Source organism: Gordonia hirsuta DSM 44140 = NBRC 16056 (assembly GCF_000333015.1).
GTDB classification, from domain to species: Bacteria; Actinomycetota; Actinomycetes; order Mycobacteriales; family Mycobacteriaceae; genus Gordonia; species Gordonia hirsuta.
Window position 1 is genome coordinate 1 of the sequence record NZ_BANT01000012.1, and the last position, 56,929, is coordinate 56,929.

Annotated in this window: 53 protein-coding genes (1 of these 53 cut by a window edge); 28 read left to right on the forward strand and 25 right to left on the reverse strand. The window is 68.8% G+C overall.

From position 1 onward, the window contains the following. The first annotated feature begins 116 nt into the window (after nt 1-116). The 6 genes from alr to tsaD all read left to right on the forward strand — a co-directional run bounded on the left by alr (nt 117) and on the right by tsaD (nt 5,040). Nucleotides 117-1,259 (forward strand): alanine racemase, encoded by a 1,143-nt coding sequence (gene alr / locus GOHSU_RS03950; RefSeq protein ID WP_005937150.1) that lies wholly within the window; start codon nt 117-119, stop codon nt 1,257-1,259. A 101-nt stretch (nt 1,260-1,360) separates the two neighbouring features. Further along, nucleotides 1,361-2,413: an alpha/beta fold hydrolase gene (locus tag GOHSU_RS03955; protein ID WP_005937153.1), complete on the forward strand. Its 1,053-nt coding sequence runs from the start codon at nt 1,361-1,363 to the stop codon at nt 2,411-2,413. After that, nucleotides 2,401-2,862, forward strand: a complete 462-nt coding sequence (gene tsaE / locus GOHSU_RS03960) for a tRNA (adenosine(37)-N6)-threonylcarbamoyltransferase complex ATPase subunit type 1 TsaE (protein WP_024332771.1) — start codon at nt 2,401-2,403, stop codon at nt 2,860-2,862. The genes GOHSU_RS03955 and tsaE overlap by 13 nt, the downstream gene beginning before the upstream one ends. Then, nucleotides 2,855-3,529 carry a tRNA (adenosine(37)-N6)-threonylcarbamoyltransferase complex dimerization subunit type 1 TsaB gene (gene tsaB, locus GOHSU_RS03965; RefSeq protein WP_005937159.1) on the forward strand — a complete coding sequence of 225 codons (675 nt, stop codon included), beginning with the start codon at nt 2,855-2,857 and terminating at the stop codon, nt 3,527-3,529. Before tsaE ends, tsaB begins: the two co-directional genes overlap by 8 nt. After that, a complete protein-coding gene (rimI, locus tag GOHSU_RS03970; RefSeq protein ID WP_005937162.1) occupies nt 3,530-4,015 on the forward strand; it encodes a ribosomal protein S18-alanine N-acetyltransferase in 486 nt (161 codons plus the stop codon). It begins immediately after the preceding gene. Next, the gene (tsaD, locus tag GOHSU_RS03975) at nt 4,012-5,040 is read left to right on the forward strand and encodes a tRNA (adenosine(37)-N6)-threonylcarbamoyltransferase complex transferase subunit TsaD (protein ID WP_005937165.1); all 1,029 of its coding nucleotides are present in this window, start codon (nt 4,012-4,014) and stop codon (nt 5,038-5,040) included. Before rimI ends, tsaD begins: the two co-directional genes overlap by 4 nt. On the opposite strand, the gene GOHSU_RS16210 is transcribed toward tsaD, so the two are convergent. Continuing rightward, complete coding sequence (locus GOHSU_RS16210; protein ID WP_005937168.1) at nt 5,027-6,217, reverse strand: alpha/beta hydrolase-fold protein; 1,191 nt, start codon at nt 6,215-6,217, stop codon at nt 5,027-5,029. The two genes, tsaD and GOHSU_RS16210, sit on opposite strands and share 14 nt — an antisense overlap. Before the next feature lie 159 nt (nt 6,218-6,376). On the opposite strand from GOHSU_RS16210, the gene groES reads away from it, so the two are divergent. Beyond that, nucleotides 6,377-6,676, forward strand: coding sequence for a co-chaperone GroES (gene groES / locus GOHSU_RS03985; protein ID WP_005937170.1), 300 nt, complete (start codon nt 6,377-6,379; stop codon nt 6,674-6,676). Here the strand turns inward: groES and GOHSU_RS03990 are convergent. Further along, nucleotides 6,631-6,951, reverse strand: a complete 321-nt coding sequence (locus GOHSU_RS03990; RefSeq protein ID WP_081597718.1) for a WhiB family transcriptional regulator — start codon at nt 6,949-6,951, stop codon at nt 6,631-6,633. The two genes, groES and GOHSU_RS03990, sit on opposite strands and share 46 nt — an antisense overlap. 346 nt (nt 6,952-7,297) lie before the next feature. On the opposite strand from GOHSU_RS03990, the gene GOHSU_RS03995 reads away from it, so the two are divergent. Genes GOHSU_RS03995 through GOHSU_RS04005 form a run of 3 tightly spaced genes read left to right on the forward strand, consistent with a single transcriptional unit; the run spans nt 7,298 to nt 9,633 of the window. Beyond that, the gene (locus GOHSU_RS03995; RefSeq protein ID WP_005937174.1) at nt 7,298-8,074 is read left to right on the forward strand and encodes a hypothetical protein; all 777 of its coding nucleotides are present in this window, start codon (nt 7,298-7,300) and stop codon (nt 8,072-8,074) included. A 51-nt stretch (nt 8,075-8,125) separates the two neighbouring features. Further along, nucleotides 8,126-8,698 carry a sigma-70 family RNA polymerase sigma factor gene (locus GOHSU_RS04000; protein ID WP_024332773.1) on the forward strand — a complete coding sequence of 191 codons (573 nt, stop codon included), beginning with the start codon at nt 8,126-8,128 and terminating at the stop codon, nt 8,696-8,698. 35 nt (nt 8,699-8,733) lie between these two features. Continuing rightward, on the forward strand, nt 8,734-9,633 hold the full coding sequence (locus GOHSU_RS04005) for an anti-sigma-D factor RsdA (protein WP_155820923.1): 900 nt from the start codon (nt 8,734-8,736) through the stop codon (nt 9,631-9,633). Nucleotides 9,634-9,692: 59 nt separating this feature from the next. On the opposite strand, the gene GOHSU_RS04010 is transcribed toward GOHSU_RS04005, so the two are convergent. Continuing rightward, nucleotides 9,693-10,058, reverse strand: coding sequence for a DUF5319 domain-containing protein (locus tag GOHSU_RS04010; protein ID WP_155820937.1), 366 nt, complete (start codon nt 10,056-10,058; stop codon nt 9,693-9,695). A 98-nt stretch (nt 10,059-10,156) separates the two neighbouring features. On the opposite strand from GOHSU_RS04010, the gene guaB reads away from it, so the two are divergent. The 6 genes from guaB to GOHSU_RS04040 all read left to right on the forward strand — a co-directional run bounded on the left by guaB (nt 10,157) and on the right by GOHSU_RS04040 (nt 17,898). Beyond that, the gene (guaB, locus tag GOHSU_RS04015; RefSeq protein WP_005937184.1) at nt 10,157-11,668 is read left to right on the forward strand and encodes an IMP dehydrogenase; all 1,512 of its coding nucleotides are present in this window, start codon (nt 10,157-10,159) and stop codon (nt 11,666-11,668) included. A gap of 15 nt (nt 11,669-11,683) precedes the next feature. Next, nucleotides 11,684-12,850 carry a GuaB3 family IMP dehydrogenase-related protein gene (locus GOHSU_RS04020; RefSeq protein WP_005937188.1) on the forward strand — a complete coding sequence of 389 codons (1,167 nt, stop codon included), beginning with the start codon at nt 11,684-11,686 and terminating at the stop codon, nt 12,848-12,850. Between the two features lie 34 nt (nt 12,851-12,884). Continuing rightward, a complete protein-coding gene (locus GOHSU_RS04025) occupies nt 12,885-13,379 on the forward strand; it encodes a DUF1622 domain-containing protein (protein WP_005937191.1) in 495 nt (164 codons plus the stop codon). A 49-nt stretch (nt 13,380-13,428) separates the two neighbouring features. Next, nucleotides 13,429-15,189, forward strand: a complete 1,761-nt coding sequence (locus tag GOHSU_RS04030; protein ID WP_005937195.1) for a GMC family oxidoreductase — start codon at nt 13,429-13,431, stop codon at nt 15,187-15,189. 104 nt (nt 15,190-15,293) lie between these two features. Further along, nucleotides 15,294-16,646, forward strand: coding sequence for an anaerobic C4-dicarboxylate transporter family protein (locus GOHSU_RS04035; protein ID WP_005937198.1), 1,353 nt, complete (start codon nt 15,294-15,296; stop codon nt 16,644-16,646). Between the two features lie 40 nt (nt 16,647-16,686). Continuing rightward, nucleotides 16,687-17,898 (forward strand): amidohydrolase, encoded by a 1,212-nt coding sequence (locus GOHSU_RS04040; RefSeq protein ID WP_005937201.1) that lies wholly within the window; start codon nt 16,687-16,689, stop codon nt 17,896-17,898. A gap of 35 nt (nt 17,899-17,933) precedes the next feature. Here the strand turns inward: GOHSU_RS04040 and GOHSU_RS04045 are convergent, their stop codons facing one another. The 8 genes from GOHSU_RS04045 to GOHSU_RS04080 are packed head-to-tail and all read right to left on the reverse strand — an operon-like array spanning nt 17,934 to nt 24,670. Then, nucleotides 17,934-19,442: an MFS transporter gene (locus GOHSU_RS04045; protein WP_005937203.1), complete on the reverse strand. Its 1,509-nt coding sequence runs from the start codon at nt 19,440-19,442 to the stop codon at nt 17,934-17,936. 8 nt (nt 19,443-19,450) lie between these two features. After that, nucleotides 19,451-20,050 carry a serine O-acetyltransferase EpsC gene (epsC, locus tag GOHSU_RS04050; protein ID WP_005937206.1) on the reverse strand — a complete coding sequence of 200 codons (600 nt, stop codon included), beginning with the start codon at nt 20,048-20,050 and terminating at the stop codon, nt 19,451-19,453. After that, entirely contained in the window at nt 20,051-20,989 is a 939-nt protein-coding gene (gene cysK / locus GOHSU_RS04055) for a cysteine synthase A (protein ID WP_005937209.1), read from the reverse strand. It abuts the gene before it with no gap. A gap of 46 nt (nt 20,990-21,035) precedes the next feature. Further along, nucleotides 21,036-21,638 (reverse strand): energy-coupling factor transporter transmembrane component T family protein, encoded by a 603-nt coding sequence (locus GOHSU_RS04060; protein ID WP_005937212.1) that lies wholly within the window; start codon nt 21,636-21,638, stop codon nt 21,036-21,038. A 10-nt stretch (nt 21,639-21,648) separates the two neighbouring features. Continuing rightward, nucleotides 21,649-22,335 (reverse strand): energy-coupling factor ABC transporter ATP-binding protein, encoded by a 687-nt coding sequence (locus tag GOHSU_RS04065; RefSeq protein ID WP_005937214.1) that lies wholly within the window; start codon nt 22,333-22,335, stop codon nt 21,649-21,651. After that, on the reverse strand, nt 22,332-22,919 hold the full coding sequence (locus GOHSU_RS04070) for a biotin transporter BioY (protein ID WP_005937217.1): 588 nt from the start codon (nt 22,917-22,919) through the stop codon (nt 22,332-22,334). Before GOHSU_RS04070 ends, GOHSU_RS04065 begins: the two co-directional genes overlap by 4 nt. 35 nt (nt 22,920-22,954) lie before the next feature. Further along, nucleotides 22,955-23,629: a hypothetical protein gene (locus GOHSU_RS04075; protein WP_005937220.1), complete on the reverse strand. Its 675-nt coding sequence runs from the start codon at nt 23,627-23,629 to the stop codon at nt 22,955-22,957. Between the two features lie 54 nt (nt 23,630-23,683). Continuing rightward, a complete protein-coding gene (locus GOHSU_RS04080) occupies nt 23,684-24,670 on the reverse strand; it encodes a diaminopimelate dehydrogenase (RefSeq protein WP_005937224.1) in 987 nt (328 codons plus the stop codon). A gap of 163 nt (nt 24,671-24,833) precedes the next feature. Here GOHSU_RS04080 and GOHSU_RS04085 point away from each other — a divergent pair, with 163 nt between their 5' ends. Next, nucleotides 24,834-25,478, forward strand: coding sequence for an NAD(P)-dependent oxidoreductase (locus GOHSU_RS04085; RefSeq protein WP_005937227.1), 645 nt, complete (start codon nt 24,834-24,836; stop codon nt 25,476-25,478). Between the two features lie 6 nt (nt 25,479-25,484). On the opposite strand, the gene GOHSU_RS04090 is transcribed toward GOHSU_RS04085, so the two are convergent. Further along, nucleotides 25,485-25,919 carry an OsmC family protein gene (locus tag GOHSU_RS04090; RefSeq protein WP_005937230.1) on the reverse strand — a complete coding sequence of 145 codons (435 nt, stop codon included), beginning with the start codon at nt 25,917-25,919 and terminating at the stop codon, nt 25,485-25,487. 68 nt (nt 25,920-25,987) lie between these two features. Here GOHSU_RS04090 and GOHSU_RS04095 point away from each other — a divergent pair, with 68 nt between their 5' ends. Further along, complete coding sequence (locus tag GOHSU_RS04095; protein WP_155820925.1) at nt 25,988-26,698, forward strand: transglutaminase-like domain-containing protein; 711 nt, start codon at nt 25,988-25,990, stop codon at nt 26,696-26,698. A 191-nt stretch (nt 26,699-26,889) separates the two neighbouring features. On the opposite strand, the gene GOHSU_RS04100 is transcribed toward GOHSU_RS04095, so the two are convergent. The 7 genes from GOHSU_RS04100 to GOHSU_RS04130 all read right to left on the reverse strand — a co-directional run bounded on the left by GOHSU_RS04100 (nt 26,890) and on the right by GOHSU_RS04130 (nt 36,965). Further along, nucleotides 26,890-27,708, reverse strand: coding sequence for a mycofactocin-coupled SDR family oxidoreductase (locus GOHSU_RS04100; protein WP_005937235.1), 819 nt, complete (start codon nt 27,706-27,708; stop codon nt 26,890-26,892). A 51-nt stretch (nt 27,709-27,759) separates the two neighbouring features. After that, complete coding sequence (locus tag GOHSU_RS04105) at nt 27,760-28,347, reverse strand: hypothetical protein (RefSeq protein WP_155820927.1); 588 nt, start codon at nt 28,345-28,347, stop codon at nt 27,760-27,762. A gap of 237 nt (nt 28,348-28,584) precedes the next feature. After that, nucleotides 28,585-30,180, reverse strand: coding sequence for a DUF222 domain-containing protein (locus GOHSU_RS04110; protein ID WP_005937241.1), 1,596 nt, complete (start codon nt 30,178-30,180; stop codon nt 28,585-28,587). Between the two features lie 147 nt (nt 30,181-30,327). Further along, complete coding sequence (locus GOHSU_RS04115) at nt 30,328-31,506, reverse strand: Wadjet anti-phage system protein JetD domain-containing protein (RefSeq protein ID WP_005937245.1); 1,179 nt, start codon at nt 31,504-31,506, stop codon at nt 30,328-30,330. Beyond that, the gene (locus tag GOHSU_RS04120) at nt 31,493-34,780 is read right to left on the reverse strand and encodes an ATP-binding protein (RefSeq protein WP_005937248.1); all 3,288 of its coding nucleotides are present in this window, start codon (nt 34,778-34,780) and stop codon (nt 31,493-31,495) included. Before GOHSU_RS04120 ends, GOHSU_RS04115 begins: the two co-directional genes overlap by 14 nt. After that, nucleotides 34,777-35,466 (reverse strand): DUF4194 domain-containing protein, encoded by a 690-nt coding sequence (locus GOHSU_RS04125; protein WP_005937251.1) that lies wholly within the window; start codon nt 35,464-35,466, stop codon nt 34,777-34,779. The genes GOHSU_RS04120 and GOHSU_RS04125 overlap by 4 nt, the downstream gene beginning before the upstream one ends. After that, complete coding sequence (locus GOHSU_RS04130) at nt 35,463-36,965, reverse strand: DUF3375 domain-containing protein (RefSeq protein WP_005937255.1); 1,503 nt, start codon at nt 36,963-36,965, stop codon at nt 35,463-35,465. Before GOHSU_RS04130 ends, GOHSU_RS04125 begins: the two co-directional genes overlap by 4 nt. A gap of 185 nt (nt 36,966-37,150) precedes the next feature. Between GOHSU_RS04130 and GOHSU_RS04135 the strand changes: the two genes are divergently transcribed. Genes GOHSU_RS04135 through GOHSU_RS04145 form a run of 3 tightly spaced genes read left to right on the forward strand, consistent with a single transcriptional unit; the run spans nt 37,151 to nt 40,153 of the window. Beyond that, the gene (locus GOHSU_RS04135; protein ID WP_155820929.1) at nt 37,151-38,134 is read left to right on the forward strand and encodes a serine hydrolase; all 984 of its coding nucleotides are present in this window, start codon (nt 37,151-37,153) and stop codon (nt 38,132-38,134) included. 45 nt (nt 38,135-38,179) lie between these two features. Beyond that, on the forward strand, nt 38,180-39,766 hold the full coding sequence (guaA, locus tag GOHSU_RS04140; protein WP_005937261.1) for a glutamine-hydrolyzing GMP synthase: 1,587 nt from the start codon (nt 38,180-38,182) through the stop codon (nt 39,764-39,766). Between the two features lie 39 nt (nt 39,767-39,805). Further along, complete coding sequence (locus tag GOHSU_RS04145) at nt 39,806-40,153, forward strand: hypothetical protein (protein WP_005937264.1); 348 nt, start codon at nt 39,806-39,808, stop codon at nt 40,151-40,153. Between the two features lie 40 nt (nt 40,154-40,193). Here GOHSU_RS04145 and GOHSU_RS04150 read toward each other — a convergent pair whose 3' ends face one another. Genes GOHSU_RS04150 through GOHSU_RS04160 form a run of 3 tightly spaced genes read right to left on the reverse strand, consistent with a single transcriptional unit; the run spans nt 40,194 to nt 42,460 of the window. Next, the gene (locus GOHSU_RS04150; RefSeq protein ID WP_005937272.1) at nt 40,194-40,943 is read right to left on the reverse strand and encodes an SDR family oxidoreductase; all 750 of its coding nucleotides are present in this window, start codon (nt 40,941-40,943) and stop codon (nt 40,194-40,196) included. 39 nt (nt 40,944-40,982) lie between these two features. Continuing rightward, the gene (locus GOHSU_RS04155) at nt 40,983-41,171 is read right to left on the reverse strand and encodes a hypothetical protein (RefSeq protein WP_005937274.1); all 189 of its coding nucleotides are present in this window, start codon (nt 41,169-41,171) and stop codon (nt 40,983-40,985) included. Beyond that, nucleotides 41,171-42,460 carry a PspC domain-containing protein gene (locus GOHSU_RS04160; protein WP_005937276.1) on the reverse strand — a complete coding sequence of 430 codons (1,290 nt, stop codon included), beginning with the start codon at nt 42,458-42,460 and terminating at the stop codon, nt 41,171-41,173. The genes GOHSU_RS04155 and GOHSU_RS04160 overlap by 1 nt, the downstream gene beginning before the upstream one ends. 117 nt (nt 42,461-42,577) lie before the next feature. Between GOHSU_RS04160 and GOHSU_RS04165 the strand changes: the two genes are divergently transcribed. Both GOHSU_RS04165 and GOHSU_RS04170 read left to right on the forward strand, forming a co-directional pair. Further along, nucleotides 42,578-43,849 carry an ATP-binding protein gene (locus GOHSU_RS04165; RefSeq protein ID WP_005937279.1) on the forward strand — a complete coding sequence of 424 codons (1,272 nt, stop codon included), beginning with the start codon at nt 42,578-42,580 and terminating at the stop codon, nt 43,847-43,849. Continuing rightward, entirely contained in the window at nt 43,846-44,502 is a 657-nt protein-coding gene (locus tag GOHSU_RS04170; RefSeq protein WP_005937282.1) for a LuxR C-terminal-related transcriptional regulator, read from the forward strand. Before GOHSU_RS04165 ends, GOHSU_RS04170 begins: the two co-directional genes overlap by 4 nt. Before the next feature lie 27 nt (nt 44,503-44,529). On the opposite strand, the gene GOHSU_RS17060 is transcribed toward GOHSU_RS04170, so the two are convergent. Continuing rightward, a complete protein-coding gene (locus tag GOHSU_RS17060; RefSeq protein ID WP_005937285.1) occupies nt 44,530-45,222 on the reverse strand; it encodes a hypothetical protein in 693 nt (230 codons plus the stop codon). 78 nt (nt 45,223-45,300) lie between these two features. Between GOHSU_RS17060 and GOHSU_RS04180 the strand changes: the two genes are divergently transcribed. The 4 genes from GOHSU_RS04180 to GOHSU_RS04195 all read left to right on the forward strand — a co-directional run bounded on the left by GOHSU_RS04180 (nt 45,301) and on the right by GOHSU_RS04195 (nt 51,182). Next, on the forward strand, nt 45,301-47,625 hold the full coding sequence (locus tag GOHSU_RS04180) for a protein kinase domain-containing protein (protein WP_005937288.1): 2,325 nt from the start codon (nt 45,301-45,303) through the stop codon (nt 47,623-47,625). Between the two features lie 144 nt (nt 47,626-47,769). Further along, nucleotides 47,770-48,498, forward strand: a complete 729-nt coding sequence (gene imuA' / locus GOHSU_RS04185) for a DnaE2-dependent mutagenesis accessory factor ImuA' (protein ID WP_005937291.1) — start codon at nt 47,770-47,772, stop codon at nt 48,496-48,498. Then, nucleotides 48,495-50,138 (forward strand): DNA polymerase Y family protein, encoded by a 1,644-nt coding sequence (locus GOHSU_RS04190; RefSeq protein ID WP_005937294.1) that lies wholly within the window; start codon nt 48,495-48,497, stop codon nt 50,136-50,138. The genes imuA' and GOHSU_RS04190 overlap by 4 nt, the downstream gene beginning before the upstream one ends. Nucleotides 50,139-50,207: 69 nt before the next feature. Next, a complete protein-coding gene (locus tag GOHSU_RS04195; RefSeq protein ID WP_005937298.1) occupies nt 50,208-51,182 on the forward strand; it encodes an NAD(P)H-dependent flavin oxidoreductase in 975 nt (324 codons plus the stop codon). On the opposite strand, the gene GOHSU_RS04200 is transcribed toward GOHSU_RS04195, so the two are convergent. Continuing rightward, nucleotides 51,179-52,321, reverse strand: a complete 1,143-nt coding sequence (locus GOHSU_RS04200; protein ID WP_005937304.1) for an alanine racemase — start codon at nt 52,319-52,321, stop codon at nt 51,179-51,181. The two genes, GOHSU_RS04195 and GOHSU_RS04200, sit on opposite strands and share 4 nt — an antisense overlap. Then, nucleotides 52,318-54,246, reverse strand: a complete 1,929-nt coding sequence (locus GOHSU_RS04205; protein ID WP_005937306.1) for an SDR family oxidoreductase — start codon at nt 54,244-54,246, stop codon at nt 52,318-52,320. Before GOHSU_RS04205 ends, GOHSU_RS04200 begins: the two co-directional genes overlap by 4 nt. A gap of 89 nt (nt 54,247-54,335) precedes the next feature. Here GOHSU_RS04205 and GOHSU_RS04210 point away from each other — a divergent pair, with 89 nt between their 5' ends. Then, on the forward strand, nt 54,336-56,929 hold the 5' portion of the coding sequence (locus tag GOHSU_RS04210; RefSeq protein ID WP_024332780.1) for an error-prone DNA polymerase. Its footprint extends 652 nt past the window's final position; only the first 2,594 of its 3,246 coding nucleotides appear in the window; the start codon lies at nt 54,336-54,338; its stop codon lies off the right edge, out of view.

The following is a 56,929-nucleotide window of genomic DNA, read 5'->3' on the forward strand; positions in this document are numbered from 1 at the left end:
GCCGTGGCCGCCGCACTGGCCGCGCACCGCGGCTCGCCCGCCGGGGCACCGATCGGTGCCTCCGATCTGCTGGCCGCCGTCCCGGACGCGGTACGAAGGCTGCGACAATGGACACGATGACCGACACCGCGGCGCTGACCGCCACCATCGATCTGTCGGCGATCGCCCACAACGTTCGGGTGGTCGCCGAGCACGCCGGTGCCCCGGTGCTGGCCGTAGTCAAAGCCGACGGCTACGGACACGGTGCGGCCCCGGTGGGACGCGCGGCGCTGGCTGCCGGTGCAGCAGAACTGGGCGTGGCCCATCTCACCGAAGCCTTGGCGCTGCGGTCTGCCGGAATCGACGCGCACATCACCTCCTGGCTGCACACCCCGGCCACCGATTTCGCCGCCGGGGTGGCCGCCGGCATCGATCTGGCCGTCTCGTCCCCGGAGCAACTGGCCGCGGTGGCACAGGCCGCCGGCGAACTGGGCCGCACCGCCGTCGTCACCGTCAAGGTCGATACCGGGATGGGCCGTAGCGGGGTGGCCGCCGACCGGTGGGAACAGACCGCGGATCTGCTGGCCCGGCTGCGGGCCGACGACGCGGTGCGGGTGCGAGCGGTGATGACGCACCTGCCGTTCGGCGACGAACCGGACCATCCGATCAACTCGGCGCAGGCCGCGGCGCTGGACGAGGCCGCCGCCGACCTGCGCCGCCGCGGAGCCGCCCCGGAGGTGATGCACCTGTCGAACTCGCCGGCCAGCCTCACCCGCCCCGATCTGTCGCGGGATCTGGTGCGTCCGGGTCTGGCGCTCTACGGCGGTGATCCGATTCCCGGCCGGGACTTCGGACTGGTCCCGGCGATGACGCTGACCGCACAGGTGGCCTTGATCAAGCGCATCGCGGCCGGTCAGGGAGTCTCGTACGGCCACATGTGGGTCGCGCCGCACGATACGACCGTCGCGGTGCTCCCGGCCGGCTACGCCGACGGTATTCCGCGGCTGCTGTCCGGCCGGTTCGAGGTGACCATCAACGGGCGCCGATTCCCCGGCGTCGGCCGCATCTGCATGGATCAGCTGGTCGTCGACCTGGGTCGCGACGGCGGGGGTGTCGCCGAGGGCGATCTGGCGGTGCTGCTGGGTCCCGAGCCCGATCAGAACCGTGCGGTCGACTGGGCGCAGACCATCGGCACCATCGACTACGAGATCATCACCGGGATCGGCGGACGCACCGAGCGCCGCTACCTCGGTGCACCGGACTCGGGAGGAGCGCAGTGACCGAATCGAACCCGGCCGGTGGACCGAATCCCACCAGCGGACCGGGCCGGAACAAGAAGCCGGGCTGGTCGTCGGGACTCAAGGGCGTCGGCTCGCTGGGGGTGAGCGTCGGCGGTAACGTCGCCCGCCGGCGCAGCCGCAAACGCAGCGGCGCGGCCGTCGATCCGTACGCCGACGTCGACTTCAAGAGCATCTACAACGACGAGTCGTCCACGGTCATCGCCGACGACGGGGTGGCCCTGGCGGTGCGGACGGTCATCACCGGTGACGGCGCCGCGGTCGCTCCCGAACTGACCGTCGTCTTTGTCCACGGCTTCACCCTGCGAATGGCCTCCTGGCACTTCCAGCGCTATGCGCTGGCGCAGCGCTGGGCCGATCGGCGCATCCGGATGGTCTTCTACGATCAGCGCGGACACGGCCGCAGTGACCCCGCGCCCAAACAGTCCGCGAGCATCCCGCAGCTCGGGGACGATCTGGCCGCGGTGATCCGCGCCGTGGCGCCCACCGGCCCGGTGGTGCTGGCGGGACACTCCATGGGCGGAATGACGATCATGGCGCTGGCCCGATCGCATCCCGGGCTGTTCAGCCACACCGGCCGCATCACCGGGGTGGCGCTGGTGTCGACTTCGGCACGCGGTATCACCGAAGCCGGTCTGGGGGAGGGGCTGAACAATCCGGTGGTCGACGCCCTGAGGGTCTCGGTCCGGCTCTGGCCGCGACTGGTTCAGGCCGGCCGGGGCATCACCCGCCAAGCAGTCGAACCGGTCCTGGTGGCCGCCAGCTTCGGCCCCGACTTCTACAGTCCGGCCGCCGGGCATGCCGTCGAATCGATGATCCAGAACACCTCCATCGCCACGATGGTGAACTTCCTGGCCGCACTGGAGAGCCACGACGAGTCCACCGCGATGCCGGTGCTGGCCAAGGTGCCCTCGGTGGTGCTGTGCGGCGAGCTGGACCGGCTCACCCCGTTGCCGAACTCGGTGCGGATGTACTCCGAACTGGGCGAGGACTCCCGGCTGCTGATCGGCGAGGGCTGCGGACACATGCTGCAGATGGAGCAGCCCGACCTGGTCACCGAGGCCATCGACACGCTGGTGCAGCGCTCCCGGCACGCCCGCAACCGGCCCAAGATGCGCTGGACATGGGCCAAGTGAGGGCCGGTGTGCCGGGCACTCGCGAGCTGCCCGAGCTGGCCGACACCGAAGCCTTCGGCGCGCAGCTGGCCGCTGTGCTGTCCGCCGGCGATCTGGTGATCCTGGACGGGCCCCTCGGAGCGGGCAAGACCGCCCTGACCCGTGGGATCGCCGCCGGATTGGGCGTGAAGGGCCGCGTGTCGTCGCCGACCTTCATCATCGCCCGTGAGCACCGGCCGGGCCGCGACGACGGCATCGGCCTGATCCACGTCGACGCCTACCGGGTGGACGGTCTGGACGATCTGGATGCGCTCGACCTGGACACGGATCTGGCCGACAGTGTGGTGGTGGTCGAGTGGGGCGAGGGTGTGGCCGAACGGCTGGTCGAGGAATACCTGCTGGTGCGGCTGCGGCGCGCGGACGACTCCGAGGTGCGGCAGGCGAGCTGGGAGTGGATACGGAATGAGTGAGCCCGACAGCATGGACACACCGGCACCGGCCGGCCCGGTGCTGGCATTGGACACCGCCACCTCCGCGGTCGTGGTCGGCATCGTCGACGACGGTGTCACCCTGGCAGAGCGCGTCGTCCACGATCACCGGCGGCATGCCGAGGTCCTCACCAGCCTGATGCAGCAGGTCCTGGCCGAGGCGGGAGTGACCGGCGGCGAGTTGAGCGCCGTGGTGGTCGGCACCGGCCCGGGCCCGTTCACGGGACTGCGGGTGGGTATGGCCACGGCGGCCGCCTACGCCGACGCGCTGGGGCTGGGCGCCTACGGGGTGTGCTCGCTGGATGCGATCGCCGCGGCGGTCGACGAATCCGGAGAAGTCCTGGTGGTCACCGATGCGCGTCGCCGTGAGGTCTACTGGGCGCGCTACCGTGACGGCCGGCGACTGGCCGGGCCGCAGGTGAGCGCACCCGATGCGGTGGTGATCGGCGAGGCGGTCGTGGTGGCCGGAACCCCCGAATTCACCGACCGCTACGATCTGGCAGTCTCCGCGGTCACCGTGCCCACGGCCGCCTCGCTGACGGCGGTGGCCGACCTCGGTGCGCAGCCGGGTCCGCTGACGCCGCTGTATCTGCGGCGCCCAGATGCGGTGCTGCTGAAGGATCAGCGGCGCAAGTCGCTGCTGCCGTAGATGATCGTCGACGCTCTGCTGCCCGGCGACCTGCCGCGTTGCGCCGAACTGGAGGCGCAGCTGTTCGCCGGGGACTCCCCGTGGCCGCTGGCCGGTTTCGTCAGCGAACTGGCGGCCGAGCACAACCACTATTTCGCATTGCGGACCGCGCCCGGGCAGCCGATCGACGGATACGCCGGAATCGCGGTGCTGGGTCCGGCCGGGGCGCCCGAATGCGAGGTGCACACGATCGCGGTGGCACCGGAGTACCGCGGCCGCGGCGGGGGTCGCGCGCTGCTGGCGGCCCTGCTGGAAGTTGCCGACGCGGTGGCGGCGCCGGTATTCCTGGAGGTGCGCACCGACAACACCGTCGCCATCGCGCTGTATCAGAGTGCGGGCTTCTCGGTGGCCGGGCTGCGCCCCAACTACTATCGGCCGTCCGGTGCCGACGCGTACACCATGGTGCGTGCGGCGCAGCCGACATCGAGACAGGAGGACCGGCCGTGATCGTGATGGGCATCGAGAGCTCGTGCGACGAGACCGGAGTGGGCATCGTCGCCTGGGACGGCGAGCGGGCGATCCTGCTGGCCGACGAGGTGGCCTCCAGTCAGGACGAGCAGGCCCGATATGGCGGCGTGGTCCCCGAAGTGGCCTCGCGCGCGCATCTGGAGGCGATCGTCCCGACGATGACCCGGGCCCGTGAGGCCGCCGGTATCGACCGCCCCGACGCGATCGCCGTGACGATCGGTCCCGGTCTGGCCGGAGCGCTGCTGGTGGGCGTCGCCGCGGCCAAAGCCTATGCGCTGGCCTGGGATGTTCCGCTGTATGCGGTGAACCATCTGGGTGGGCACGTGGCCGTGGACACCCTGGAACACGGGCCGATGCCGCCGGCGGTGGCGCTGCTGGTGTCCGGCGGGCACACCCACCTGCTGGGTATCGACGCGCTGGCCGCACCGATTCACGAGATGGGCACCACCATCGACGACGCCGCCGGGGAGGCCTTCGACAAGGTCGCCCGACTGCTGGATCTGGGCTATCCGGGCGGGCCGGTGCTCGACGCGGCCGCCCGCGACGGCGATCCGGAGGCCATCGCCTTTCCGCGGGGGTTGACCGGACCGCGCGATGCCCCCTACGACTTCTCCTTCAGCGGACTCAAGACCGCGGTCGCTCGCTACGTGGAAGGACAGGTTCGGGCCGGGCGCGAAGTGTCGATTCCCGATGTGGCCGCGTCCTTCCAGGAGGCGGTCGCCGATGTGCTGACGGCCAAGGCGATGCGTGCGGTCGCCGAACGCCGGGTGGACACGCTGGTCCTGGGCGGCGGGGCGACCGCCAATTCACGGATCCGGTCCCTGGCGCAGGAGCGCGCCGACGCCGCCGGAGTGCAGTTGCGGGTGCCCAAGCCACGGCTGTGCACCGACAACGGCGTCATGGTCGCCACGCTCGGCGCCCATGTGATCGGCGGGGGAGCGCCGCCGTCGCCGCTGACCGTGGCCACCGATCCGGGGATGAGCGTCCAGATCAGCAAGCTGTGAACGGTGCGGGCGCCGCGCGCAGATCCTGCCGCAGCAGATGCGCCCACCACGGCAGATCGTGCCCACCGGGGTAGCGGTGCATCCGCACCGGCCAGTCGCGGGCCTGCAGCTGCTGTGCCAGCGCCGCGACCGGGCCGGTCAGCAGCCGTTCGTTCGCGCCAACCGCCAGGGTCACCGGGCGCGCCGTGGCAGCCGACAGCGAACCGGCGATCCAGCCGGGACCCGGCCCCGGATCGGTGGGCCGGGTGGTGCATCCCGGCCGCCACCAGAGCGAGGGGGAGTACACGAGCACCTCGTCGACCGCCTCGGGGAACCAGCATGCCGCGGCCAGGGCGGACAGCCCGCCCAGACTCTGTCCGGCCCAGGTCACCGGCGCGTGGGCGGCACCCAGCCGGGCGCGGGCGGCGGCGGTCAGCGCGGCCACGGCGCTCAGGAAGTCGCGATCGGCACCCAACAGCCGTATCCGCTCGGCCGGTCGCAGGGGTGAGTCGATGCCCAGCAGCGCCACCGGGGCGGACGGGGGATCGGCGGCCAGCACACCGGGCAGATCGCAGCGGTCGAACCAGGTCTGGGCGTCGAACAGCACCACCAGGCGCAGCGGGTGCGGTGACGTGCCTATCGGTTCGGTGAGCCGCCAGCGGACGGCTGCGGGCGCCCCGAGGGTGCCGGTGGCGGCGATCCGGTGTGCCCGCCGCGCAGCCGGGCGCCAGCGGCCCAGATCCGGGGCTCGCGAGCCCGCGATCACCGATCCGAACGGGGAGTCCGGGACACCGAACGACGGGTCGTCGACGGCTTTGCCGGCCAGGGTGCGGTCGTATCGCACGAAGCCGTCGCGGGCGGCGGGATCGTCGGCGGTGAACGGGTAGAAGCGGTACCCGGCCAGGGTGGTGCGCGGCAACGACAGCTCGGTGAACCACAGCCGGCCGGTGCCGCGCCGGCGCAGGTGCCCCAGCTCGTCGTTGCGGCCGTCGGTGATCCGATTGATCCACGCGTACACCCCGGCCGTCTCCGGCGGGGCCAGGAAGGTCAGCAGCACCCGCTGCCGATCGGCGTCGTCCGGGTCGTCGGTCAGCAGCGGGGTACCGTGCGCGGCCAGTGCTGCGGCCAGGGCGGTGTCCTCGCCGGACCGGGGCCGGGCCAGCACCCAGCGGCGCAACTCGGTGGTGTCAGCGGGCACGCTTCACGGTACAACCTCCGCCCCGACGGTTGAGCGTTGGCACTCATATGGGTAGAGTGCTAATCGGCTCTGGATCACCGCCGCGGCACCCGCGACGACGCGGCAACCGACCCGGGCCGTAAACGTTCATCAGTGACTGAAATGAGAAGGACTGACATCGTGGCAGGCGTGAACATCAAGCCGCTTGAGGACAAGATCCTGATTCAGGCTGTCGAAGCCGAGACGACCACCCCCTCGGGCCTGGTCATTCCGGATTCGGCGAAGGAGAAGCCCCAGGAGGGCAAGGTCATCGCTGTCGGCCCCGGCCGCTGGGATGAGGACGGCGACAAGCGTATTCCGCTCGACGTCGCCGAGGGCGACACCGTCATCTACAGCAAGTACGGCGGCACCGAGATCACCTACAACGGTCAGGTCTACCTGATCCTGTCGGCGCGCGACATCCTCGCCGTCGTCGGCTGACGCTCGATTCCCTGCATACCGCCCCGGCGCGCTTCGGCGTGCCGGGGCGGTTGCGCATCCCGGCGGCGCAGGACGGTGCGTTCGTGTTCGGTCAGTCCGCCCCAGATGCCGTAGGTCTCGTCGGTGGCCAGGGCGTGGCTGCGGCACTGGTCGATCACCGGGCACGCCGCACAGATCTGCTTGGCCTGCCGCTCACGGCGGATCCGGGCCGGGCCGCGTTCGCCGTCGGGGTGGAAGAACATCGCCGAGTCCAGGCCCCGGCAGTCCCCGTGCATCTGCCAGTCCCAGAAGTCGGCATTGGGGCCGGGAAGCAGCTCGACGGTGGTGGTCACACTCGATCCTCTCTCAAGGGCCTCGGCCGCGGGGCTGGCAGCCGTGGAGTTCAGTTGCGGACATCGCCCACGCTAGGACCGTCGCACCGCACGGGTCAAAACCCTGAAAAGTGGCTCTGGCCTGCATATTCGACCGGCCAGGTGAACGGCCGGCATCGGTTCCTGGGGGTTCGCCGACGGGACGGAACGGCAGGTGAACATACAGTGGAGCGCGCACGACGGGGCGAACCGGGACGTCACCGGAGATTCCGCCCGTAGACACCGCGGGGACAGGTCGAGGGGAACACAGATGAACGACGACGAACCGGGCGGCGCGGCGGCCTGGCGGACCGCGGTGGAGCTGGGCGCTCAGGGGCGCGCCGCCGCGGCGCGCACAGCGCTGGCGGCCCTGGCTGTGGACCCGCGCGCCGCTCCGGCGATCGTCTCGCTCAGCTACAGCACCCGCGCCTCGCTGCTGCGCCAGGCCGGTGGTCACGGTATGGCGCGCGCCGGCGACGGACGGGCGTGCGTGCTGGCCGCCGACGGCCGGACCGGCGGCCCCACCGCCGACGAATGGATGGTCGCGGCCTGGCTGGACGCACTGATCGGCTTGGCCGCCGACAACCTGGGACTGGGAGATTTCTCCACCGCGCGCCGGTTGCTGGATCGGGCCCAGGACTGTCCCGTCGTCCCGCCCCGCGCCGCACTGCGCCTGGCCTGGGTGCGTACCGAATGGGGACTGTATTCCGGTGATCTGGACACCGCGCAATCGGCGGCGGCGGTGGCCGATGACCGGTCCCGGGACCTGGCGTCGCCGCGCCACCAGCTCAAGACCGGGCTCATCGCCGCCGCCGTGCACGGTGCCTGCGGCCGGTTCGACGCGGCCCGGGCCGGCGCCCGGCAGGCCTTCGTCCAGGCCGATACGCTGGGTCTGCTCCCGCTGCGCTGGGCGGCGGCGACCCTGCTGGCAGGCCTGGGCGAGGAGTCTTTCGCCGCCGAGGTGACGGTCACCCGCGACCTGCTGGCCGCCCGGGGCATGCCGCTGGTACCCCTTCGGCCCGGCGAGCGGCTGGCGTCGATAAGGTGAAATCGTGATCCGCCGAACTCCCCCCTGTAACGCATCGTGCCCGGCTGGACGATGAAACTGACAGGTGAGGCACTGGACCAGGCGGTCCGGGACGCGGCCGGCGGGGACCGCGCAGCGCTGAACTCAGTGCTCGACAGTGTGCAGGACCCGGTTCTGCGCTATTGCCGAGCACGCATGGGTGCCGGCGAACGGCACCTGTTCTCGGCTGACGACGTCGCGCAGGAGGTGCTCATGGCGGTGATGACTGCGATCCCCCGGTACCAGGATCAGGGCCGGCCGTTCATGGCATTCGTCTACGGCATCGCCGCGCACAAGGTCGCCGACGCGATGCGCTCGGCCTCGCGCATCAAGGCCGATCCGACCGAGTCCCTGCCTGAATCGGTCGACGTCTCGGCCGGACCCGAACAGGCTGCCCTCGACAGTGACGCCAGCCGGCGCATGGCCCGGCTGCTGGAGCATCTGCCGCCCAAACAGCGGGAGATCCTGGTGCTGCGATTGGTCGTGGGACTGTCCGCGGAAGAGACCGCCGAGGCCGTCGGCAGCAGCGCCGGCGCCGTCCGCGTCGCCCAGCACAGGGCACTGGCGAAACTGAAGAAGATCATTACTCCGGGAGGTGGGCGGTGACTGACCACAACGGGCCCTCTGTCGACTTGGATGCGGTGCGGCGAGACGATGAATTCCTCGACGCACTCTCCGCCGGGGGCTATCTGCCGCCCGCCGACGACGGCGAAGCCCACCTGGGCTCGCTGCTGTACGCCTGGCGCGCCGAAACCCTGGCCCCGCCGCCGCCGGCACCGCTGACCCTGAACGACGTCGACATCGCATTGGCGGCCCAGAACGCCAGGGCCGCACAGGCCGCCGACGGGACCCGTCCCGACCGTCGGGCCACCGCCGGGGGCCGGGACAAGCAGCGCAACCGCGGCCGGCATCTGCGGCTGCTGTCGGGTGCGGCCGCGATCACCGCGGTCGCCGCGGCCGGGCTGCTGGTGCTCTCGGAGAATTCTCAGCCCGGCGATCCGCTGTGGAACGTGAAGAAGGTGGTCTTCAGTCAGGCCGCCGCGCAGACCGAAGCGACCATCGACGTGCAGCACGGCCTCGAGCGTGCCGAACAGGCCCTGGCCGCCGGCGACTCCGCCGCGGCCGTCGCCCTGGTGAACGATGCCGAAGCGAACTTGAAGCCGGTCTCCGATCCGGAGACCCGTGAACGGATGGAGACGTGGATCCGTCGATTGCGTGGCGAGGGCAGCAAGGTCCGTCCGCCCACGCAGCCGGACGGACAGGTCGCCCCCGACCCGCAGACGCTGGTGCCGCTGACCACGCAGGTGCCCTCGCAGAGCACCTCCGAAGGGAAGGAAGAGACCGCGCCGCCGACCGAATCCGAGCCGGAGGAGTCGGCGCCGTCCTCGAGCGAACCGCCCAAGTCCACCAAGACGCAGAACCCGGGGTCGTCCACGGTCACCACGACCACCACCTCGACCGCCACCGGATCGACCGCGACCCGGACTTCGGCAGAAGCCAGCGGCTCGGTGGGGCAGAGCGCGACGTCGCCGCAGGCCTGACCGGGACGGTCGCACCGGCGGTCGGATTCAGCGGCGGTCGGATTCGGCAGTTGTGGGAATCAGCGGCGGTTGCCGAAGATGGCGTGCGCGTCGGCGAAGCCGCGGCAGTAGTCCCAGGTGACGTAGTCTTCCGGGCGCGGATCCACGGCCGGCTCGTGCGGCCGGACCGATCCGTCGGCCAACAGTTGATGCAGGCTGGCGCGCAGCATGTCCCAATCGTGGAAATGATCTTCGCGGCAGTCCTCGCAGATCACCACCAGACCGCGAATGCCGCGCGGTGCCAGGAGGCGTTCGTAGACCTCCAGATCGACGAGGTCCTCGCGAACGGCTTCGCGTTCGGCATCGTCAAGGGGGACCGCGGGCTCGAGTGCATCGAGGGCCGCGGCCGGGTCGCTCGGGTCATCGGCGAACGGGTCCGGTGGCATGCCGGCGGAGAACGGGTCTTGCACACCCCCACCGTAGCCGATCGCGGCGGTGCAGTGCCGATTCCGCAGGAGTGCGCCCGGGTCGATACGATGGAGCGATGACGCCCGTACGCACCGGTGGAGATGATCCCACCAAGGTCGCAATGCTCGGCCTGACCTTCGACGACGTACTCCTGCTGCCGGCCGCCTCCGATGTGGTGCCCAACGCCGTGGACACCTCCTCGCAGCTGACCCGGGAGATCACCCTCAAGATCCCGCTGGTCAGTTCGGCGATGGACACCGTCACCGAAACGCGCATGGCCATCGCCATGGCGCGCGCCGGCGGGATGGGGGTGCTGCATCGCAACCTGTCGGTGGAGGCGCAGGCCGCGTCGGTGGAGACGGTTAAACGGTCGGAGGCCGGCATGGTGACCGATCCGGTGACCTGCGGCCCAGACAACACTCTGGCCGAGGTCGACGCGATGTGCGGGCGGTTCCGCATCTCCGGCCTGCCGGTGGTCGACGACGACAACAACCTGGTCGGAATCATCAGCAACCGCGATATGCGCTTCGAGCACGACCAGTCACGACGGGTCGCCGAGGTGATGACCCCCGCACCGCTGATCACCGCGCAGGAAGGGGTGTCCGCCGAGGCCGCGCTGGGTCTGCTGCGCCGGCACAAGGTCGAGAAGCTCCCGATCGTCGACGGCAACGGCAAGCTGACCGGTCTGATCACGGTCAAGGACTTCGTCAAGACCGAAGAGCATCCGCTGGCCACCAAGGACGCCGACGGCCGGCTGCTCGTCGGTGCGGCGGTCGGTGTGGGCGATGAGGCCTGGACCCGGGCGATGGCACTGTCCGAGGTGGGCGCGGACGTACTCGTCGTCGACAGCGCGCACGGGCACTCGCGCGGAGTGCTGGAGATGATCGCCTCGCTCAAGGCCGAGCTGGGCGACAAGGTCCAGTTGATCGGCGGCAACGTCGCGACCCGCAGCGGCGCCCAGGCCCTGATCGACGCCGGCGCCGACGCGGTCAAGGTGGGTGTGGGGCCCGGATCGATCTGCACCACCCGCGTGGTCGCCGGAGTCGGTGCCCCGCAGATCACCGCGATTCTGGAGGCCTGCGCCGTCGCTCGGGCCGCCGGGGTGCCGGTGATCGCCGACGGCGGTCTGCAGTACTCCGGTGATGTGGCCAAGGCGCTGGCCGCCGGGGCCTCGACCGCCATGCTCGGTTCCCTGCTGGCCGGCACCGCCGAATCGCCGGGCGAGCTGATCCTGGTCAACGGCAAGCAGTTCAAGAGCTACCGTGGCATGGGGTCCCTGGGAGCCATGCAGGGCCGCGGCCAGGGCAAGTCGTACTCCAAGGACCGGTACTTCCAGGACGATGTGCTGGCCGAGGACAAACTGGTGCCCGAGGGCATCGAGGGCCGAGTGCCCTTCCGGGGTCCGCTGCAGCAGGTGATCCACCAGCTGGTGGGCGGGCTGCGCGCGGCGATGGGCTACACCGGCTCCAACACCATCGGGGAACTGCACCAGGCGCAGTTCGTCCAGATCACCGCGGCCGGACTCAAGGAGTCGCACCCGCACGACATCACCCTCACGGCCGAAGCGCCGAACTACTACTCTCGCTGACAGAAAGGCGCACCTGTGCGTGACCTCGTCGAATTCGGGATGGGCCGGACCGCTCGTCGCACCTATGAGCTCGAGGACATCTCGATCGTGCCGTCCCGCCGGACCCGGTCGAGCAAGAACGTCTCCACGGCCTGGCAGATCGATGCCTACCGCTTCGAGACGCCGATCCTGAACCACCCGACCGATGCGATCGGTTCGCCGGCCGCCGTCATCGAGATGGGTCGGCTCGGCGCCCTGGGGGTGCTCAACGGCGAAGGCCTGTGGGCCCGGCACGAGGACGTCGATGCCCGCATCGCCGAGCTGATCGAGATCGCCGACACCGACCGGGATCCGGCCGCGGCCGTGCGTTTCCTGCAGGAGCTGCACGCCGCACCGGTACGCACCGAACTGCTGGCCGCCGCCGTCGCACAGGTCCGGGCGGCCGGGGTGACCGCGGCGGTGCGGGTCAGCCCGCAGCACGCGCCCACGCTGACGCCGGCGCTGCTGGAGGCGGGCGTGGAGATCCTGGTGGTGCACGGCACCATCATCTCCGCCGAGCATGTGATGCTGGTCGATCGCGGCCACGACGACGGGCTGGTCGCCGAGCCGCTGAACCTGAAGACGTTCATCGCCGATCTGGACATCCCGGTGATCGCCGGCGGTGTGCAGGACCACCGGACCGCGCTGCACCTGATGCGTACCGGCGCGGCCGGGGTGATCGTCGGCTACGGTTCTGCCGAGGGCGCCACCACCACCAACGAGGTGCTGGGTATCGGGGTGCCGATGGCCACCGCGATCGCCGATGCGGCCGCCGCACGCCGGGACTACCTGGACGAGACCGGCGGCCGCTATGTGCATGTGATCGCCGACGGCGACCTGCACACCTCCGGAGACGTCGCCAAGGCACTGGCCTGCGGCGCCGACGCGGTGTCGCTGGGCACGCTGCTGGCGGCGGCGCAGGAGGCCCCCGGCCGCGGCTGGTACTGGCCGTCGGCGGCCGCGCATCCGGACACGCCGCGCGGTGCGCTGCTGCAGGTGGCCAAGGAGCAGGCGCGGCCGAGTCTGGAGCGGGTCCTGAACGGTCCGTCCGACGACCCGGACGGCCTGCTCAACCTGAGCGGTGCCCTGCGCCGGTCGATGGCCAAGGCCGGCTACGCCGACCTCAAGGAGTTCCAGAAGGTCGGCCTGTCCGTGCGCGGGTGAGTCCGCCCGCGACCGGTGACGTTAGGGTGGGGCCGTGGAAGATCTGATGGAGAACGTCTTCACCACCGTCGCCGTCGTCTTCGAGGCGCTGGGCGCGGTGACGATGGTGATCGGGCTGGTCGTCTCGCTGATCCTGGGCGTGCGTGCGATGGCGCGCGGCGATTCGGGTGATCAGTCCTTCCAGGTGGTGCGCCGCACCCTGGGCGGGGCCATCATGCTCGGTCTGGAGATCCTGGTCGCCGCCGATCTGGTGCGCACCATCACCTCCAAGCCGTCCATCGAAGATGCGGTGATCCTGGGCCTGATCGTGCTGATCCGGACGGTGCTGTCGCTGTCGATCTCGATCGAGGTCGAAGGTGTGCTGCCCTGGCGACGGGCGATCCTGACCTCGGGGGCCACGGTGATCGCCGACCAGGTCCGACGCGACCGCGCGGCTGGCCAGGCCGCCGACTCGGGCGGCACGTCGACCGGCGGTCGTGCCGATGCCCCGACTGACGGCCGAGCGGTCCGGGCCGAGCGGTCCGGGTAAGGGCACACTTACTGTTGCGACCGTGACAATGGTCATTAGAATCGTGGCCATGGCGAGCACAGACTTCGACGTTCTGATCATCGGTTCCGGTTTCGGCGGCAGCGTCAGCGCGCTGCGGCTGGTGGAGAAGGGGTACAAGGTCGGCGTGATCGAGGCCGGCCGCCGCTTCGAAGACGATCAGTTCGCCAAGACCAGCTGGCGGGTCAACAAGTTCCTCTGGGCGCCCAAACTCGGCCTGTACGGCATCCAGCGCATCCACATGCTCAAGGACGTGGTCGTCCTGGCCGGTGCCGGTGTGGGCGGCGGCTCCCTGAACTACGCCAATACCCTGTACAAGCCGTCGAGCCCGTTCTTCCAAGACCCGCAGTGGGCGCACATCACCGACTGGGAAGCCGAGCTGACCCCGTACTACGAGCAGGCTCGCCGCATGCTCGGGGTGGTCACCAACCCGACCTTCACCAACTCTGACGCGGTGATGAAGACGGTGGCAGAGCAGATGGGTTGCGCCGACACCTTCACCTCCACCCCGGTCGGGGTGTTCTTCGGCGCCAAGACCGGCGGCGAAGGGACCCCCGGTCAGACAGTCGACGATCCCTACTTCGGCGGCGCCGGCCCACGCCGCACCGCCTGCACCGAGTGCGGCGCCTGCATGACCGGCTGCCGCGTCGGCGCGAAGAACACGCTGATGAAGAACTATCTGGGCCTGGCCGAGGCCAACGGCGCTCAGATCATCGAACGGACCACCGTCGACGGCCTGGAGCAGCGCAGCGACGGCAGTTGGGTGGTCTCCACGCGAGGCTCTTCGGCCTGGGGACCGCTGGGTGCACGGCGCCGCCGGTTCACCGCCGGACAGGTGATCGTGGCCGCCGGCACGTTCAACACCCAGAAGATCATGTTCAACGCCAAGGGATCGACGCTGCCGAAGGTCTCCGACAGCCTCGGAGTGCTGACCCGCACCAACTCCGAGTCGATCCTCGGGGCGCAGGCCGCCAAGGTGGATCCGGCGCGTGACTTCTCCGAAGGTGTGGCGATCACGTCGTCGTTCCATCCCGAGCCCAACACCCACATCGAGCCGGTGCGGTACGGCAAGGGCAGCAACCTCATGGCGTTCCTGCAGAGCCTGCTGACCGACGGCGGCAGCATCCCCAACCGCGTCGGACAGCTGCTCAAGCAGATCGTGAAGAACCCGTTCCTGCTGATCCGGCTGCTGATGCCGCGCAAGTGGAGCCAGCGGACGGTCATCACGCTGGTGATGCAGAACAACAACAACTCGCTGACCACCTTCGTGCGCAAGCGAGGACCGTTCAAGTACATCACCAGTAAGCAGGGGCACGGCGAGCCGAACCCGACCTGGATCCCCGCCGGCAACCAGGCCACCCGACTGGCGGCCGAGCAGTTGCCCGGCGGTCTGGCCGGCGGCAGTTGGGGCGACATCGTGAATGTTCCGCTCACCGCCCACTACCTGGGCGGCTGCCCGATCTCTGATTCGCCGGAGTCCGGTGTGATCGACCCGTACCACCGGGTGTGGGGCTATCCGACGCTGTACATCACCGATGGGGCGGCGATCTCGGCCAACCTGGGCGTGAACCCGTCGCTGTCGATCTGTGCGCAGGCCGAGCGCGCGGCCGCCCTGTGGCCGAACAAGGGGCAGGACGATCAGCGTCCGGCCCAGGGCCAGGACTACCGTCGGATCGACCCGGTCGCGCCGAATGCACCCGTGGTGCCCGCGGACGCTCCGGGCGCACTGCGACTGTCGATCACCCCGGTCCGAAGTGACGACCAGACGGCGAAGGTCACCGCGAAGAAGTAGCAGCGCGCGCTTCCCGGGGGCGTTTCTGTGCCGCCGACGAGCATCTGTGAGTCTGATCACTCGGTTACGCGACAATCCGTCGTAGAACGGGGGACGCTCCAGAGGTGACCGTCGTCGAAGTGATCGTGCAGATCCTGTTGTTCCTGCTGCCGCTGGCAGTCGGTGCCCGCTACGGGCCCATGGCGCTGATCGGTGCATCGGCGGTGTCGGTGTTCATCATGGTCGAGGCGATGCGCCTGGAGCCGGGGCAGGCGCCGATCGCCGCGATCTTCATCGTCCTGTCGGTGATCACGGCGACTGCGGCGATGACCGCGGCCGGCGGCATGGAGTGGCTGGTCCGGCTCGCCGAGCGGGGGTTGCGCAAACATCCCCGGCAGATTCCGGTCGTGGGACCGCTGCTGGTGTGGATCTTCACCGTGATGTCCGGTACCGGAAACATCACCTTCGCCCTGGTGCCGATCCTCTACGAGGTGTCCTACGGCGCCAAGATCCGGCCCGAGCGCGTCCTGGCCACGGCCAACGCCGTCTCGCAGCTGGCACTGATGGCCAGTCCGGTCGCTGCGGTCTCCTATGTGTTCCTCCAGCAGACCGAGTCGCAGGGCAATTCGCTGGGCAAGATGCTCGCGGTCACTGTGCCGGCCTCCCTGATCGCCACGGTGCTGGCGTCGCTGGTGATGTCCCGCTACGGCAAGAATCTCGCCGACGATCCCGAATATCAGCGGCGCCTGGCCGCCGGCGAGATCGAGCCACCGAGTCAGGCCGACCCGGACACGCTGCCGCCGTTGCGTCCGCGCGCGGCCGCCAGCGCGTTCATCTTCGTCGCCGGGGTGATCATCGGCTGCATCCTGGGCTTCTTCGAGAAGCTGCGGCCCACCTACCTGAAGGCGCTGCCGGACGGCTCCTACGTCGACCACACGGTCTCGATGTCGACGATGATCCCGATCACCATGTTCGCGGTGGCCGGGGTGATCATGATCGTCTGCAAGGTGAAGACACCCGCGGTGATCAACGAGCCGATCATCGGCACCGGGCTGATTGCCGCGCTGCTGCTGCTGTCGGTCCCGGTCCTGGCCGGCACCATCCTGAACGCCCACATGGAGTCGGTGACCTCGTTCGTCGGCAGCGCCATCGGGGTGTCGGTGATGCTCTTCGCGCTGCTGCTGTTCATGCTCGCCTCACTGATCCAGAGCCAGGTCGCCTCGCTGACGATCCTGGTGCCTGCGGCCACCGCAGCCGGGCTGGGGATGGGTCCCATGACCGGCATGCTCGGCGCGGCCAGCGGCAACAACCTGTTGGCTTCGATGGGGGGCCTCGGTCAGGCGTGCATACTGACCGATAAGACAGGCTCCACCAAACAGGGCTCGATCCTGATCAACGGCTCGTTCCTGGTGCCCATGCTGCTGTGCAGCGGTTTCGCCATCGCGGTGGGTCTGGGCTTGCAGTTACTCGTCTACTGATCTGCAGTTCCTCGTCTACCGAAAAGGGAGTCGCGCTCACATGAACAGTCTGAAAGAGATCTATCTCGACCTGCATCGCCATCCGGAACTGTCCGGCCAGGAGGAACGCACCGCCGGGGTGGTGGCCGGTGCGCTGACCGCCGCCGGTTACGAGGTGAGGCAGGGCCTCGGCGGGTTCGGCGTCACGGGCGTCCTGCGCAACGGTGACGGGCCGACGGTGTGGCTGCGTGCCGATATGGACGCCCTGCCGGTGCGCGAGGAAACCGGCCTGGACTATGCGAGCACCGTGACGGCGGTCAACGACGACGGTGAGACCGTGCCGGTGGCGCACGCCTGCGGTCACGATATGCACACCACGGCGCTGATCGGCGCGGCGGCACAGCTGTCGGCCACGGTCGACGAGTGGTCCGGAACGGTCGTCGCAGTCTTCCAGCCCGCGGAAGAGGACCTCTCGGGCGCCATGGCGATGGTCGACGGAGGTCTGCTCGACGCGGTGCCGCATCCGGACGTCGTTCTCGGCCAGCACGTCGCGCCGGGCCCGGCAGGCATGGTGTTCTACCATCCCGGCTACACCCTCGCCGCCAGCGATGCCCTGCAGATCCGGCTCTTCGGCCGGGGCGGTCACGGCTCGCGGCCGGAGACGACGGTGGACCCGATCCTGATGGCCGCCGCGGTGATTCTGCGGCTCCAGGGCATCGTCGGCCGCGAGGTGGCGGCCACCGACCAGGTCGTGGTGTCCGTCGGTGTCGTGGAGGCCGGCACCAAGAGCAACATCATCCCCGACGAAGCGACGCTCAAGCTGTCGGTGCGAACCTTCGATCTGACGGTCCGGGAGAAGGTTCTGGCGGCCATCACACGCATCGTCCGGGCCGAAGCGATGGCCTCGGGGGCCGACCGCGAACCGGAGATCACCACGCTCTACAACGGTCCGGCGACCCTCAACGACGATGCTGCGCTCGAGCGCGTCGTCGCGGCCTTCCAGGCGGCATTCGACGGGCGGGTGATGGAGGTGCCCCCGGGGTCGGGTTCGGAGGACTTCGGCCGGCTGGGCGCGGCCGCCGGAGCCCCGTCGGTGTACTGGTTCCTCGGCGGAGCCGACCCGGCGCTGTTCGCCCCGCCGGCGGACCTGTTCGAGGTGCTGGCGGAGATCCCGTCGAACCACTCGCCCGAGTACGCGCCGGTGATCGAACCGACTCTGACGATGGGGGTGGCGGCGCTGGTGACCGCGGCCCGTGCCTGGCTGGCCCCGTAAGCCGCCCGGCCCGCGCGGGACCGCCGGGGGACCGGTCAGGGGGCCTGAACGAAGTCGCGACTGCGGATCAGCAGGAACGCGGCCACCCCGCCGACGATCGCGACGGTGCCGCTGATCACGAACAGGTGGTTCATCGCATCGGTGAAGGCCGTGGCGATGACCTCGGTGAGTTCGGCGCGGTCACTCCGCGGGACGCTGTCGAGGATCTGCTGCTGCCGCCCGCCGCTGACGGCGCCGGAGATCGCGGCCGGGTCCACCTGCGCGATCGGATGCTCGGCGAAATACCGGGTGACATCGGCGGTGATGGCCGAAGCGAAGATCGTTCCGTAGACGGCGATGCCGACGGCGATGCCGACCTGCCGGAAGGTGTTGTTGATTCCCGAGGCCATCCCGGAGCGGTCGACGCTCACCACACCGACCGCCGTGGATGCCAGCGGGGGATTGACCAGTCCGGCCCCGACGCCGGCCAGTACGAAGCCCGCGATCAGGTGAGTCCAGCCGGAGGTGGCGTGCAGCCCGGTCATCGCCAGGAGTCCGGCCCCGACCAGGACCAGACCCGGGCCGATCATCCAGCGGGCCGGCACCCGGTCGGTGAGCCGGCCGGCGATCGTCGCGACCACCATGGTGACCCCGGAGAAGACCATCAGCCGCAGCCCGGCGTCCAGGGCGCTCATGCCCAGCTGGTTCTGCAGGTAGAGGACGAAGTACAGCATCATCGCGAACATCGAGCCGTTCATACAGAATGCGGCGATGGAACCGCCCAGAAAGGTCGGCACGCGGAACAGGTCCAGATCGAACATCGGGGCCCGCGCGCGCCACTCCCGGACGCCGAAGGCCAGCAGCAGTGCGGCGCTGACACCGAAGCACCAGAGCACCAGGGGATCGGTCCAGGACCGTTCGCCGGCTTCGGTGAATCCGTAGACCAGAGCGAACAGACCGCCGGTGAACGAGACCATGCCGGCCCAGTCGACGGGGCGGGCGACCGGCGCCTTCGACTCGCTCATCAAGGCGAACGTCAGGACCAGGGCGAGCAGACCGAACGGCACGTTCACGTAGAAGATGCCGCGCCAGCTGATGCCGGTGGTGATGGCTCCGCCCAGGATCGGGCCCAGCGCCGTCGCCACCCCGGTCACCGCACCCCAGACGCCGAAGGCGATACCGCGGTCGCGGCCGCGGAAGGTGGCGGCCAGGATCGCCAGCGAGGTGGCGAACAGCATGGCGCCGCCGACACCCTGCGCGGCGCGCGAGGCCACCAGCATCCCGGGGACGGTGGCGGCCCCGCACAACGCCGACCCGGCGGTGAACACCGCCAGTCCCAGGGCGAACACCCGTCGCCGCCCGAACCGGTCGGACAGGGATCCGGCGGTCAGCAGTAGCGCCGCCAGGGACAGGGCGTAAGCGTCGGTGACCCACTCGAGCTGGGTGAAGCTGGCGTGTAACTCGTGTTCGATGTCCGGCAGTGCGACCATCACGATGGTCACGTCCAGCAGCAGCATGAACGTGCCCAGGCAGACCACCAGCAGGGTCCACCAGCGACGATCCACGGTGGCCGTCAGATGTAGAGCGCCGGTTCGGCGTAGGGGTCGATGATGTCGCCGGACGGACGCGATTTGGCGGCCACCCCGACGGCGACGTAGCCCTCGGGAACGTCGTGCACCACTACCGCGTTGGCGCCGACCTTCACATCGTCGCCCAGAGTGATCGGGCCCAGGATCTTGGCGCCGGCGCCGATCAGCACCCGATCACCCACGGTCGGATGCCGTTTGCCCTTGCTCATGCTGGTGCCGCCCAGGGTCGAGCCGTGGAACATCAGCACGTCCTCGCCGATCTGCGCGGTCTCGCCGATCACCACCCCCATCCCGTGGTCGATGAAGAACCGCCGTCCGATCACCGCACCGGGATGGATCTCCACGCCGGTGAGGAAGCGGGCCAGCTGAGACAGCAGACGGCCGGGGAACTTCAGCGGCAGGGAGCTCACCCACATCGCATGAGCCAGGCGGTACAGCCACAGGGCGTGCACGCCGGGATAGGAGACGGCGACGATCAGCTTGTTGCGGGCCGCCGGATCACGATCGCAGGCGGCCTGCAGATCCTCCCGCAGCAGCGCCGCCAACGACGACGGCGCCGACTGGGCAGGCAGCGGATCGGGCATTCAGTCCACGAGACCTTCGAACAGCGGTGTGGACAGATAGCGCTCACCGAAGTCGGGCAGGACCACCACGATGGTCTTGCCGGCCGATTCGGGACGCTTGGCCACGGCTACGGCGGCGGCCAGGGCCGCTCCGGAGGAGATACCGACCAGCAGACCTTCCTGGGCGGCAGCCTTGCGGGCCCACTCCAGTGCGGTCTCGGCGTTGATGTCGAGCACCTCGTCGTAGACGTCGGTGTCGAGGATCTCGGGGATGAAGTTGGCGCCCAGCCCCTGGATCTTGTGCGGTCCGGGGGCGCCGCCGTTGAGGATCGGCGACTCCTCGGGCTCGACGGCGATGACCTTGACCTGCGGCTTGCGCTCCTTGAGCACCTGGCCGACGCCGGAGATGGTGCCGCCGGTGCCGATGCCGGCGACGAAGACGTCGACCGCACCGTCGGTGTCGGCCCAGACCTCCTCGGCGGTGGTGTTGCGATGGACGGCCAGGTTCGCCGGGTTGGCGAACTGTCGGGCCAGCACGGCGCCGGGCCGCGAGGCGGCGATCTCCTCGGCGCGGCGCACCGCACCGGCCATCCCCTCGGCGGCCGGGGTCAGTTCCAGCTCGGCACCGAAGGCACGCAGCAGGGCGCGGCGCTCCTTGGACATCGATTCGGGCATGGCGATCACCACGTCGTAGCCGCGGGCGGCGCCGACCATCGCCAGGGCGATACCGGTGTTACCGGAGGTGGCCTCGACGATGGTGCCGCCGGGTGGCAGCGTGCCGTCGGCTTCGGCGGCGTCGATGATGGCGACGGCGATGCGGTCCTTCACCGAGTTGGCCGGGTTGTAGAACTCGAGCTTGGCCAGCACGGTGGCGTCGGCGCCCTCGGTGATGCGGTTCAGGCGGACCAGCGGGGTACGGCCGACCACAGCGGAGACATCGTCGTAGTAATTCGCAGGCACGGGGCTTCCTTCTTCAGGCGTGAGGCGGGGATGCGTTAGCTTCAGCCTAGTCCAGGCCGCGGGCGGCCAGTGTGTCAGCGAAACGGTCGGCGGTCTCCAGGGTCGCCAGGACCGCCGGAACGATGAGCACGCGGGGGCCCGGTCGCAGTCCGCGGGCACGTCGTGCCTGGTCGACCTGACCGAAGACCTCTGCGATGAGCGGAATCGAGCGGATTGTCAAGGCTAGAGCCATCGCGATTAAATCTGTGCGCACACCGAGTTTCTGCAGGGGGGCCAGCACCGCGATCAGCGTGTCGAGGATGTCGCTGGTGCGCGTGGTCAGAGTGACCACGGCGGCCAGGGCGATCGAGGCCAGCAGGATCGCGCCGACGATCAGCGCCTTGTGCCAGCCGGCGACGATCAGCTGGACCGCCACGATGATCGCCACCATCAGCAGGGCCCCGCGCATCAGCGGCCAAGCGCGCCGCGGGCCGATCCCGGCCACCGCGAAGACGGCGGCGACCCCGGCCACCGCGGCAGCCGCGGCGATCGGCGTCGAGACGAAGATCGACAGCGCCGCGATCGCCGCGAACAGCGCCAGGAGTTTGACTCCGGCGGGCAGCCGGTGCACGGGGGAGCGGCCGGGAATGTACGTGCCGAGCATGGTCATGGCCGCACCCCTATCCGCGCGCCATCAGCCGGCGGTAGAAGTCGATCGCCGGCCCCGGCTCGTCGTCGGCGACCAGGCGGCCGTCGTCGAGCACCAGCACGCGCTGGTAGTCGGCCAGCAGTTCCAGATCGTGGGACAGGACGATGAGCTGCTCGTCGAGGCCGGCCAGCACCTCGCGCAGCATCGCGGCGTTGCGCAGATCCAGCATGGTGGTCGGCTCGTCGGCGATCAGGATCGACGGCCCCAGCACCATGATCGAGGCCAGCGCCAGCAACTGCTTCTGCCCGCCGGACAGTGTGTGCGAGGGCTGGTCGGCGTGGTCGGCGAGCCCGAAATCGGCGAGGGTGGCCAGGGCGTGTTCGCGGCGTCGTCGTTTATCGTTCTCGACGCGGGTCAGCGACAGTTCAATGTCTTCGACGACGGTGGGCATGATGATCTGCCGATCCGGATCGGAGAAGATGAAGCCGACCTGACGGCGGACCTTGCGCTTGTTCTTGGCGACGTTCAGGCCGTTGACGGTGACGGTCCCCGAATCCGGGATCACCAGACCGTTCATCATGCGGGCGAACGTCGATTTGCCGCTGCCGTTGGCCCCGACGATCCCGATGCGATCCTGCGTGAGTTCGACGCTGATTCCGCGCAGCACCCGGCGGTCGCCGAAGCTGTGGGCGACGTCGTCGAACTCGATGGAGGTCACGTCGCCGGGCGGCGCAGCCGGATCGGCGCGATCAGGCCGGGACGGCCCCGGTGCACGGCGGCGGCGACCAGGGCGGCCAGCACGGCCTTGATCACATCGCCGATGGTGTACGGGCCCATCACGCTGATCGCGGCGGTGAACGACATGTGCCCCATCGCCATCATGTAGGGGATCCCGCAGGCGTAGATGACCACCACACCGCCCAGGATGTTGATCAGAATGCCCAGCCACAGGCGATAGCGCGGCATCATGAACGCGGTCAGCAGGCCGATGACGAAGGCGCCGGGCAGGAATCCCAGGAAGAATCCGCCGCGTCCCGGGCTGGCCAGCGAGGTGGTGCCGTTGATGAATCCGGCCAGGATCGGCAGGCCGGCCAGGGCCAGCACCATGAAGATCACCACCGCCAGGGTGCCTTTGCGCGGGCCCAGGACCGCCCCGGCCATCATGACTCCGAGCGTCTGCAGGGTCATCGGGATCCCGCTGGCGAGGTTGAACGCTCCGGGAATGCCCAGCACCGCGATCAGGGCGGCGAAGACCGCGGCCTGAGCGAGGTCGTTGATGGAGAACTTCAGGAAGCCTGGCACCCGATAAGGGTAGGACAGGTCGCGCCGCGGTGCGCTCAGGGTGTGCCGAAGGTGAACGCCAGGTCCCACGGTTCCAGGCCCCAGCGGCTGATCGCGTCGATCATCAGGGTCGGGGCGACGCTGAGCGCCTCCGGTGTCGCCGATGCGCTCAGTTCTTGGGTGGGCCGCCCGGCGATCAAGTGTGGTTCCCACAGCTGTGAACCGTGCGGATCGGGGGCGGTGTCGATGACGCAGATCGGTCCGTCCTCGCCGTCGATCACCGTGAACAGGCAGAACGGCTCGCCGGGTGCCGTCGGGTCGCCCTGTTCGACGATCAGGTATTCGCCGGTGGCGACGCAGTGCTCGACCGCCTGGGTGAGAACATCGTGGAAGTCGCCGGCCACCGAGTCGTCATGCGGCTGGTCCACCGGTTCGAGACGCAGGACGGTCTCGTCGGGCCCGTGCACCACCAGGGTGCCGCTCTCGGTGCTCAGCAGTCCCACCTCCCGGAAGTGCCGCTGGTCCTCGGCGTCGTCCCGCGGGTGGGCTCGATGTGTCCGGCCGATCCGCCCGGTCGCCAGCGCGCCGGTCAGCCAGTCGGCATCCGGGGACGACCACAGGTGGGTCTGGCCGCCGTCGTGGTACCAGGTGCGGACCAGGCCGCCCACACACGGGCTCAACTGCACGCGAATCGCCTCGCTGCCAGCAGGTGTCATCGGCTCGCTGGCCATTCTCGCCCCCTTGTTCGGATCACCGGCGTCGTTCACCGGCTGCGGTCGCTCGGCTTACAGGTAGTCCGCACGCAGCTGTTCCGGCGACAGCGGTGAGAGCAGCCCCGGGGCGACGTCGTACACGGTCTGAGCGCCGACGACGCCGGCCCGGTTCATGCGGGCGGCGGCGCGGGCGTAGGCCACCAGGACGCTGGCGGTGAATTCCGGATTCGATTCCAGGGCCAGCTGATATTCGATCACCTGTTGGGTGCCCGGCGAGGTGGTGCCGCTGCGGATCACGAAGCCGCCGTGCGGCATGCCCTGGTGGTCGCGTTCGAGTTCCTGCGCGCTGATGAAGTGCACGGTGGTGTCATAGGGCTCGAAGTAGTCGGGCATGGAGACGATCTCGGCGCGCACCGTCTCGGCGTCGGCGCCCTCCTCGAGCACCACGAAGCACTCGCGGGTGTGGCGCTCGCGGGTGGACAGATCCGGGTGCTCACCGGCGCGGACCCTCTCCATCGCGGCCTCCGAGGGCAGCGTGTACTGGACGCCACCGGCGACTCCGGGAACCCGACGCAGGGCATCGGAGTGACCCTGGCTCAGGCCGCGCCCCCAGAACGTGTAGGTGGCACCCTGCGGAATGATGGCCTCGCTGAAGACCCGGTTCAGGGAGAACAGGCCCGGGTCCCAGCCGGTGGAGATCACGGCGGTGGTGCCTGCCGGGCGGGCGGCCGCATCGACGGCGGCGAAGTGCTCGGGGATGTGTGCATGGTTGTCGTAGCTGTCGACGATGCTGAATCGGGCTGCCAGGGCAGGGCTCTGCTCCGGGAGATCGCTACGCGAGCCGCCGCAGAGGATAAGCACGTCGATGTCGTCGCGGTCGCGATCCAGCTCGTCGATTGCGAACACCTCGGTCGCAGTGCCGACGGTCGTGACACTGGCGGGGTCACGCCGGGTGAAGACACCGGTCAGCGACATATCCGGGCTCAGTCCGATCGCGGTCTCGACGCCGCGTCCCAGGTTTCCGTAGCCAACAATCCCGACCCGAATCTGTGTCGTCACGGGTAATGGTCCTCTCGTCGTGCGCGCTCGCCGGCGAGTCCAGCCGACCGGGCCGAGTCTATCGACCGCCGGACCGGATGCCGACCCCGGTTCCCGGTGGCGTTTCCCGGCTACCGTGGAAGGTGAGGACTTCAGCGGTGAGGCCTGCAGAGAGGAGACGGCGATGGCGACCGAAGTGACGGTGATCGGTGGAACGGGTTTTGCGGGAGCGCACATCGTCGAGGCCGCGGCGGTGGCCGGGCTGGATGTGCGCAGTTTCAGCCGCCACGAGGCCCCGATGCAGATTGCGAATGTGGACTATCGACGCGGGTCGGTTCTGGAGGCGGACACCCGCGCCCGAGCCCTCGACGGTGCCGATGTGGTGATCGTGGCGATCTCTCCGCGGGGCGATATGGCCGGCCGGGTGCGCCCGGCGATCGCGGCCTTGGCCGCCGAGGCGGCGCACGCCGGTGTCCGGCTGGGGGTGATCGGCGGTGCGGGCTCATTGCACGTCAGCGAGGGGGGTCCGTTGCTGATCGACGGTGACTTTCCGGCGGAAGCCAGGGCCGAGGCCGCCGAGATGGCGCAGGTTCTCGACGATCTGCGGGCCACTCCGGACGCACTGGACTGGTTTCTGGTGAGCCCCGCTGCGTCGTTCGGTGCCGCCGCACCGGGGGTCTACCGCGGCGAGTATCGGGTCGGCGATGATGTGCTGCTCACCGACGAGAACGGCGAGTCGCAGATCTCCGGTGCTGATTTCGGCGTGGCGGTGATCGACGAGGTGACCCGGCCCGCGCATCGACGCAGCCGGTTCACCGTCGCCTATTGAGTCCGGTCAGGCCTCGACGATCTCGCTCTCCAGGATGAACTCGGCATTCATCGAATTGGAGACCAGGCACGCGCTTTCGGTCTTGGCCAGCAGCTGCTCGATCTGAGCGCGATCGGCGCCGGCGGGAAGGACCAGTTGCACCTTCTGGGTCACCTGGGTGAAGCGGGTGACCCGGTCGACACGATCGAGGACACCGGAGGCGTCCACGCGCATGTCGATCCAGTCGACCTTGTTGTGGGCGGCGACCGCGCGCCAGGTCAGCACGAAGCAGTTGGCCACGGCGGCGATCATCAGCGTCTCCGGTGACCACATCCCCTCCGGCCCGCCGAACTCCGGCGGTGTCTCGGTGATGAGCTCGTTGAGGCCGGGGGAGGACAGGGTGATCGGCTCGCCCGGCTCGCTGATGGCGGAGGCGGCGTAGTGGTGGGGAAGTTTCTGCATAACGCCCAATATACCCCACGGGGTATATTTCGTGGGCGTTTTCGCGATCTGCTGGCATGCTGGAGCCCATGCCGAACTCAGAATCGCCGTACACAGAGTCCGCAGCGCTGCTGACCAGCCCGCCGCGGCCGGATTCGACCGAGCCGACGTGGTTCCTGGATTCCGATGACCCCGCGATCGTCGAATTCGCCGAACGGGTGATCGCCGACGCCGGTGCGCGCACTGACAGGCAGAAGGCCGTGGCGTTGTTCGAGGCGGTCCGCGACGACTGGCGTTACGACCCGTACTCGATCACCGATCAGTCCGAGCGATTCCGGGCTTCGGCGGTGCTGGCCAGCGAGGCCAACTGGTGCGTGCCCAAGTCGGTGCTGCTCACCGCGGCCTGCCGTGCGGCCGGCATTCCCGCCGGCGTCGGTTTCTCCGATGTACGCAACCACCTGCAGAGTGAGAAGCTGCAGGCGCTGATGGGGACCGACCTGTTCGTCTACCACGGCTATTCGGTGATCTGGCTCGACGGCGCGTGGCGCAAGGCCAGCCCGGCATTCAACCGTGAACTGTGTGAGCGCTTCGGTACCAAGATGCTCGAGTTCGACGGCGAGTCGGATGCGCTGATGCACCCGTACGACGTCGCCGGTAATCGTCACATGGAGTACGTCCGTGGTCACGGAAGCTACGACGACTTGCCCTTCGGGCAGATGATCACCGCGATCCGCCAGGCCTACGGACCCGCGGTCACCGCTGGAGTCGACGGCGTGGTAGACCAGGCGTTCCACGGCTGAGGTTCGTCTCTGCTTCGCAGAGGTCTGTGGCGTCGACGGTCGCGGCGCTCATCGTGCAGACCCGGCGTTCGTTCCGCGAACGCAGCATTCGTCGTGCAAACGCGGCGCTCGAGCGCATTCGCAGCACGCGCGCGGGCCGCATCTGTGGTCGAACGCCGCGACGGTGCGTGGAGCGCCGCGGACGTCTGTGGTCAGAAGTACTGAGAGCCGCCGTCCACGCTGAGGTGTTCAGAACTCATGAACTTCGACTCGTCGGAGGCGAGGAAGGCCACGACGTTGGAGATCTCCTCCGGCTGGGCACAGAACTGCGCGGTGAACGGGGTACCCATCGCGTTGAGCTTCGGGTTGGTGGCACCGGTGCGTTCGAGCTCACCGACCATGTCGCCGCCGCCCATCGGGGTGGCCACGCCGCCGGGGTGAACGCTGTTGACCCGGACGTTGTATTGGCCGAGCTCGGCGGCGAAGGCGCGGGTCATACCGGTGACGGCGTGTTTGCTGGTGGTGTACGGAACCATGAAGGGCTGCACCTTCTTGCCGGCGTATGAGCTGATCAAGATGATCGAACCGCCGCCGGCATCGATGACGTGCTGGGCGGTGGCCATGACGGTGTTCCACACCCCGCGCACGTTGATCCCCATGACATCGTCGAACGACTCGGGCGTGGTCTCGTTCCACACGACCGGGATGCAGATCCCGGCGTTGGCCACGACGGTGGTGATCTTGCCAAGCTTGGCGACGGCGTCGTCGGCGATGGCCCGCATCGCCTCGAGGTCGCGCACATCGGCCTGCACGGTGATCACGCTGCGCCCGGTCTCCTCGACCAGACGACGGGTCTCATCCAGGTCAGCGGGGGTCGCCGATTCGTAAGGCACGCCCGCAGGCAGGGGCGCGGCCAGATCCACCGCGACGATGTCGGCGCCCTCCGAAGCCAGCCGTACACAGTGCGTGCGGCCCTGTCCGCGGGCCGCACCGGTGACCAGTGCTACTTGTCCGTCGAGTCGTCCGGCCATGATGTACTCCGTCCTGTTGTCTGGTTCGCCCGTGTCCGGGCCTGTACCCAGTCAAGGGCACCCGGGGGACGGTTGTCCGAGCTTTGGTGGGAGTCCTGCCGGGGTGGTCGGCGCAGTGCAGGTCCGAAGGAGTGCGGTCGTCAGCGTCTGGTTCGTCAGCGTGCGGTTCGTCAGCGTGCGATGGGGCTGAACAGCGGCGACATAGCCGGTGATCGGGCTCACCCGCAGCTGCACGTGTTCGTCGACACGCAATCGATCGCGCATCCGGGCATTGCGGATCGTCCACTGCCGCAGGCCGTCGGGGGTGTTGAGGACCAGCTCGAAGCGGCTGCTCCGCCGATCCATGCCGCTGTCGCGTTGCTGGAAGATCAGTTGCTGGAGAAGGTGCGGGAGGGCATCGCCGAGTCGGCGCTCCTGAATGCTGACCACTCGGCCGGTCACCGTTCGCCGCAGTGCCAGGTCCAGACCGCCGACGATGATTCGGGCCAGGCCGAGCACACCCACCAGCGACATGATCACGATCATGACGATGGCGATTGTGCGCAGGTCGCCCAGTTCGGTGGCGCTGCCCAACTCGTCATCACGCCAGAGTCGCCAGGCGAGCCATGCGACGGCGGCGCACAGACTGGTCTGGATCACTCCCTGCACGATGAGGCCGAGCGGAGCGCGGCCGCTCCAGGGCCGCAGGGACAGTCCTGCCCGCCGGGACCAGTGGTTGACCTTGTGTGGCGCACCCCCGGGTGTCAGGTGGGACGACATCGAGAATCGACCGCCTTTCCGCGTATCGCCAGCCTAGGGCCGGCGGTGCCCTTTTTTGCTGGTTTGCGGCTATTCGACCGTTGATTCGGGAGCACTGCAGACGGTCCGGGGCCCGCTCTAATACGGCGGATCTTCCATACGGTTGCGAGCACGCAGACGCTGCCGGTAGGCGTGCTTGGCTTCGGTCCGGGTGAGGGTGCGAGTGGGTTCGGCGCCCGGATCGCCGGGGCCGGGTGCGATCGGCGGGCCGTGACCGCAGGGAATCAATCCAAGCCCCGGGAAGAGCCAGGTGTTCAGGGCCCGGGTGCGCACGGTGACGCCGTGCGGGGTGGTGACTTCAGTCCACACGGTGCCGTGCGCGTCGACGATCTGATCATCGAGCCAGTCGTCGCCGAAAGTCTTCAACTGGTGGTGGAACAAGCACTTGGGGTTGATGTTGCAGTAGCAGGTCGCGCCCCCGGCTTCGGGGTGATCGTGATTGAACTCGGTGACGTGATCGAGTTGGCAGCGATGGGCCGGTCGTTCGCAGCCGGGCCAGGTACAGGTGGGGAACAGCCCGCGGATCACGGCATCCAGTGTGGCCGAGGGGCGGTACGGGTTCGCCTGTTGTGCGGCGCGGCCGGTCAGATCGGTCAGGTTCAGTGGCCGCACCCGGGTGCCGGGACGATCGGCGATATCACGCACCTGGGAGGCATCGATGGTGCCGTATCCGCCGAGATGGCCCGGCTTATCGCCGCCTTCGAGAGTGGATCCGTCGGTGATCACATGTACCACCAACTGCGCCGACCGCCCGGAGCCCGGGGAGCTGATCCAGGCCGTGCAGTCCTCGCGATCGCATTGGCAAGTGAAGGCCTTGGCGCCGAAGTGGGCGGCGGCAGCATCGGCGCGGCGCCGGCGGGTCGATCGGGGATCGTTGGGACAGACTCCCTTGACCAGGGCGTCGATGGCGTTTTCTTCCGCGACGATGGTTTCGGCACTGTCGGTGATCTCCAGGGTGGCCATCCCGCCGCGGCGGGAGTACACGGTGACGCCGATGTGGTCTTTGGCGATCTCCCGATCGGTGCGGGCGCCCTCGGCATCGATGAGTGTGACGATGGTGCGGGCCTGCTGTCCGGCAGCGTGCGGGGCGACTTGACCGGAAGCTCGGATCGCCTCGGCGATGCGGTGGTCGATCTCGGCTAGCAGGGCGGGGTCGGTGACGCCTTCGGTCTCGAACACGAGACGCGCGAACGTGCGGGGTTCGATCACGCCGTCGCGCAGCAGCAGCCCGCATTCGGGGAGGCGGTGGCGCAGGGCTTCGCCCTGATCGAGGAGCGCTTCGGCGCGAAACCTGCTGATCGACATCGCAGTTGCGAGCGCGGCGGCCAGCTGTGTGCGCGGTTCCAGGAGGCGAGTGAACTCGGCGGAGTTGGCCGCGCTGGCCGGGTCGGCGGCGGGATCGGCCGGCTCGGTGCCGCACTGATGCTGTTCGATCAGATCGGCGACGGCGTCCAGGCGTAACCACATCAGGTACGACTCTCCCTTGCATGTCGACAGCACTCGGTGGATGCGGTCTAGCTGTGCAGCGCGCAGTTCCCGGGGCGAAGGATCGTCGTCGAGGGTGACTTTCGCGCCGAGTTGCAGTGGGCTCAGGTCGGCATCGCGCCAGCGGCGTGGTTCGGCGGGCTGTGGCGAGGAGGGTGACGATGGCGGGAGTTGGTCATGCTGACCCATCGCCCCTCCTCTGCGTAGAACATATGTTCGATTTGTACTTCCACTTTACGCTCTCTCCTGGTGGATGGCAATAGCGATTTCGCGTGGAATGGAGTGACGACGACCAGACCGGAAAACACTGTTGAACTGGGCCTGGTGAACCGGACTTCAGTTCCCGGCGATCAGGTCGGACCCATCTGAATGGACGACCGGCAGACCGGCCGCCGCCAATTGCTGCAGCACATACGGCCAGGGGATCCGTTCCTGCTCCAAGCGAAGCCCGCTCGCGCGGATCGCGAGCAGGGCCGCGAATTCGGTGTCGGTCAGGGTGGAGGGATCCTCGGTCGCCGGTGCCGGTTCGGGTACGCACAGATGCCGGAAGCGAGTGAAGGTTGCAGGATCCATCAGCAGGCTCCGCACCTGCGGCAGGCGGCGTCGTAGCCGGTCGAGGATGACCACGCCGTGGGTATCGAGATCGCCCCAGTAGACGATGTCGGCGTGCCGAACCCATTCGATTGCGGTCAGGTCAGTGACCGCATTGCCGCCGCCGGCGATCGCCACGGTCCCGGGAATCGGTGGGAGCGCATGCACTCCCTCCCGGTTCTCCAGGATCAGCACCGTCGACGGGGTAATGGGCAGCTCCGCCAGTCCGGCGACGGTGCTGGCCAGAACTTTCGGCATACCGGGGAGCAGTGCGGGGTCGAGCAGCACTATCTCCCGCAGCGAAGGCAGGTTGCCGATACCCAGATCGGTGGAGCCGCGGGCACCGTCGACCAGGTTCTCGACCAGCCGGCGGTGCGCGCGGAGCCATTTGGTGTCGACGCCTTCGATGGGCAGCTGACGAATCAGCAGTCCGGAACGAGGATTCTTCAGGAGCCAGTCGGTGGTAGCGATCAGGCGGATGAAATCGTCGTCGTCCAGCGTCTCCCATCGTGGAAAGGTTGCGGCGACCGCACCCGGAAGGCCGTCGGACCGGCCCAACGCCACGAGCTTCTCGCGGCGGCTCAGCAATCGTCGCCAGCGAGTCGCCTGCTCGGCTGCACGGCAGATCTGGTCGGCGCCGCTGAGCCGCAGACGTACCGGTACGTTCTGTGTGCCGAAGCTCGGCCATCGCCGCGGTTCCCAGTCGACGGCCCCCGGACCGTGGTACTCGTGCCAAAGCCGCACCCAGTCGCGGGCGCTCTCGGACTGGGTGGCGAGGCGTCGTTCGGTCGGTGGCTTCAGGGCGATGTTCAGCACATCGGCCTGTGCAGCCACCGGATCGGTGAGCCAGTCGCGCAGCCGGGAACGAACGGCGGCGTGAGCACGCTCGCGGGTCTGTGCCGGAGTGATCTCATTGCGGGTCATCGTCTGACCACTCCAACAGATCGATCTGCGAGTACTTTCCTTCCCGGATACTGATCGTCGCCGCGCCGCCGATGTAATCCTCCAGGGTCTGTAGCAACTTGAGTGGTGTGGCCAGAACCAGGTGGAAACCGAATTGGGCGAAGACATCAAGTGCGCGGCGGGTGTAGGCGGCGTCGGCGCGGTCGAATGCCTCGTCCAGGATGACCGTGCCGTAACCGGGCACCCCACTGCCGTCCGGGCTGAGCTGGTAGCGCAGAGCAGCAGCCAGGCAGAAGAAAACCAGTTTCTGCGCCTGCCCACCGGACAGGCCGGCGGAGGAATCGTGATAGTTGCGCGGCTCGGCGTCACCGTCGTATTCGACGCCGATGAAGCCGACGTGCAGACGGGTATCGAGAACGTGCTTGCGCCAGCGCTCATCAGCGGGTTCTCTCGACCCCAGCCGTTCGAGCAGCTGCGCCATCCGTACGTACCTGCCCTCGGCGGCTTCGCGCGTCTCCTGTGCCCACGAGCCGGACGACACCTCGGCGAGGCTGTCGAGGAATTCGGCCGCCAGCGGTGAGCGACGTTCCCGCACGTCGATCTTGAGCCATCGGTCGGTATCGAACGGTGAGGTCCGCAGTGATTGGTTCACCGGATCGATGCGTGCCCGGATCTCTCCGGGAGCGCGTCGGATATTGATCGCCAGCTGACCGAGGTTGCGGGTGGACTGCTCGTTCAGTAGTTCGAAAAACCGTGTCTCGTACTCGGGGAGGCCGTCGGCTCGAAGTCGGTGCAGGACCGCCAGCGCGTCACCGGAGAATTCGGGTTCGGCCCGGAGCTCCCCGGCACGAGCTTCCCAGCGGGCGAGATATCGCGACAGCACCCTCACGATACCGTCGTTGGCTTTGGACAGTTCCCGCGCCGCACGTTGATTCTCTCCGGTGATCGCCTTGCTCACCTCGTGCACGACCTTGTCGATGTTGGCGCTGGTGATCCGTCGAGTCTGAGCCTGGTAACGTCGGTCGAGTCGTTCGGCGACGGCTTCCGGGACCGAGGAGTGAGCGTCGGAAGTGCTCGCGGCGACCAGGTCACGGTACCGATCGAGTTCACTGCGATGCGACAGGGCTTTAGCCGTGGCGGCCGCAAGAGCACCGGCGGCTTGTTCGGCGGCCTGCTGTGCCTGCGTCAGCGCAAGTGCCAGGGCGGCGTGTTCGGGGTGGTCTTGCTGCCATCGTGCGATCCGGGCTGCGACGGTATCGAGTTCGGTCTGGGCGGTCGCGACATCGATCTCGGCCCACTGCACGTCCAGCACCGACTGTGCGGCACGGTTCTGAGCGGCGATCTGCTGTTCACGGCGGTCCAGAGCATCCAGCCGTGCCGAAAGACCGTCCACTTCACTGTGCAACTGGTCGATACGGTGTCGCAGATCGTTGAGTTTGGCTTCGTTATCGAACCCGAGCACCCAGCGCCGTCGATCATCGACGCTGCTTCGGTCATCCTTTTCGTGGCGCTGCGCCGAATGCTTGACCTGACCGGCTCGGGTGACGGCGCGCTCGTGGTCGGCGAAACCGGCCACATCGGGGATACAGGCGTAGTCGTACCGGTCGGCAAGCTGTTGTTGCAGCCAGTCGTGTAACGGACCGGGAGCCACTTCGAGTTTGCGAACCAGTGACGACGAACCGGTGCGCCGCGTCCGGTGCTCTGGGGCCGGTACGACGCGGCGGTAGACCAGGCGCGTGCCCAGGTGTTGTGTGTCCACCGCGGCGGACACCCGGCGGTAGAGCTCATCGGTTACCAGCAGCGTGCGTCCGAATGCGCCGAGTACACGTTCGATCGGCCCGGTCCAGTCGGACTGGTCACCACGCACCTGCAGGAGCTCGCCGGCAAAGGGGAGTTGATCCTCGGTCAGCGAGGCTGTTGCGCAGATGAGTTCGCGGGCGCGCAGCAGGGCCGGGTCAAGATTGGAACGGCGTCTGGCCAGGGCCTCCCGGTCGGCTTCGAGCCGGCGGATCTCTGTACGCGCGGCTTCCCGCCGAGCCGAGATCGCATACTGTTCGCCGCGTCGCTGCTCGTGACCGCCGGTCGATTCGGCGAGCTGATCCTCCAGCTGTCCCCGCAATCGGGCGAAACCTTCGGCATCGGTGGGGACAGTCCCGTCCCAGACGGCGACGGCCTGCTGAATCCGCTCGCGCCGAGTGCCGATGCGTGCGACGGCACGTCGTTGTTCATCGTGCTGGGCATTCAGGACCGACAGGCGGCCGGCGTCGAGGTGCTCGATCGCGACCTTTGCGTCCAGGACGGCATCGCGGGCACGCTCGTCGTGGCCCTGAGCAGCGGTTTGGGCTTCCTCGATGAGCGGCGTTCGGCCTTCCAGCTCGGTTAACTCCCGTTGCAGTATCTCCAGTGTTCGCTGCGCGTGCGCGATATCGAGGAACGAGGCCTCCTCCGCGGTGGCTTCGACCAGAGACAACGACTCCTGGCGGAGCCGGTCCAGGTCGACAAGCGGATCCAGGGTCTGCACCTGATCTCGCGCATCGACGACGACCCGGTGGGCTTCGCGTAAGTCCTCGAACTGCTCGACGGCACGTTCAGCCAGCGCGAACGTCGCCGGAACATCGAGCATGTAATCACGGAACAGACGATCAAGACTGCCCAGACTCTTCGCCGAGAGCGTCCTGTGCAGGAGCCGCTGTGCAGCCTCGGACGAGATGCCGAGTCTGGACCGGAACTTGCGGGCGAACGGGGAGTATGACGGGTTCACGTCGGCATTCGGCCAGCGCTTACGGATCCCTCGCCGGTCGATGCCGTTACTCAGGTAAGGCAGCACATCGGTGAGGTCGAACTCGCCGTCGACCAGAAGATGCAGACTGACGACCTCGCCGGCCGCATTCTTGCCGCGTCCCAGATGGAGGAGTTTGATCAGGGTGACCGCCATACGGGGATCCTGCGTCCGATACGTCAGCGCAATGGCGCTGCGGGTGGCGCCGTCGCGCAGATAGCTGCTGACCAGCACATCGGAGTCGGCGTCGGTGTCCCGGCGCCAGGCGCCGCGGATGTAGCTGACCAGACTGCGCCCGGATCTGTCGGACTCCTGCGCCGCTGCGTTGAACTTCACCCGATCACCGGGCATCAGAACCGCGGAGATCGCATCGAGGAGCGTCGACTTGCCCGAACCGGAGCCGCCGGTGATCAGATAGCCGTCGCGGGCGACCGGGATCTGGTGGTAGCCGTCGAAGGTGCCCCAGTTCACCACCTGGATGCGGGCCAGCCGGTATTGCCCGGCGGTGGAGCTCATTCGATGTCCGGGACGTCGTCGGCGGGGGTGCCGTCAGCGGGTTTCTCCTCGGCGAGGATCCGATCGAATTCGGCAGCGACCAGCGCGACCTGATCGGCGTCGAACAACTGCCGCACCACCGGTGAAATCTCCATCCGATCTTCGGTGGTCGTACTCGACAGCAACGAATACTTGGTGAGTTTGGACCACGAGGCGTTGATACGTCTGCGGAAGCCTGCCGGATCGGTATCGGCGCGGCGCCGGTAGATCTCGAGTTGTTCGGCGATTTCGTCACGGTCGACGATCACGCGCTCGCCCGGCTGGGCTCGCAGCAGCAGTTGGCGCAGGGCCAGCAACATAACGGTGTCCATGAAGGTCAGTCGTTCGGTGCGGAGCACCACTGGTGCAGCCACAGCATCACCGGTATCAGCCGGGCGGGTGAAAGCGATTTCGTTCTCATCGTCGATCACCAAGTCCAGAAAGACATCCGCCAGTCGCGATCTCAGTAGCCGCTGATCGGCGATCACGGTCCTCCAGATCTCCGGATGTCTAGCCGAGGTGATCAGGGGCCCCTTCAGCAGCTGCACCAGGGCGCGGCGGCTCGCCGGCGCCAGGGTGCCCAGATCGCCGGGGTAGTGGCCGACGGACTCGGACGCTGCCGCGCCCAGCTCGCCGTGGTCAGGAAAACCAGGCTCGGGTGAACTCATGGCTGCAACTCCGGAGCGGTCGGGTCGAACTGGTGACGGTGAATGACGACCGAGCGTGTCAGTCCGGCCTGCGATGTCCAGCCGATCCGTTCGGTTCCGTCGACTCGATGACCGTGGCGCCCTGCCAGCACCAGCAGTCCGACGATACTGGCCAGGCCCTGGGTCGCGGGGTGTTCGACCAGCACATCGGCGATGCTCGCCTGGCCCCGCTGTGTCAGGGTGGCAGCGATATTGCCGGTGAGCTCGTCGAAATCGATCTCGGACTCGCGAATCAGCTGCCGCAGTGACTCCAGGTCGGCATGTCCGGCCGGGTGCACCACCACCTCGTCGGTGACGCGATCGTCGGCCGGGTCGTGCAGACGGAGCGCGGAGACCGATTCGATGGCCATCCCGACCCGAACCAGCTCGAGATCGAGGACATCGAAGGGGCGGCGCACGGTGGCCACGGTGCGGGCCTGCTGCTGGGTCGACCGGATGAGCTGCTGGATCCGGCGGTGTTCCTCGTAGGCTCGAGACTGCACGAAGTGGCGCAGAGACCGGGACAGCGATGTCATCACCGCGTGCACCTCACCAGCGGCGACCTCCATATCGGTCAGGAGGCCGCGGAGCCGGCGGTGCTGTTCACCGGTGAACTCGGCGGCGAATGGGCGATCGAGGACGGCAGTGATCGCATCGTCGATCTGGGCGGCGCGCGCTGGATCGAGAATGGTGTCGTAGAAGGCGGAGAAACTGCGGCCGGCTTCGGAGTCGGCAATCAGGTCGACCCCGCGGAAGACATCCCCCAGTGTGTCTCCGCGATCGCTCTCATCGTCGAGGATCCGTGCGCGCAGACTGCGGTTCAACTCATCGAAAGCGCTCTGGACACGAGCGAAGTCGCTGGGCACTTCCGAGGCCAGCGCGAGGATCTCGCGCCCACGCTCCAACGCGCGTTCCCCTCCGAGTACCGGGAAGTCCCCGGATTCGACTGCCGCGATCTGTCGATCCAGAGCGGCGCGCTCCACCTGCAGGCGAGCCAGGCGGGACTGGGCGCTCGGATCGGAGTCTCGAGCCAAGGCACTCAATTGACTCGCCAGCGTGGTGAGCCGCGACTCGGTGACCGCCCGGATCGGTGCCTGCAAAGCGCCAGCGAAGTCGAGTGCAGCCAGAGTTCCTTCGGTCGGCTCGAGGAATTCCTCGCGCGCGGTACTGCTGGAACGCCGGAGTAAGAAGCCGTCGCGGACCCAGGCCGCGCAGTAACCCCGACCGGTCTGCGGCAGATCCCAGCCGTTGTCGCGGAGTTCTTCAAGATCGGCATCCAGGAGCGCGAACAGTTCCGGTGCCGGCAGAGGGCGAGCACCGTGCGTAAAGTGGCGACCGAGTAGTCCTAGGATCACCGGGGCGTGATCGGTACGCAGCAGACGCCAGGCCGCATCGTCGGTGCGTAATCCGGCGAGCCGGTACACATCGCCGAGCGCGGCCATGATGTCTCCCCTGATGATGAAGCGGTCGTTAGAGATCATGGAATCATGAGGCACCGACAAGAGTCAGGCCGGTGTGCGGGACGATCGGCGAGTTGCCGGCAGTCTTGTGCTCCGGGCTCGACCGCCTGAGTACGAAACGGAACGCGGCCGCTCGGTAGGTTCGTTCCGGCAAGGGCACGCTCCCGGGTGATGCCGAATTCTGTGCGACCACTTACGGTGGTGCCATGGCCGGGTCGAAAGGATACGCACCGGCGGTCCGTAGGGGCGGTGGCCGCAGGCGTCGCGTCAGCGTCCTGCTGGTCCTGCTCTTGCTTGTGTGCGTGCCGGCGACACTGGCGGCAGTGTTACCCGACCGCAAGGGCGCAGAGATCGGTGATCAGTTCGAGACGGCCGCGGACCGTCTGGACGAGGCGCTCGAGTGGGCCGCCGACCGCGGGTCACGGGTCTGGCTGCTGCTGACGGACCGCCAGACGGGTCGTCAGGTCGGCGTCGGACAGGACGAGCCGATTCTGACCGCTTCGATCGCCAAACTCTTCATCGCCTCCGAGCTGGCCTTGCGTGATGTCCACGGTGAGCGTGCCGGCTTCCTCGACGACGAGGCGCAACTGAGCCTGATGTTGTCCGAATCGGACGACTTCACCGCCACCATGCTCTGGGAGCAGCTGGGTGGATCCGACCTGGTCGGGGCGGTCGCGTCTCGCTACGGCCTGACCCGGACGCAGCCGCCGGGGGATGGGCTGTGGTGGCACACGCAGACCACGCCCTCGGACATCGTTGCCTTCTACAACCAGTTGCTCGACGAACGCGGCGCCGGTACCTGGGGCGAACCCGGTGACTCCTGGGCCGACCGGATCCTGGACCACCTGCGCCACTGGGCCGCGACCGGTACCGACGGATACGCCCAGGGATTCGGGCTGCCCGCGGTGCTGGGCCCCGAGCAGCCGGTGGCGCTGAAACAGGGCTGGATGTGCTGCGTCGCAGCCCAATGGATCCACTTGACCACCGGCGTCTTCGGCCCGGACGAGCGGTACATCCTCGTGGCACAGGTCGCCGAAGACGTGCAGTACTCAGACGGTGCGACCGAACTCCCGCAGACATCCGAATTCATCGACGACGACGACGAGAGCGCTGTCCACGCGCGCGAGACGGTGACCGGCGTCGTAGCACGGCTGCTACCGGCCGCCGCTGCCGCCGACCCACTGGGGTGAGGGCGGCGCGCGGCGCGCGACCGGCGCGGCGATAGACTGACGCGCGTGACGGAAACCTCGGCTGACCACCCGCGCCCTGTCCTCGTCGTCGACTTCGGAGCTCAGTACTCGCAGCTCATCGCTCGACGGGTGCGCGAGGCGCGCATCTACTCCGAAGTGATCGCCCACGATGCTGCACTCGAGGAGTTTCTCGCGAAGGATCCGGCGGCGATCATCCTGTCCGGCGGACCGTCGTCGGTCTACGCCGAGGACGCCCCGGCACTGGACCCGCAGCTGCTGGAACAGGGCATTCCGGTTTTCGGAATCTGCTACGGCTTTCAGAAGATGACCGACGCGCTCGGCGGTACGGTCGCCAACACCGGCGGCCGCGAATTCGGGCGCACCATGCTGGAGGTGACCGGCGACGGCGGCGTCCTGCATCACGGTCTGACGCAGACGCAGCCGGTGTGGATGAGCCACAACGACGCCGTCCAGGAAGCGCCCGCCGGATTCACCGTCACCGCCTCCACCCCGGGGGCCCCGGTCGCCGCCTTCGAGAGCGTGCAGCGCCGCATGGCCGGCGTCCAGTACCACCCGGAGGTGATGCACACCCCGCACGGCCAGGAGGTGCTCACCCGCTTCCTGTACGAGATCGCCGGACTGAAGCCGACCTGGACCGCGGCGAACATCGCCGAATCGCTGATCGCCGACATCAAGGCCCAGGTGGGCGACGACGGCCTGGCGATCTGCGGCCTGTCCGGCGGCGTCGACTCCGCCGTCGCCGCGGCCCTGGTGCAGCGCGCCATCGGTGATCGCCTCACCTGCGTCTTCGTCGACCACGGTCTGCTGCGGGCCGGGGAGCGCGAACAGGTGCAGACCGATTTCGTGGCCGCCACCGGCGCTCGCCTGGTGACCGTCGACGCCGAGGAGACGTTCCTGACCGAGCTGGCCGGTGTCTCCGATCCGGAGACCAAGCGCAAGATCATCGGCCGCGAGTTCATCCGCTCGTTCGAGGGCGCCGTCTCCGAGGTCCTCGGTGACAAGGCCGAAAGCGGCCAGAAGGTCGACTTCCTGGTCCAGGGCACCCTGTACCCCGATGTCGTCGAATCCGGCGGCGGCGCGGGCACCGCGAACATCAAGAGTCACCACAACGTCGGCGGTCTGCCCGAGGATCTGGAGTTCGAGCTCGTCGAACCGCTGCGTCTGCTGTTCAAGGACGAGGTCCGCGCGGTGGGCCGCGAACTCGGTCTGCCCGAGGAGATCGTCGCCCGTCAGCCGTTCCCGGGTCCGGGTCTGGGCATCCGCATCGTCGGTGATATCACCAAGGAGCGGCTCGACCTGCTGCGCAAGGCCGACCTGATCGCGCGCGAGGAACTGTCGGCCGCCGGCCTGGACGGTCAGATCTGGCAGTGCCCGGTGGTGCTGCTGGCCGACGTCCGCAGCGTCGGCGTTCAGGGCGACAGCCGCACCTACGGTCATCCGATCGTGCTGCGCCCGGTGTCGTCGGAGGATGCGATGACCGCCGACTGGACCCGGATCCCGTATGAGGTGCTCGCGACCATCTCCACCCGCATCACCAACGAGGTCCCCGATGTGAATCGGGTCGTGCTGGATGTGACCAGCAAGCCGCCGGGCACCATCGAATGGGAGTGAGCCGGTTGCGGCCGGCCGAGGGCTCTCTAGGCTGAGGGCATGGCGCTTCCGGAGCACTGGATTCCGCACCGCAGATCAGACGGCGAAGTGATCGGCTGGATCGATCTGGAATCGGCCGGGCCCGCGGTCCAGCCGATCGATCGGCTCGGGCGCCCCTTGTCGCCGGTCAACGACTGGAACGACGCAGAAGAGGCACTGGAGGCCATCGGATTAGGCTTCCTGACGCACCGATTCGCCTACCGCGATCAGGTGGTCCGGATCCGGCAGGTCTACGACGATCGGGTGATCGTGACGACCGCCCTCACCGATGCCGTCGGCGATGTGGGCGACGAGTTCACACTGGCCTTCCCAGTCGGCGATGAACTGGTCGAATCACCTGAACCCTGACCAGCAGAAACGCGGGGGATCGGTTCTTCGGCAGTGCGAGTCACAGGGTCGCGAGCCACCGCTTCACGGTGGTAGAGGTAATCACATCGGCCGGGTCGGGAATCAGGCTCCCGTCGGTCAGACCGGGGCCGCCGAAGCGGAGACTGAACACCTTGCCCTTGCGGCCGAGGGCCTTCCTGGCCTGCCGGGCCACGTCGAGCAGGTCCATCCGTTCGGGGCCGCGGACCTGGATGCTCGCCGCACCGGCGAAGGAGGCGCCCAGAGCGACGTCGACGATCACGTCGGCGCCGTCGTCGGCGGCCAGCGGAGCGGTGACCATGTGCGGCATCATCGCCAGCGGACCGAGGGCGAACTGCTCGGACATGGTCAGGGCCAGTTCGAACCACTGGGTCGTGTGCACGATGGTGAGTTGCTCGCCGAGCTTTTCGCGGTACACCTGTTCCTGCCGGGCCTTGCCCTTGTAGTAGCCCATCTTGGCGTTGACGGCCGGATCGCTGGCGTTGCTGATCGAGAGCAGGACCACCCGGGCCCCGGCGGCCTTGGCGGCGTCGGCGATGTTCGCTGCGGTCTGCTCGAAGAAGGCGACGGCCTTGGCTTCGGTGGCGGCGGCCACGTTGAGGCAGTCGATCACCACATCGGCGCCGTCGACTGCCGCGGTCAGCCCCTCACTGGTGGCCGCGTCCACACCGGTGGCCCGATGTGCTCGCACCACCTGGGCCCCGCGTCGTTCGAGCCGGTCGGCCACCCGCCGGCCCATGGCCCCACCTGCACCGATCACGACGATCTTCATACTTCCGTTGTACTCTTGTCGCCGCGCCGGTGGAAGAGGTCAACCCCGGCGGATACCGCTGACGATCAGCAGCACCCCGGCCAGCAGCCCCAGCGCCAGCAGGATCCAGGGCAGCACGGGCAGGTCCGGCAGATCCGGTCCGCCGGTCAGTCCCCAGCCGGCGACCCCCAGGGCGATCAGCCCGGTGATCGCCAGTGCGGGGGAGCGGCGCGTGACTTCGCTGTTCATCACTTCATCTCCACGGTGCCCAGGCCCAGCCGGGCCTCGATGGTCAGGATCGGTCCGTCCTCGTCTGCGCCGACGATTCCGGCGGGGCAGGTGAAATCGCCGATGGTGGTATGACAGCGGGTCTGCACCCGTGCGCGGTCGGGGAGGGTCACCTTGATATCGCCGATTCCCTGGTCGATCGTGATCGTCTGGTCATGGGTCAGCCCGTCCAGGCGGCGCAGATCGAGTTTGGTGGAGCCGATGGTCAATGAGTACTGATCCTGCAACTGCGACTGTGCACTGATCTCGTAGGCCCGCTCGCCGATCCCGCCGCGGGGGACCGACCAGTCCGTCGCCGTCATCAGCGTGGCGACGACGACGATCGCGCCGACCAGCAGACTCAACGGGATCAGACCGTCGGCGTGGGTGCCCTCGGAACGACGCTGCGAGGCCGCGACCAGCATGCCGACAGCCAGCACGATCAACGCCAGGCTCGCGATCCGTCCGACGGTGAACCACTGCGCCCCCAGCAGATTCGCCAGGGTGCCGGCCACGGCCACCAGGATCGCCAGACCGGTCACGATCGGGGTGAGCGGAGACTTGGGCTTGCCGGCCGGAACCGGTTCGGGGGCCGGCGGCGGCTCGGGGAGATCCCAGGCGAACGGTGCCACGCCCAGCGGATCCCAGCGCGGTGGGAGCGAGGACTCGGCTGCCTCGGCCGGACCGGGAGTCGACGACGACGCGGCGGCCGCCGGGGGCACCGGGGCGGTCGGCGGAGCGTCGTCGTCCGTCACCGTCACCGCCGCGTCGGCGCCGGTTCCGTCCGGGGCGATCGGGGTGCGCTGGTACAGCAGCCACCAGCCGGCCAGCATCAGGATCGTTCCGAGGACGCCGCCGCCGCTCCACAGGCGATCGCTGCCCAGATTGCTCACCACGACGATCGTCAGTACGACCAGCAGGGTGACTTTGGGCCAGGTCCAGCCACCCCCGTCCGCCCCGAACCACTGCGCCGCTTCTGACTGCGCCTTTCCCGACTGCGCCGTTCCGGATCGGTCCCCGGTCGTCTCCGCGGTATCCGGCGACCGGTCCGCGGCCTGCCGTGACTGCGACGGCAGCGTGAACGCCGCCGCCAGGTACAACACGAGACCGGCCCCGCCGAAGAGGGTGGACACGGCGAACGCGACCCGCACCAGCGTCGGATCGACGTCGTAGCGGGCGCCGAATCCGGCGCACACACCGGCGACTTTGCGGCCGCGGCGCGGGCGCACAGGCCTGGTCGCCCATAGATCGGACAGTGTCGTGGAGTTCATGAGTTCATCGTCGCGCCACCGGCCGGTCGGCGACATCGGGAACAACCCTGAGATGTGCCCTGAACTCTGCGCACGAGCGTGGTGCGCCCCCGCGTGTGCATGCCAGTATCGACAGTGATGGATACCGAGATCACCCGGCCGGGCCGGGCCACCCTGTACCGCCGCCACGGCGGCAAGGTGCTGTACGGCGTCGCCGGTGGGCTGGCCGATCATCTCGGTGTGGACGTGTTCCGCGTCCGGGCGGTCTTCGTGGTGCTCACCGCACTGGCCGGAGCCGGGGCTGTGGCCTATGCGCTCCTGGCCTTCTTCACACCCGCGGGCACCGATACCGTCCGGTCCGCCCCGGCGGAGCGACGGCAGGCCTACGGGCTGATCCTGGTCGGGCTGGTGGCACTGGGACTCAGTTTCGCGGTGGCGGCCAATGCCCCCGCTCAGCAGTTGATCGCGGCGATCTTCGTGCTCGGCGGCACGGCCCTGGTGTGGCGTGAGGTCGACGTCACCGGCCTCGGCGGCGGCTCGGCGCGCTCGGTGACCACCTGGCTGCGGCTGCTGATCGGAGCGGTTCTGGTGATCGGCGGCCTGACGGTGATGGTGCTGGCCGGCGGCTCGGTGTTCGCCGGTATCAACACCACCGTGCTGGCGGTGCTGGCAACGCTGGTCGGGGTCGTGGTGCTGACCGTTCCGCTCTGGATGCGGCTGCTGCGCGCCCTGGACGCCGAACGCGCGGCCCGCATCCGCAACGACGAACGCGAGGAGATCGCCTCGCATCTGCACGACTCGGTGCTGCAGACCCTCGCGCTGATCCAGAAGCAGTCCGGCGATCCCGATACCGTCGCGCGGCTGGCCCGGCGGCAGGAACGCGAGCTGCGCGCCTGGCTGTTCGGTGACCCCGCCCAGCGGCGGGAGTCGTTCGCCGCGGCGATCGCGGCGCTGGCCGCCGAAGTGGAACAGAGCTACGACATCGAGTTCGAGACGGTCACCGTCGGCGACATCGGCCCCGACGAACTGCGGGATGCCCAGTGGGCCCGTGCCGCATCGTCGTTGCTGGCGGCCACCCGCGAGGCCATGGTCAACGCCGCCAAACACTCGGGAGTGCAGACGGTGGACGTGTACGCCGAGGTCTCCGACGAGGCGGTGGAGGTGTTCGTCCGGGACCGCGGGTGCGGCTTCGAACCCGAGGCCGTCGACGACGACCGGCAGGGCATCACCGGCTCCATTCGCGGCCGGATGGAGCGGGCGGGCGGCCGGGCCGCGATCGCCTCGGCACCCGGGCGCGGCACGAATGTGACGTTGACGCTGCCGCGCACATTCGGCGCGGTCCGGGCCGACGACGAGGATACTCAGGGAGTCGGGCACGGCGCCCGGACCGGATCGGAGGAACCGGCATGACCTATCGGGTGTATCTGGTCGACGACCACGCGGTCTTCCGCTCCGGCGTCCGGGTCGAATTGGCCTCCGAGGACGGCATCGCGGTGATCGGGGATGCGGGGACCGTGCCGGAGGCGGTGGCCGGCATCGTCGAACACACCCCCGATGTGGTGCTGCTGGACGTGCACATGCCCGGCGGCGGCGGGGTGGCGGTGCTGCGCGGGGTGACCGATGCGCTGGGCTCGCAAGCACCGGTGTTCCTGGCGCTGTCGGTCTCCGATGCCGCCGACGACGTGATCGCCACCATCCGTGCCGGAGCCCGCGGCTATGTCACCAAGACCATCAGCGGCACCGATCTGGCCGACGCGGTGCGCCGGGTCGCCGAAGGAGATGCCGTCTTCAGCCCGCGGCTGGCCGGCTTCGTGCTCGACTCGTTCACCGGCCGCTCACCGGTGCCCGAACCTGCGCTGGACCCGGAACTGGACTCGCTGACCCGGCGGGAACTGGAGGTGTTGCGGCTGCTCGCTCGCGGCTACACGTACCGGGAGATCGCCGAGGAGCTGTTCATCTCGGTCAAGACCGTCGAAACGCATGCCTCCAACGTGCTGCGCAAGACGCAGCAGTCCAATCGCAACGCCCTGACCCGATGGGCGGTGAACCGGCAGATCGGCTGATCAGCGGCGATGGGGAGAGTCAGTCTGTCAGTCCTCGTCTTCTGATTCTTCAGGGTCTTCTGATTCTTCAGGGTCTTCTGATTCTTCAGGTTCGGGCTCGCCGGGTTCGGGCTCTGGCTCGGTCGGCTCTGGCTCGGTCGGCTCGGACGCGGCCGGTTCGGGCCGTGGGGCGGGCTGCCGGCCCCGGTCGATGGAGATCCGGATCCGCAATCGCAGCGGCCGGAGCGTCAGTGCGGTACCGGCGCACAACAGCGCCAGCAGACTCAGTCCGACGATCACGAAACTCAGTACCGGCACGGACAGGAAGTCCCGGCCCATCAGATCGGCCAGGTTGCGTCCGCCGATCTCGGTGATGAAGTCGCCGATCAGCCAGCTCGGTCGGGCCAGCGCCGTGATCGGCACCGTCAGGGCGGCCAGTGCCGCGACGGCGGCGAGCCACAACAGCCATATCGTGCTGCCGCCGGCAGACGGTGCGGTCCGCAGCAGAACCAACGCCGCCGCCAGTGCCAGGACTGCGGCGGCGATCACCCACCAGCCGTACGGATGCGGACCGACGTCCCGTAGCGCGAGGCTCTCGTCGGAGGTGCTGCCGAGCCCGTTCCAGCCCGCCGGAGTACCCAGCGGGGTGAGGACGACCCAGGGCAGCAGCGTGGTTCCGATGGTGAGAACCGCGACCATCCCGATGGCGAACGAGTAGAGACGACGCTGGTGTTGCTGCACGCACCGAATCTATCGGACCACCCGGAATGGGTTAACCTCAGTCACGGTAACGGCTGTCCAATGGAATCGGGAGGACCCATGGCTGTAGCGCCGGGGACCATGATCGCTGGCTACCGGGTGCTGGAGGTACTCGGCTCCGGCGGTATGGGGGATGTCTACCTGGTGGAGAACCCGCAGCTTCACCGGAGCGAAGCGATGAAGGTGATCTCGGCTGGGGGATCGTCGAACCCGGACTTCCTGCAGCGTTTCACCAACGAGGCGCGTTCGGCGGCGGCTCTGGACCATCCCAGCATCGTCACCGTCTACGCCTACGGCGTCGAGAACGAGCTGCCTTGGTTCACCATGAGCCACCTGCGCGGCCCGGACCTGTCGAAGACGCGGGTGAACCCGGCCGAAGCGGTCGAGGCGATCTCGCAGGTCGCCGATGCCCTGGACTACGCCCATTCGCGGCAGGTGGTGCACCGCGACATCAAACCGGCCAACATCATCGTGACCCGCAACGCCGACGGTGCCTTCGAGCGTGCCGTGATCCTGGACTTCGGCATCGTCAAGATGGCTGATTCGCCGCAGCTGACCGCTGTCAACACGGTGGTGGGCACCGCCGCCTACACCGCACCGGAGATCATCAGCGGCGCACCGGCCACTGCGGCCTCGGACCAGTACTCGCTGGCCTGCACGGCGTACCAGTTGCTCAGCGGCACGGCGCCCTACGAGGGGACGTCGGCGACGGCACTGATGATGGCGCACGTTCAACAGCCCGTGCCCTCGCTGGCGCATGTGCGTCCGGATCTGGCTCCGCTGGGCCCGGTGATCGAGCGGGCGATGGCCAAGGATCCGGCCGCCCGGTATCCGAGTTGCCGGGCCTTCGCCGATGCTCTGCGGGCCGCGCTTGCGCAGACCACCGGTAGTGCGGCCGCAACCATGACATCGATTCCGCTGGCGCCGCAGCAGTTCTCCGGTCCGCACCAGCCTTCCGGGCAGCAGCACTTCTCCGGGCAGCAGCAGTTCGCCGGGCCCGGGCACTATTCCGGTCCGCAGCAGGCGCCGGGAACCGCGCCGTTCACCGGTGGGCAGCAACCGTATCTGTCGGGGTACCAGCAGACACCGGGACCCCCGCACGTGTCTGGTCCCCAGCACTTCTCCGGAGCTCAGCACTTCTCCGGTCCCCAGACGGCCGGGGGCCCGCAGTACGGTCCCCCCGGGAAACCGGCCAAGAGTCGCAAGGGACTGTGGATCGCGCTGGCCGCGGCAGTCGTGGCGCTCGTCGCCGTGGCCGGCACCGCACCGCTGTGGTGGCCGTCCGGCGGTGAGGAGGAGGACCCGGGTCCGCAGATCGCGGCAGGTCAGCAGATCACCACCCGGTACGGCGTGGTCTGCACCATCTCGCAGGATCAGGAACTGTACTGCTGGGGTCGCAACAACTCCGGTCAGCTCGGCGACGGCAGCAACACCCAACGGAACACGCCGGTCAAGGTGCCGGGCCTGACCAATGTCACGGCCGTCTCCACCGGCAGCTACAAGTCCAAGTCCGATGAAATCCTGGGAACCACCTGCGCGGTCGCCGACGGCGAAGCGTACTGCTGGGGCAACAACAACTACGGAGAGATCGGCGACGGCACCGAAACCAACCGGGACACCCCCACCAAGGTGGCCGGGCTGGACAAGGTCGCCACCGTGGTGCAGGCCTACGGTACCTCGTGCGCGGTGACCGAGGCCGAGCAGGAGGTCTACTGCTGGGGCTACGGTTCCTTCGGACAGATCGGTGACGGCACCGAAGAGAGGTCGACCAAAGCCCCCTCCAAGGTGCAGGGGCTCTCCGGAGTGACGGCGTTGAGCGGCGACGGCCGGTCCTTCTGCGCCGTGGCCCAGGGCAAGTTGCACTGCTGGGGAGACAACAAGCACGGTCAGCTGGGCGATGGCACCGTCGACCAGCGCAATACGCCGGTCGTCGTCCAGAATTTGGAGAATGTGGAGTCGGTGTCGGTCGGATACAGCACCGATAACGAGGAAGGCAATCAGCAGAGCGCCTGCGCGGTGGCCGACGGAAAAGTCTACTGCTGGGGCGCCTGGGAGAACCGCAAGGTGCCCGGTGAGGTTGTCGGCCTGACCGATGCGCGGCAGGTCGCATTCGACGTCGCCTCGGCGTGCGCCATCACCGAGGGCGGCGAACTGTACTGCTGGGGATACAACCGATTCGGCCAGATCGGTACCGGAGATACCGTGAAGGTAGAGACTCCGACCAAGGTCGATGGTCTGTCCAGAGTCTTCGCGGTCACCGTGGGCAAGAGCACCACGTGCGCCCGGACCCGTGATGCGGACACCGAGTCTACCTACTGCTGGGGCGTGGCTCACGGCGGCAACGCCGATGCGACGACACCGCAGAAGATGGCTATTCCGCAGTAGCGCCTCCCCGGTGCACCTCAGCCGCGGCGTTGACGGCTGTCGGACCCCACCGCTATTGTCGAACGTGAGTTCGAACGACGGTATCTTCCCTGCCGCCGACCCGAACGGTCACATCCGACGGTCGTACCGGGCGAGGGGAAGCGCATGTCCGATCAGAAAGAAGATGCCGGAGCCACCGTGGCGGCACTCCGGCGGCGGCTGGCATCGATGTCGGGCTCTGCAGGGCAGCCGGGGCCGGCGGTACTGGCGGTGCCCGAACCGCTGACCGGCGTGCTGCCGCGGCGTGGGCTGGTGCGCGGCGCGGTCACCGAGGTGAGCGGGGCGATGACGCTGCCGGCAGCACTGCTGGCCGCGGCCACCGCTGCCGGGGCCACCGCGGCGCTGGTGGGGCTTCCGCAATTGAATCTGGCGATGGCTGCCGATCTGGGGGCCGACCTGAGCCGCATCGCAGTGGTCGAAGAGCCGGGGGTGGACCGGCTGGAGGTGGCCGGGGTGCTGCTCGACGGCGTCGATCTGGTCCTGGTCGCCGTCTCGCAGGTCACCCCGTCGAGGGCGCGGGTGCTCGGAGGTCGTGCGCGACGACAGGGGGCGGTGCTGGTCGCGGTCGGGGCACCCGGTAGTTGGCCCGGGGCGACGGTGCGACTGTCGGCCCGGATCGCCGGGTACCGGCACCTGCCGCTACGGCGCAACGGCTACGGCCGGATCGGCGGACTGCAGGTGGACATCGGTGCCGCCGGCAGCGGCGTGGCGCCGCGCGAGATCCGGTGTGAACTGGTGACCCCCGGCTACGGGGAGAGCGGTGCACTGCGGTTGACCGCGCGGGATTCCCGCGTGCAGGGTCGGCCGGCAGAATTCAGGCAGGTGGCCAATTGAGCCGGACGCTGGCCCTGTGGTGTCCGGACTGGCCGGCGGCGGCCGCGGCGCAGGCGCTGGGGGTCGACGGCGCCGAGCCGATCGCAGTGCTCGCCGCCGGCAGGGTGATCGCCTGTTCGCGTACCGCCCGGCGCATCGGGGTGCGGCGCGGAATGCGCCGCCGGCAGGCTCAGGCGATCTGTCCGGAACTGCTGGTGGCCGCCGACGAACCTCACCGAGACGGACGTCTCTTCGAGCCGGTCGTGACCGCGGTGAGTGCCGTGGTGCCCATGACCGAGGTGCTGCGCCCGGGGCTGCTCGCGGTGGCCGCCGATCGCGGTGCCCGGTACTTCGGCGGAGAACATGAGCTGGCCGAATCTGTGGTGGCGGCCGTGGAGGATCTGGCCGTGCCCGCTCGGGTCGGACTCGCCGATCAGCTCTTCACCGCGGTGCTGGCCGCGCGCGCGGGTCTGGTGGTGCCGCCGGGGGAGGACGCGGTCTTCCTGGCCGCCCGGCCCATCACCGATCTGGTGATCGAACCGTCGCTCACCGCCCCCGGTCGTGACGAACTGGTGAACCTGCTGGGACGCCTGGGCATTTCCACCCTGGGCCGGTTCGCCGAACTCGACGCCGCCGATGTGGCCTCGCGCTTCTCCCGCGATGCGGTGCTGGCGCACCGAGTGGCATCGGGAGCGCCGGGCCGAGGCCCCTCGCGGGCACCGGTCCCGCCGGAGCTGGAGGTCGATCACCACTGCGACCCGCCGGTCGACCGGGTCGATGCCGCCGCCTTCCTGGGACGCCGGCTCGCCGAAGAGCTTCACCGGCGGCTCTCTGCGGCGGCGCTGGCCTGCACCCGGTTGACGGTGCATGCGGTCACCGAACACGGCAGAGTGCATTCGCGGACCTGGCGCTGTGCTGAACCGTTGACCCCGGCAGCGACCGCCGACCGGATCCGCTGGCAACTCGAAGGCTGGCTCACCGCCTCCCGGGGCACCGCCGACGCCCCCGACTCGCCGCTGGTCCGGCTGCGGCTGGAACCGGTGGAACTGGTCGACCCCGGTGCCCTGCAGCATCCGCTCACCGGGGCCGGTTTTCCGGCGGATCCAGGTGCCGGGGGGCTGGGTGAGCGGGCCCGCCGGGCACTGGTGCGGGTGCAGGGGCTGCTCGGCGGCGAGGCCGTCGCGATTCCGGTGGCCAGCGGGGGCCGCGGTCCGGCAGAACGCGTCGCCCTGGTGCCCTACGGGGATCGGACGGACCCGCCCCGGCCGGTCGATGCGGCCTGGCCCGATGCCCTGGTCCGTCCGCTGCCGGCCTTACTGACCAGCGACGAGGTGGAACTGCTCGACGCCACCGGTGACGCCGTAGCGGTGACCACGCGCGGTGCCTTCAGCGCCGAGCCGGTCCAGGTGCGGATCGGCCGCCGGTCCGCACCGGTGCAGTGGTGGGCCGGACCGTGGCCGTTCGGGATCGACGAGGAAGGGGCCGGCCTTGACGCCCCCGAGGCCGGCGGCGGGGTGATGGCCCGGGCACAGGTGCTGGTGGGTGCCCAGTACGGAGATGCCCGGTCCAGAGATACCCGGCAGGAGGCCTCCGGAAGCGGAAAAGGGATGCTGCTCTGTTATCGCCGGGCACGCTGGTCGGTCGAGGGAGTGTACGAGTGAGACTGTCCCGTCGGCGGGGCACTGGCCGAGGCGGTCGCGAACAGGGAGACTGGCGGGAGGAGGAATACCATGTTGACCACACCGTTCACCGAGCTACTCGGAATCACGTACCCGATCGTCCAGGGCGGCATGCAGTGGGTGGGCCGGGCGGAATTGGCCGCCGCGGTCTCCGAGGCCGGCGGCCTGGGCATGATCACCGCACTGACTCAGCCCACCCCCGACGATCTGCGCCGGGAGATCGAACGGGCCCGTGCGCTGACCGATAAGCCGCTCGGGGTCAACCTGACGATCCTGCCGACGATCGACCCTCCGCCCTACGACGAGTACCGGCGGGCCATCTTCGACTCGGGTATCACCATCGTGGAGACCGCCGGCTCCAATCCGGCGCCGCACCTGGACGAATTCAAACGGCACGGTGTCACCGTGATCCACAAGTGCACCAGCGTCCGGCATGCGCTGAAAGCCGAACAGGTGGGCGTGGATGCGGTCAGCATCGACGGCTTCGAATGTGCCGGGCACCCCGGCGAAGACGACATCCCCGGGTTGATTCTGATTCCGGCCGCCACGCAGCGGGTCAACATCCCGGTGATCGCCTCCGGAGGCTTCGCCGACGGCCGGGGTCTGGCAGCCGCCCTGGCACTGGGGGCCGACGGCATCAATATGGGCACCCGCTTCATGTGCACCGTGGAGTCCCCGATCCACCAGCAGATCAAAGAGGCCATCGTGGCCGCCGACGAACTCGATACCGAGCTGATCTTCCGTCCGCTGCGCAACACCGCCCGGGTGGCCAAGAACTCCGTCAGTACGGAGGTCGTCGAGATCCTGGAGGCCGGCGGCAGCTTCCCCGATGTGCGCGAGCTGGTCGCCGGTGCCCGCGGCCGCACCGTCTACGAGACTGGTGACGCCCAGGCCGGCATCTGGTCTGTCGGCCTGGTGCAGGGACTGATCGACGACATCCCCACCGCCGGTGAGGTGGTGACCCGCACCGTCGCTGAAGCCCGGGACATTCTGACATCGTCCCTGGCGCGCTTCGCCGCCGGCTAGCGGTTGGCGCCGCGGGCGATGATCGGCCAGCGGGTGCGTCCACCGGTGGTCTCGACGAGCAGTTCATCTGCCAGATTCACCGCGGTGCAGACGTGATTGGGTACCACCCGCACCTGCTCGCCGAGCCCCGGTGCGACCGCACCGCGCGGAAACCGGACCGTGGCGTGGTGTTCGGACAGTGCGGTGAGCCGGGCCTGCGGATAGTCGGGCAGCCGGCCGAAACCGGTGGCCCAGCCGGGCCGGTCGGCGCCGAGGACCTTGCTGCCTGCATCCAGGATCAGTTGCGGTCCCGACTGCCGATCGCCGGCGACCGTGCTGACCACGGTGGCGACCGCGACCAGCGCCAGATCCGGCCAGTGGCAGGCGCCGAGCTCGAGTTGCTGAGCATCGTTGAACGGATAGACCCCCGGCCGGATCTCGGTGAGCACCGCACCGGGCCGCAGTGTGTCGTCCGCGCCGGCGCGGGCGGCCAGGGCGACCGTCGGCGACGACCCTCCGCTGACCACGACCGGCTCGATCCCGTGCATGCGCAAGGATTCGGCCGCCTGCGCCAGGCTCGCCATCTCCTCGCGCGCAGCGCTCTCCCGTGCGTCTCCGGGGCCGTAGCCGTGTCCGGGAAAGGTGAACACGCCGATCACGGTCAGTCCGGCGTCCCGCGCGGCGGCCGCGACCGCACCGGCCTCGGCGGGTGCGACCCCGCTGCGATGCATTCCCGAGTCCACTTCCACCAGGATATCCACGGCGGCTTCACCCAGCCCCCGTGCCAGTTGCCGGGCGCCGGCTGCCGAGTCGACCCCGATCCGCAGGGCATGAGGGGGCAGCCGCCCGGCCAGGGCGCGCAGCCGGGCCGTCTTCGCCGGTGACAGCCAGAGCGGATAGGCGATGAACAGCTCGGTGAAACCGGCCTCGGCGAAGGCTTCCGCTTCGCCGAGGGTGGCCACGCTCAACCCGGCCGCACCGGCGTCGAGCTGACGCCGGGCCACCTGGGCGCACTTGTGGGTCTTGGCGTGCGGGCGCACCTGCAGACCCTGCTCGGCGGCCCAGTCGGCCAACGTGTCGATATTGCGGCGCAGCACCGCATCGTCGATCAGGAGATACGGCGTGTCCGGCTCGTCGGCGAGGTCGGCCGGCATCGTCATCCGACGTCGGTGGACATACCCAGTGCGGCCTCGGACTCACCGAACCACAGGTACTCCTGATGTTTGATCCGGTTGGTCAGGCGCGGGGCGGTGCGATGCCCCAGATCGGCCAGATCGCCCACCAGCGAGGTGACCTGCTTGGGGCGTTCGACGATGGCCTTGAGGACCCGGTGGGCGGCCTTGTCGACACCCCAGATCCCGCGCCGGCTCTCGTAGGCGCGGGTCGGCGCGATCATCCGGGTGCGGGTCAGCGGCAGGCGCACATTGGTGAAGGTGACGTGGTCCGACAGCGTCTCGGCTGCCGTCGCATCGGCGAAGGCCTCCAGTGCGGCCTTGGAGGCGGCGTAGGCACCGAACCGTGCACCGCGGCTCTGCACCAGCACATCGGAGACGTTGACGATGTGCCCGGACTGGCGCTCGATCATGTGCGGTAGCACCGACAGGGTCAGGTAGACCGCACCGAAGTAGTTGACGGCCATCATCCGCTGATAGTCGTGCGCCCGGTCCAGCGCGTTCACCGAGGAGCGGCGGATGGACCGGCCGGCATTGTTCACCAGCACATCGATGTGATCGTGCTCGGCGATGATCGACTTCACCAGGGTCCGCACCAGCGATTCGTCGGTGATATCGGCGACATAGGCGCAGGCCCGCCCCAGCGGCAGACCGGGTTTGGGCACCTCGGCATTGAGCTCCTCGGCCACCGCACTGAGCTGCTCGGGTTCGTGGGAGACCAGGATGACATTGGCTCCGCGCGTGATGCACATGCGTGCGGTGGCCTTGCCGATCCCCGACGAGCCGCCGGTGATCACGATGTTCTTGCTCACCAGCGGGCCCCGCGGATCGGTGCGACGGTGCCGGCCCGGATCCAGGTGGCGATACCAGTACGACCACACCGTCGGCAGGTAGGTGCCGAAATCGGGCAGGCTGACCCCGAGTCGTTCGAGGACCTCGACGGTGGCGGTGGCGGAGATGTGCACCGGTACCGAGACCACGTCGAGCAGGACCGGCGGAATGCCGAGCTGCTGGACCAGTAGATCGCGCCCGGGCCGGAGCGGATTGTGGCCGGTGGCCGCCATCATGGCGCGCGCGGCGATGCGGGGCATCACACCGAAGCCGCGCGGAGCCCCCAGGACCGGTGCGAGGGTGTTGAACAGTTCGGTCACGGTGCGCCGCACCGGATCGGCCAGGTGGAACACCAGTCCGGTCTCGTCGGGCCGGTGCGGGAGCAGCGCCACCAGCGCATCGGCGACGTAGTCGACCGGGACCACGTTCACATCGCCGATGTCGAGGACGGGGACCGGCAGGATCAGCGGCAGCTGACCGATCTCGGTCAGACTCGGGAAGAAGTGGTAGAGGCCGTCGATACGGTCGGCCTCACCGGTCGCCGAATCGCCGACGATCGAGGAGGGCCGGTAGATGCGCCAGCGCAGTCCCTCGGTGTCGCGGACGATGCGTTCGGCGTCGAACCGGCTGCGATGGTAGGGGGTGGGGAAGTCCTGACCGAGGTCGAAATCGTCCTCGGTGAAATCGCCGTCGTGATCACCGGCGACGAACGTCGACGAGACGTGGTGCAGCACGGCCCCGTGCGCGGCGGCGAATTCGGCGACCCGCGCGGTGCCGTCGACGTTCACCGGCCGCACCGCTGCCTCGTCGGCGTCGAAATCGTGGATGCCGCCGAGGTGGATGACATGATCGAAGGGGCCCAGAGCCGATCCGTCGGTCAGTCCCAGGCCGTCGTCGGTCAGATCGCCGACCGCGGTGACGATACGGTCCCCGCCGTCGATCCGCTCCAGAGCCGCCGACAGCTTGGGCAGTGAACCCCCGCGCACCAGGACGGTGATCTCGGCTCCGTCCTGAGCCAGCAGCCGTGCCAGGACGCGGCGGCCGAGGAAGCCGCTGCCGCCGGTCACGAAGTAACGAGTCACTGGAACAGGTTCCCATACATTCGATCGGTCGTGCAGCGGGCCGGACGAATGACATGCCGAAAGTCGAACAGGTGTTCTACTGTAGGGGGGTGGGATGGGACAACGGGCCGCCGAGCTGGGCGGAGATGGAGCGGGTGCTTTCCGGGCGGCCACCCGGGCCCGGCGCTGGACTCGGTGACGGCGGGGACGCGCCGGCGTGGTCACGCGGGCGGGGGGCCTATCGGGCGCAGGAGGTGGAGCCGGTCGCCGGCGCGGTCCGCTACGCCGAACTGCATGCGCACAGCGCGTTCAGCTTTCTCGACGGTGCGGCCCTGCCCGAGGAGATGGTCACCGAGGCGCACCGGCTGGGTCTGACCGGACTGTCGCTGGTCGACCACGACGGCTTCTACGGGGTGGTGCGGTTCGCCGAGGCTGCTCGCGAACACCGGTTGCCGACGGTCTTCGGGGCCGAACTGTCGCTGGCCCGCGACGCGGTGCGGGCCGGGGCGGTGGATCCGCCGGGCGAACATCTGCTGGTGCTGGCCCGCGATGCGGAAGGCTATCGACGGCTGTCCCGGACCATCGCCCAGGCGCATATGAGCGGCGGCGAGAAGGGATTGCTGCGTTACGACGACGAGGCGATCACCGCCGCGGCGCCCGGTCACTGGATGATCCTCACCGGGTGCCGGAAGGGCTCGGTGCGGCGGGCCCTGGCCCGCGGCGGCCGGTCCGCGGCCCGGCGTGCGCTGGGGGAGCTCGTCGATCGGTTCGGCCGGGACGGTGTGGCGGTGGAACTGACCGCCACCGGGAGCAGCGACGACGATGAACGCAATGCGGTACTGGCACAGCTGGCTGCGGAGTTCGGGGTGCCGCCGGTGGCAACCAGCGGCGCGCACTTCACCGGTCCGGCCCGGCGGCGGCTGGCGCTGGCGGTCGCCGCGGTGCGCGCCCGCACCGATATCGACACCATCGCCGGCTGGCTGCCCGGGGTGGGCGGTGCGCATCTGCGCAGCGGCGACGAGATGGCCCGGTTGCTGCCGGCGCACCGCGATGCGATCGACAATGCCGCGGACATGGCCGACGACTTCGCCTTCTCCCTGGGGCTGATCGCACCGGAGCTTCCACCGTTCGACGTCCCGGCCGGGCACACCGAGGCCAGCTGGCTGCGGGAGCTGACCGAACGCGGTGCTCGGCGCCGCTACGGCACGCGCGCGCAACGTCCGGACGCCTATCGGCAGATCGACCGGGAACTGGGCATCATCGAGACCCTGACCTTTCCCGGGTACTTCCTGGTGGTGCACGACATCGTCGCGTTCTGCCGCGATAACGACATCCTCTGCCAGGGACGGGGCAGCGCCGCCAACTCCGCGGTCTGTTACGCCCTGGGCGTCACCAGTGTCGATCCGATCGCCGCGCAACTGCTGTTCGAGCGGTTCCTCTCACCCGAACGTGACGGGCCGCCGGACATCGACATCGACATCGAATCCGACCGTCGCGAAGAAGTGATCCAGTACGTCTACGCCCGGCACGGACGTGAACACAGTGCGCAGGTGGCCAATGTGATCACCTATCGCGGACGCTCGGCGGTGCGCGATATGGCCCGCGCCCTGGGCTACGACCCGGGCCAGCAGGACGCCTGGAGCAAACTGCCCGATTCGGCGCCGCCGGATGTGCGGGCGATGGCCGCCGAGGTCTCCTCGCTGCCCCGGCACCTGGGGATCCACTCCGGCGGCATGGTGATCTGCGACCGGCCGATCGCCGATGTCTGCCCGACCGAGTGGGCGCGGATGCCCGGGCGCAGCGTGCTGCAGTGGGATAAGGACGACTGTGCGGCCATCGGCCTGGTGAAGTTCGATCTGCTGGGGCTGGGCATGCTCTCGGCGCTGCACTATGCGATCGATCTGGTGCGCGAGCACAAAGGTATCGAGGTGGACCTGGCGACGATCGACCTCACCGAGCCCGCGGTCTACGACATGCTGTGCCGGGCAGACACCGTCGGTGTCTTCCAGGTGGAATCGCGGGCCCAGATGGCGACGCTGCCGAGACTCAAACCGCGCAACTTCTACGATCTGGTGGTCGAGGTCGCACTGATCCGGCCCGGCCCCATCCAGGGCGGCTCGGTGCACCCGTACATCCGGCGGCGCAACGGGCTGGAGGAACCCACCGTCGAACATCCGTCCATGCACAAGGCGCTCGATCGCACCCTGGGGATCCCGCTGTTCCAGGAGCAGCTGATGCAACTGGCGGTCGATGTGGCCGGTTTCGATGCGGCCGAGGCCGATCAACTCCGCCGCGCGATGGGGTCCAAACGCTCTCCGGAGAAGATGCAGCGACTGCGGGCCCGGTTCTATGCGGGGATGGAACAGGTCAACGGCATCACCGGGGAGACCGCCGACCGGATCTTCGAGAAGATGGCGGCCTTCGCCAACTTCGGATTCCCGGAGAGCCATTCGCAGAGCTTCGCCTCGCTGGTCTTCTACTCGGCCTGGTTCAAACTGCACCATCCGGCGGCGTTCTGCGCGGCCTTGCTGCGCGCCCAGCCGATGGGCTTCTATTCCCCGCAGTCACTGGTGGCCGATGCGCGTCGACACGGGGTGCGCGTCCACCGGCCCGAGGTGAACGCCTCGCTGGCGCACGCGAGCCTGGAGAATGCGGGCCTGGACGTGCGGATCGGACTGGGGGCGGTCCGTGGACTGGGGGTCGA

Bases quoted from the DNA above. Each gene is read 5' to 3' on its own strand.
- guaB (WP_005937184.1), top strand. From the start codon at position 10,157: ATGACGCCCGTACGCACCGGTGGAGATGATCCCACCAAGGTCGCAATG.
- GOHSU_RS04030 (WP_005937195.1), top strand. From the start codon at position 13,429: ATGGCGAGCACAGACTTCGACGTTCTGATCATCGGTTCCGGTTTCGGC.
- GOHSU_RS04200 (WP_005937304.1), bottom strand. From the start codon at position 52,321: ATGACGATGCCGGCCGACCTCGCCGACGAGCCGGACACGCCGTATCTC.
- GOHSU_RS04145 (WP_005937264.1), top strand. From the start codon at position 39,806: ATGGCGCTTCCGGAGCACTGGATTCCGCACCGCAGATCAGACGGCGAA.
- GOHSU_RS04010 (WP_155820937.1), bottom strand. From the start codon at position 10,058: ATGCCACCGGACCCGTTCGCCGATGACCCGAGCGACCCGGCCGCGGCC.
- GOHSU_RS04165 (WP_005937279.1), top strand. From the start codon at position 42,578: ATGGATACCGAGATCACCCGGCCGGGCCGGGCCACCCTGTACCGCCGC.
- GOHSU_RS04085 (WP_005937227.1), top strand. From the start codon at position 24,834: ATGGCGACCGAAGTGACGGTGATCGGTGGAACGGGTTTTGCGGGAGCG.
- GOHSU_RS04170 (WP_005937282.1), top strand. From the start codon at position 43,846: ATGACCTATCGGGTGTATCTGGTCGACGACCACGCGGTCTTCCGCTCC.
- GOHSU_RS04180 (WP_005937288.1), top strand. From the start codon at position 45,301: ATGGCTGTAGCGCCGGGGACCATGATCGCTGGCTACCGGGTGCTGGAG.
- tsaB (WP_005937159.1), top strand. From the start codon at position 2,855: ATGAGTGAGCCCGACAGCATGGACACACCGGCACCGGCCGGCCCGGTG.
- GOHSU_RS04075 (WP_005937220.1), bottom strand. From the start codon at position 23,629: ATGGCCAGCGAGCCGATGACACCTGCTGGCAGCGAGGCGATTCGCGTG.
- tsaE (WP_024332771.1), top strand. From the start codon at position 2,401: ATGGGCCAAGTGAGGGCCGGTGTGCCGGGCACTCGCGAGCTGCCCGAG.
- GOHSU_RS04115 (WP_005937245.1), bottom strand. From the start codon at position 31,506: ATGACCCGCAATGAGATCACTCCGGCACAGACCCGCGAGCGTGCTCAC.
- GOHSU_RS04095 (WP_155820925.1), top strand. From the start codon at position 25,988: ATGCCGAACTCAGAATCGCCGTACACAGAGTCCGCAGCGCTGCTGACC.
- GOHSU_RS03990 (WP_081597718.1), bottom strand. From the start codon at position 6,951: ATGCACGGGGACTGCCGGGGCCTGGACTCGGCGATGTTCTTCCACCCC.
- epsC (WP_005937206.1), bottom strand. From the start codon at position 20,050: ATGCCCGATCCGCTGCCTGCCCAGTCGGCGCCGTCGTCGTTGGCGGCG.
- imuA' (WP_005937291.1), top strand. From the start codon at position 47,770: ATGTCCGATCAGAAAGAAGATGCCGGAGCCACCGTGGCGGCACTCCGG.
- alr (WP_005937150.1), top strand. From the start codon at position 117: ATGACCGACACCGCGGCGCTGACCGCCACCATCGATCTGTCGGCGATC.
- GOHSU_RS04110 (WP_005937241.1), bottom strand. From the start codon at position 30,180: ATGGGTCAGCATGACCAACTCCCGCCATCGTCACCCTCCTCGCCACAG.
- GOHSU_RS04160 (WP_005937276.1), bottom strand. From the start codon at position 42,460: ATGAACTCCACGACACTGTCCGATCTATGGGCGACCAGGCCTGTGCGC.
- rimI (WP_005937162.1), top strand. From the start codon at position 3,530: ATGATCGTCGACGCTCTGCTGCCCGGCGACCTGCCGCGTTGCGCCGAA.
- GOHSU_RS04040 (WP_005937201.1), top strand. From the start codon at position 16,687: ATGAACAGTCTGAAAGAGATCTATCTCGACCTGCATCGCCATCCGGAA.
- GOHSU_RS04150 (WP_005937272.1), bottom strand. From the start codon at position 40,943: ATGAAGATCGTCGTGATCGGTGCAGGTGGGGCCATGGGCCGGCGGGTG.
- GOHSU_RS04090 (WP_005937230.1), bottom strand. From the start codon at position 25,919: ATGCAGAAACTTCCCCACCACTACGCCGCCTCCGCCATCAGCGAGCCG.
- GOHSU_RS04155 (WP_005937274.1), bottom strand. From the start codon at position 41,171: ATGAACAGCGAAGTCACGCGCCGCTCCCCCGCACTGGCGATCACCGGG.
- GOHSU_RS04130 (WP_005937255.1), bottom strand. From the start codon at position 36,965: ATGATCTCTAACGACCGCTTCATCATCAGGGGAGACATCATGGCCGCG.
- GOHSU_RS04120 (WP_005937248.1), bottom strand. From the start codon at position 34,780: ATGAGCTCCACCGCCGGGCAATACCGGCTGGCCCGCATCCAGGTGGTG.
- GOHSU_RS04000 (WP_024332773.1), top strand. From the start codon at position 8,126: ATGAAACTGACAGGTGAGGCACTGGACCAGGCGGTCCGGGACGCGGCC.
- GOHSU_RS04125 (WP_005937251.1), bottom strand. From the start codon at position 35,466: ATGAGTTCACCCGAGCCTGGTTTTCCTGACCACGGCGAGCTGGGCGCG.
- GOHSU_RS03995 (WP_005937174.1), top strand. From the start codon at position 7,298: ATGAACGACGACGAACCGGGCGGCGCGGCGGCCTGGCGGACCGCGGTG.
- GOHSU_RS04100 (WP_005937235.1), bottom strand. From the start codon at position 27,708: ATGGCCGGACGACTCGACGGACAAGTAGCACTGGTCACCGGTGCGGCC.
- GOHSU_RS04135 (WP_155820929.1), top strand. From the start codon at position 37,151: ATGGCCGGGTCGAAAGGATACGCACCGGCGGTCCGTAGGGGCGGTGGC.
- GOHSU_RS04060 (WP_005937212.1), bottom strand. From the start codon at position 21,638: ATGACCATGCTCGGCACGTACATTCCCGGCCGCTCCCCCGTGCACCGG.
- GOHSU_RS04195 (WP_005937298.1), top strand. From the start codon at position 50,208: ATGTTGACCACACCGTTCACCGAGCTACTCGGAATCACGTACCCGATC.